General features: G+C 70.5%; 68 protein-coding genes and 1 pseudogene (2 of these 69 running past the window's edge). 55 read left to right on the top strand and 14 right to left on the bottom strand.

Annotated elements, in window-relative coordinates; genetic code table 11:
* A protein-coding gene (locus ACIQ6Y_RS15500; protein ID WP_404037948.1) for a DEAD/DEAH box helicase crosses the window boundary here: on the top strand, positions 1-1,384 show its 3' portion. Its footprint begins 1,172 nt before the window's first position; 1,384 of the gene's 2,556 nt are visible here — the last part of the coding sequence; its start codon lies off the left edge, out of view; the stop codon is at positions 1,382-1,384.
* 67 nt (positions 1,385-1,451) lie between these two features.
* Here ACIQ6Y_RS15500 and ACIQ6Y_RS15495 read toward each other — a convergent pair whose 3' ends face one another.
* The 6 genes from ACIQ6Y_RS15495 to ACIQ6Y_RS15470 all read right to left on the bottom strand — a co-directional run bounded on the left by ACIQ6Y_RS15495 (position 1,452) and on the right by ACIQ6Y_RS15470 (position 4,777).
* Entirely contained in the window at positions 1,452-1,817 is a 366-nt protein-coding gene (locus ACIQ6Y_RS15495; protein WP_404037945.1) for an Rv3654c family TadE-like protein, read from the bottom strand.
* Positions 1,814-2,179 (bottom strand): TadE family type IV pilus minor pilin, encoded by a 366-nt coding sequence (locus ACIQ6Y_RS15490; RefSeq protein ID WP_404037942.1) that lies wholly within the window; start codon positions 2,177-2,179, stop codon positions 1,814-1,816. The genes ACIQ6Y_RS15495 and ACIQ6Y_RS15490 overlap by 4 nt, the downstream gene beginning before the upstream one ends.
* Positions 2,166-2,387, bottom strand: a complete 222-nt coding sequence (locus ACIQ6Y_RS15485) for a DUF4244 domain-containing protein (protein WP_404037939.1) — start codon at positions 2,385-2,387, stop codon at positions 2,166-2,168. The genes ACIQ6Y_RS15490 and ACIQ6Y_RS15485 overlap by 14 nt, the downstream gene beginning before the upstream one ends.
* A gap of 73 nt (positions 2,388-2,460) precedes the next feature.
* On the bottom strand, positions 2,461-3,258 hold the full coding sequence (locus ACIQ6Y_RS15480; RefSeq protein ID WP_404037936.1) for a type II secretion system F family protein: 798 nt from the start codon (positions 3,256-3,258) through the stop codon (positions 2,461-2,463).
* A complete protein-coding gene (locus ACIQ6Y_RS15475) occupies positions 3,255-4,115 on the bottom strand; it encodes a type II secretion system F family protein (protein WP_404038383.1) in 861 nt (286 codons plus the stop codon). Before ACIQ6Y_RS15475 ends, ACIQ6Y_RS15480 begins: the two co-directional genes overlap by 4 nt.
* Positions 4,115-4,777, bottom strand: a complete 663-nt coding sequence (locus ACIQ6Y_RS15470; RefSeq protein WP_404038380.1) for a CpaF family protein — start codon at positions 4,775-4,777, stop codon at positions 4,115-4,117. The genes ACIQ6Y_RS15475 and ACIQ6Y_RS15470 overlap by 1 nt, the downstream gene beginning before the upstream one ends.
* Positions 4,778-4,786: 9 nt before the next feature.
* Between ACIQ6Y_RS15470 and ACIQ6Y_RS15465 the strand changes: the two genes are divergently transcribed.
* Positions 4,787-6,283: a recombinase family protein gene (locus ACIQ6Y_RS15465; protein ID WP_404037933.1), complete on the top strand. Its 1,497-nt coding sequence runs from the start codon at positions 4,787-4,789 to the stop codon at positions 6,281-6,283.
* Here the strand turns inward: ACIQ6Y_RS15465 and ACIQ6Y_RS15460 are convergent.
* The 3 genes from ACIQ6Y_RS15460 to ACIQ6Y_RS15450 all read right to left on the bottom strand — a co-directional run bounded on the left by ACIQ6Y_RS15460 (position 6,280) and on the right by ACIQ6Y_RS15450 (position 7,700).
* The gene (locus ACIQ6Y_RS15460; protein ID WP_404037930.1) at positions 6,280-6,732 is read right to left on the bottom strand and encodes a hypothetical protein; all 453 of its coding nucleotides are present in this window, start codon (positions 6,730-6,732) and stop codon (positions 6,280-6,282) included. The two genes, ACIQ6Y_RS15465 and ACIQ6Y_RS15460, sit on opposite strands and share 4 nt — an antisense overlap.
* The gene (locus ACIQ6Y_RS15455) at positions 6,729-7,118 is read right to left on the bottom strand and encodes a hypothetical protein (RefSeq protein ID WP_404037927.1); all 390 of its coding nucleotides are present in this window, start codon (positions 7,116-7,118) and stop codon (positions 6,729-6,731) included. Before ACIQ6Y_RS15455 ends, ACIQ6Y_RS15460 begins: the two co-directional genes overlap by 4 nt.
* A gap of 114 nt (positions 7,119-7,232) precedes the next feature.
* On the bottom strand, positions 7,233-7,700 hold the full coding sequence (locus ACIQ6Y_RS15450) for a helix-turn-helix domain-containing protein (RefSeq protein ID WP_404037924.1): 468 nt from the start codon (positions 7,698-7,700) through the stop codon (positions 7,233-7,235).
* A 170-nt stretch (positions 7,701-7,870) separates the two neighbouring features.
* Here ACIQ6Y_RS15450 and ACIQ6Y_RS15445 point away from each other — a divergent pair, with 170 nt between their 5' ends.
* The 44 genes from ACIQ6Y_RS15445 (at position 7,871) to ACIQ6Y_RS15230 (ending at position 36,167) form a co-directional block, all read left to right on the top strand.
* Positions 7,871-8,146, top strand: a complete 276-nt coding sequence (locus tag ACIQ6Y_RS15445; RefSeq protein ID WP_404037921.1) for a helix-turn-helix domain-containing protein — start codon at positions 7,871-7,873, stop codon at positions 8,144-8,146.
* 65 nt (positions 8,147-8,211) lie between these two features.
* Entirely contained in the window at positions 8,212-8,907 is a 696-nt protein-coding gene (locus ACIQ6Y_RS15440; protein WP_404037918.1) for a DUF6907 domain-containing protein, read from the top strand.
* Entirely contained in the window at positions 8,904-9,074 is a 171-nt protein-coding gene (locus ACIQ6Y_RS15435; RefSeq protein ID WP_404037916.1) for a hypothetical protein, read from the top strand. Before ACIQ6Y_RS15440 ends, ACIQ6Y_RS15435 begins: the two co-directional genes overlap by 4 nt.
* Positions 9,071-9,328, top strand: coding sequence for a hypothetical protein (locus ACIQ6Y_RS15430; protein ID WP_404037913.1), 258 nt, complete (start codon positions 9,071-9,073; stop codon positions 9,326-9,328). The genes ACIQ6Y_RS15435 and ACIQ6Y_RS15430 overlap by 4 nt, the downstream gene beginning before the upstream one ends.
* A gap of 86 nt (positions 9,329-9,414) precedes the next feature.
* Positions 9,415-10,341: a bifunctional DNA primase/polymerase gene (locus tag ACIQ6Y_RS15425; protein WP_404037910.1), complete on the top strand. Its 927-nt coding sequence runs from the start codon at positions 9,415-9,417 to the stop codon at positions 10,339-10,341.
* Positions 10,338-11,504 carry a DNA primase gene (locus ACIQ6Y_RS15420; protein WP_404037908.1) on the top strand — a complete coding sequence of 389 codons (1,167 nt, stop codon included), beginning with the start codon at positions 10,338-10,340 and terminating at the stop codon, positions 11,502-11,504. The genes ACIQ6Y_RS15425 and ACIQ6Y_RS15420 overlap by 4 nt, the downstream gene beginning before the upstream one ends.
* A gap of 193 nt (positions 11,505-11,697) precedes the next feature.
* The gene (locus tag ACIQ6Y_RS15415) at positions 11,698-11,886 is read left to right on the top strand and encodes a hypothetical protein (RefSeq protein WP_404037905.1); all 189 of its coding nucleotides are present in this window, start codon (positions 11,698-11,700) and stop codon (positions 11,884-11,886) included.
* Positions 11,883-12,188 carry a hypothetical protein gene (locus ACIQ6Y_RS15410; RefSeq protein WP_404037903.1) on the top strand — a complete coding sequence of 102 codons (306 nt, stop codon included), beginning with the start codon at positions 11,883-11,885 and terminating at the stop codon, positions 12,186-12,188. The genes ACIQ6Y_RS15415 and ACIQ6Y_RS15410 overlap by 4 nt, the downstream gene beginning before the upstream one ends.
* A 104-nt stretch (positions 12,189-12,292) precedes the next feature.
* Entirely contained in the window at positions 12,293-12,805 is a 513-nt protein-coding gene (locus ACIQ6Y_RS15405; protein ID WP_404037900.1) for a single-stranded DNA-binding protein, read from the top strand.
* A 15-nt stretch (positions 12,806-12,820) separates the two neighbouring features.
* A complete protein-coding gene (locus tag ACIQ6Y_RS15400) occupies positions 12,821-13,027 on the top strand; it encodes a hypothetical protein (protein ID WP_404037897.1) in 207 nt (68 codons plus the stop codon).
* Entirely contained in the window at positions 13,024-13,659 is a 636-nt protein-coding gene (locus ACIQ6Y_RS15395) for a hypothetical protein (RefSeq protein ID WP_404037894.1), read from the top strand. Before ACIQ6Y_RS15400 ends, ACIQ6Y_RS15395 begins: the two co-directional genes overlap by 4 nt.
* 37 nt (positions 13,660-13,696) lie before the next feature.
* On the top strand, positions 13,697-13,930 hold the full coding sequence (locus ACIQ6Y_RS15390; RefSeq protein ID WP_404037890.1) for a hypothetical protein: 234 nt from the start codon (positions 13,697-13,699) through the stop codon (positions 13,928-13,930).
* 103 nt (positions 13,931-14,033) lie between these two features.
* Complete coding sequence (locus ACIQ6Y_RS15385) at positions 14,034-14,192, top strand: hypothetical protein (protein WP_404037888.1); 159 nt, start codon at positions 14,034-14,036, stop codon at positions 14,190-14,192.
* Positions 14,189-14,518, top strand: a complete 330-nt coding sequence (locus ACIQ6Y_RS15380; protein ID WP_404037886.1) for a hypothetical protein — start codon at positions 14,189-14,191, stop codon at positions 14,516-14,518. The genes ACIQ6Y_RS15385 and ACIQ6Y_RS15380 overlap by 4 nt, the downstream gene beginning before the upstream one ends.
* Positions 14,515-14,880, top strand: coding sequence for a DUF6907 domain-containing protein (locus ACIQ6Y_RS15375; RefSeq protein WP_404037884.1), 366 nt, complete (start codon positions 14,515-14,517; stop codon positions 14,878-14,880). The genes ACIQ6Y_RS15380 and ACIQ6Y_RS15375 overlap by 4 nt, the downstream gene beginning before the upstream one ends.
* Positions 14,880-15,074 (top strand): hypothetical protein, encoded by a 195-nt coding sequence (locus ACIQ6Y_RS15370; protein ID WP_404037881.1) that lies wholly within the window; start codon positions 14,880-14,882, stop codon positions 15,072-15,074. Before ACIQ6Y_RS15375 ends, ACIQ6Y_RS15370 begins: the two co-directional genes overlap by 1 nt.
* Positions 15,071-15,850 (top strand): hypothetical protein, encoded by a 780-nt coding sequence (locus ACIQ6Y_RS15365; RefSeq protein WP_404037878.1) that lies wholly within the window; start codon positions 15,071-15,073, stop codon positions 15,848-15,850. The genes ACIQ6Y_RS15370 and ACIQ6Y_RS15365 overlap by 4 nt, the downstream gene beginning before the upstream one ends.
* Positions 15,847-15,993, top strand: a complete 147-nt coding sequence (locus ACIQ6Y_RS15360) for a hypothetical protein (protein ID WP_404037876.1) — start codon at positions 15,847-15,849, stop codon at positions 15,991-15,993. The genes ACIQ6Y_RS15365 and ACIQ6Y_RS15360 overlap by 4 nt, the downstream gene beginning before the upstream one ends.
* A gap of 12 nt (positions 15,994-16,005) precedes the next feature.
* Positions 16,006-16,353: a hypothetical protein gene (locus tag ACIQ6Y_RS15355; protein ID WP_404037872.1), complete on the top strand. Its 348-nt coding sequence runs from the start codon at positions 16,006-16,008 to the stop codon at positions 16,351-16,353.
* A 2-nt stretch (positions 16,354-16,355) separates the two neighbouring features.
* Positions 16,356-16,514 carry a hypothetical protein gene (locus ACIQ6Y_RS15350; protein ID WP_404037869.1) on the top strand — a complete coding sequence of 53 codons (159 nt, stop codon included), beginning with the start codon at positions 16,356-16,358 and terminating at the stop codon, positions 16,512-16,514.
* Positions 16,514-16,828 (top strand): hypothetical protein, encoded by a 315-nt coding sequence (locus tag ACIQ6Y_RS15345; protein WP_404037866.1) that lies wholly within the window; start codon positions 16,514-16,516, stop codon positions 16,826-16,828. Before ACIQ6Y_RS15350 ends, ACIQ6Y_RS15345 begins: the two co-directional genes overlap by 1 nt.
* Positions 16,829-16,895: 67 nt before the next feature.
* Positions 16,896-17,285, top strand: a complete 390-nt coding sequence (locus ACIQ6Y_RS15340; protein WP_404037863.1) for a hypothetical protein — start codon at positions 16,896-16,898, stop codon at positions 17,283-17,285.
* Positions 17,286-17,305: 20 nt separating this feature from the next.
* A complete protein-coding gene (locus ACIQ6Y_RS15335) occupies positions 17,306-17,506 on the top strand; it encodes a hypothetical protein (RefSeq protein WP_404037860.1) in 201 nt (66 codons plus the stop codon).
* Between the two features lie 272 nt (positions 17,507-17,778).
* Positions 17,779-18,222 carry a hypothetical protein gene (locus tag ACIQ6Y_RS15330; RefSeq protein WP_404037857.1) on the top strand — a complete coding sequence of 148 codons (444 nt, stop codon included), beginning with the start codon at positions 17,779-17,781 and terminating at the stop codon, positions 18,220-18,222.
* Between the two features lie 57 nt (positions 18,223-18,279).
* The gene (locus ACIQ6Y_RS15325) at positions 18,280-18,573 is read left to right on the top strand and encodes an HNH endonuclease (RefSeq protein ID WP_404037855.1); all 294 of its coding nucleotides are present in this window, start codon (positions 18,280-18,282) and stop codon (positions 18,571-18,573) included.
* Positions 18,574-18,727: 154 nt separating this feature from the next.
* Complete coding sequence (locus ACIQ6Y_RS15320) at positions 18,728-19,003, top strand: hypothetical protein (RefSeq protein ID WP_404037852.1); 276 nt, start codon at positions 18,728-18,730, stop codon at positions 19,001-19,003.
* Entirely contained in the window at positions 18,966-20,525 is a 1,560-nt protein-coding gene (locus ACIQ6Y_RS15315) for a terminase large subunit domain-containing protein (RefSeq protein ID WP_404037849.1), read from the top strand. Before ACIQ6Y_RS15320 ends, ACIQ6Y_RS15315 begins: the two co-directional genes overlap by 38 nt.
* 12 nt (positions 20,526-20,537) lie before the next feature.
* Positions 20,538-21,752, top strand: a complete 1,215-nt coding sequence (locus ACIQ6Y_RS15310; protein WP_404037846.1) for a phage portal protein — start codon at positions 20,538-20,540, stop codon at positions 21,750-21,752.
* Complete coding sequence (locus tag ACIQ6Y_RS15305) at positions 21,749-22,426, top strand: HK97 family phage prohead protease (RefSeq protein ID WP_404037843.1); 678 nt, start codon at positions 21,749-21,751, stop codon at positions 22,424-22,426. The genes ACIQ6Y_RS15310 and ACIQ6Y_RS15305 overlap by 4 nt, the downstream gene beginning before the upstream one ends.
* 139 nt (positions 22,427-22,565) lie before the next feature.
* The gene (locus ACIQ6Y_RS15300; protein WP_404037840.1) at positions 22,566-23,957 is read left to right on the top strand and encodes a phage major capsid protein; all 1,392 of its coding nucleotides are present in this window, start codon (positions 22,566-22,568) and stop codon (positions 23,955-23,957) included.
* Between the two features lie 200 nt (positions 23,958-24,157).
* The gene (locus ACIQ6Y_RS15295) at positions 24,158-24,343 is read left to right on the top strand and encodes a hypothetical protein (RefSeq protein WP_404037837.1); all 186 of its coding nucleotides are present in this window, start codon (positions 24,158-24,160) and stop codon (positions 24,341-24,343) included.
* 1 nt (position 24,344) lies between these two features.
* Complete coding sequence (locus ACIQ6Y_RS15290) at positions 24,345-24,938, top strand: phage gp6-like head-tail connector protein (protein ID WP_404037834.1); 594 nt, start codon at positions 24,345-24,347, stop codon at positions 24,936-24,938.
* A gap of 13 nt (positions 24,939-24,951) precedes the next feature.
* A complete protein-coding gene (locus ACIQ6Y_RS15285; protein WP_404037832.1) occupies positions 24,952-25,401 on the top strand; it encodes a hypothetical protein in 450 nt (149 codons plus the stop codon).
* On the top strand, positions 25,401-25,598 hold the full coding sequence (locus ACIQ6Y_RS15280; protein WP_404037829.1) for a hypothetical protein: 198 nt from the start codon (positions 25,401-25,403) through the stop codon (positions 25,596-25,598). Before ACIQ6Y_RS15285 ends, ACIQ6Y_RS15280 begins: the two co-directional genes overlap by 1 nt.
* Positions 25,595-26,335, top strand: a complete 741-nt coding sequence (locus ACIQ6Y_RS15275; protein ID WP_404037826.1) for a hypothetical protein — start codon at positions 25,595-25,597, stop codon at positions 26,333-26,335. Before ACIQ6Y_RS15280 ends, ACIQ6Y_RS15275 begins: the two co-directional genes overlap by 4 nt.
* A gap of 71 nt (positions 26,336-26,406) precedes the next feature.
* Positions 26,407-26,817, top strand: a complete 411-nt coding sequence (locus ACIQ6Y_RS15270; RefSeq protein ID WP_404037823.1) for a phage tail tube protein — start codon at positions 26,407-26,409, stop codon at positions 26,815-26,817.
* On the top strand, positions 26,817-27,329 hold the full coding sequence (locus tag ACIQ6Y_RS15265) for a hypothetical protein (protein WP_404037821.1): 513 nt from the start codon (positions 26,817-26,819) through the stop codon (positions 27,327-27,329). Before ACIQ6Y_RS15270 ends, ACIQ6Y_RS15265 begins: the two co-directional genes overlap by 1 nt.
* A gap of 9 nt (positions 27,330-27,338) precedes the next feature.
* Positions 27,339-27,749 carry a hypothetical protein gene (locus ACIQ6Y_RS15260; RefSeq protein ID WP_404037819.1) on the top strand — a complete coding sequence of 137 codons (411 nt, stop codon included), beginning with the start codon at positions 27,339-27,341 and terminating at the stop codon, positions 27,747-27,749.
* Between the two features lie 182 nt (positions 27,750-27,931).
* Positions 27,932-30,865 carry a phage tail tape measure protein gene (locus tag ACIQ6Y_RS15255; protein ID WP_404037817.1) on the top strand — a complete coding sequence of 978 codons (2,934 nt, stop codon included), beginning with the start codon at positions 27,932-27,934 and terminating at the stop codon, positions 30,863-30,865.
* 10 nt (positions 30,866-30,875) lie between these two features.
* Complete coding sequence (locus tag ACIQ6Y_RS15250) at positions 30,876-34,211, top strand: hypothetical protein (RefSeq protein WP_404037815.1); 3,336 nt, start codon at positions 30,876-30,878, stop codon at positions 34,209-34,211.
* Positions 34,212-34,224: 13 nt separating this feature from the next.
* Complete coding sequence (locus ACIQ6Y_RS15245) at positions 34,225-34,677, top strand: hypothetical protein (protein WP_404037812.1); 453 nt, start codon at positions 34,225-34,227, stop codon at positions 34,675-34,677.
* Between the two features lie 13 nt (positions 34,678-34,690).
* Entirely contained in the window at positions 34,691-35,671 is a 981-nt protein-coding gene (locus tag ACIQ6Y_RS15240; RefSeq protein ID WP_404037810.1) for an N-acetylmuramoyl-L-alanine amidase, read from the top strand.
* 2 nt (positions 35,672-35,673) lie between these two features.
* Positions 35,674-35,862 (top strand): hypothetical protein, encoded by a 189-nt coding sequence (locus ACIQ6Y_RS15235; RefSeq protein ID WP_404037807.1) that lies wholly within the window; start codon positions 35,674-35,676, stop codon positions 35,860-35,862.
* On the top strand, positions 35,859-36,167 hold the full coding sequence (locus ACIQ6Y_RS15230) for a hypothetical protein (RefSeq protein ID WP_404037804.1): 309 nt from the start codon (positions 35,859-35,861) through the stop codon (positions 36,165-36,167). The genes ACIQ6Y_RS15235 and ACIQ6Y_RS15230 overlap by 4 nt, the downstream gene beginning before the upstream one ends.
* A 63-nt stretch (positions 36,168-36,230) precedes the next feature.
* On the opposite strand, the gene ACIQ6Y_RS15225 is transcribed toward ACIQ6Y_RS15230, so the two are convergent.
* Positions 36,231-36,962, bottom strand: a complete 732-nt coding sequence (locus ACIQ6Y_RS15225) for a GntR family transcriptional regulator (RefSeq protein WP_404038377.1) — start codon at positions 36,960-36,962, stop codon at positions 36,231-36,233.
* A gap of 127 nt (positions 36,963-37,089) precedes the next feature.
* On the opposite strand from ACIQ6Y_RS15225, the gene ACIQ6Y_RS15220 reads away from it, so the two are divergent.
* The 3 genes from ACIQ6Y_RS15220 to ACIQ6Y_RS15210 all read left to right on the top strand — a co-directional run bounded on the left by ACIQ6Y_RS15220 (position 37,090) and on the right by ACIQ6Y_RS15210 (position 38,600).
* On the top strand, positions 37,090-37,314 hold the full coding sequence (locus tag ACIQ6Y_RS15220) for a hypothetical protein (RefSeq protein WP_404037801.1): 225 nt from the start codon (positions 37,090-37,092) through the stop codon (positions 37,312-37,314).
* Between the two features lie 439 nt (positions 37,315-37,753).
* A complete protein-coding gene (locus tag ACIQ6Y_RS15215) occupies positions 37,754-38,224 on the top strand; it encodes a hypothetical protein (protein ID WP_404037798.1) in 471 nt (156 codons plus the stop codon).
* 145 nt (positions 38,225-38,369) lie between these two features.
* Positions 38,370-38,600 (top strand): hypothetical protein, encoded by a 231-nt coding sequence (locus tag ACIQ6Y_RS15210; protein ID WP_404037795.1) that lies wholly within the window; start codon positions 38,370-38,372, stop codon positions 38,598-38,600.
* 84 nt (positions 38,601-38,684) lie between these two features.
* Here ACIQ6Y_RS15210 and ACIQ6Y_RS15205 read toward each other — a convergent pair.
* Positions 38,685-39,251, bottom strand: a pseudogene (locus tag ACIQ6Y_RS15205) (ATPase, T2SS/T4P/T4SS family); the annotation flags it as partial.
* A gap of 491 nt (positions 39,252-39,742) precedes the next feature.
* On the bottom strand, positions 39,743-40,846 hold the full coding sequence (gene ssd / locus ACIQ6Y_RS15200) for a septum site-determining protein Ssd (RefSeq protein WP_404037792.1): 1,104 nt from the start codon (positions 40,844-40,846) through the stop codon (positions 39,743-39,745).
* A gap of 586 nt (positions 40,847-41,432) precedes the next feature.
* On the opposite strand from ssd, the gene ACIQ6Y_RS15195 reads away from it, so the two are divergent.
* Positions 41,433-42,266 carry an HAD family hydrolase gene (locus ACIQ6Y_RS15195; protein WP_404037789.1) on the top strand — a complete coding sequence of 278 codons (834 nt, stop codon included), beginning with the start codon at positions 41,433-41,435 and terminating at the stop codon, positions 42,264-42,266.
* 407 nt (positions 42,267-42,673) lie between these two features.
* On the opposite strand, the gene ACIQ6Y_RS15190 is transcribed toward ACIQ6Y_RS15195, so the two are convergent.
* The gene (locus tag ACIQ6Y_RS15190) at positions 42,674-43,498 is read right to left on the bottom strand and encodes an oxidoreductase (RefSeq protein WP_404037787.1); all 825 of its coding nucleotides are present in this window, start codon (positions 43,496-43,498) and stop codon (positions 42,674-42,676) included.
* A gap of 101 nt (positions 43,499-43,599) precedes the next feature.
* Here ACIQ6Y_RS15190 and ACIQ6Y_RS15185 point away from each other — a divergent pair, with 101 nt between their 5' ends.
* Complete coding sequence (locus ACIQ6Y_RS15185; protein WP_404037784.1) at positions 43,600-44,580, top strand: ATP-binding protein; 981 nt, start codon at positions 43,600-43,602, stop codon at positions 44,578-44,580.
* A 24-nt stretch (positions 44,581-44,604) separates the two neighbouring features.
* Here ACIQ6Y_RS15185 and ACIQ6Y_RS15180 read toward each other — a convergent pair whose 3' ends face one another.
* On the bottom strand, positions 44,605-45,876 hold the full coding sequence (locus ACIQ6Y_RS15180; RefSeq protein WP_404037781.1) for a hypothetical protein: 1,272 nt from the start codon (positions 45,874-45,876) through the stop codon (positions 44,605-44,607).
* A gap of 453 nt (positions 45,877-46,329) precedes the next feature.
* Here ACIQ6Y_RS15180 and ACIQ6Y_RS15175 point away from each other — a divergent pair, with 453 nt between their 5' ends.
* The 4 genes from ACIQ6Y_RS15175 to ACIQ6Y_RS15160 all read left to right on the top strand — a co-directional run.
* A complete protein-coding gene (locus ACIQ6Y_RS15175) occupies positions 46,330-49,662 on the top strand; it encodes a SulP family inorganic anion transporter (RefSeq protein WP_404037778.1) in 3,333 nt (1,110 codons plus the stop codon).
* A 292-nt stretch (positions 49,663-49,954) separates the two neighbouring features.
* Entirely contained in the window at positions 49,955-51,952 is a 1,998-nt protein-coding gene (gene acs / locus ACIQ6Y_RS15170; RefSeq protein WP_404037775.1) for an acetate--CoA ligase, read from the top strand.
* Between the two features lie 111 nt (positions 51,953-52,063).
* Positions 52,064-53,494, top strand: a complete 1,431-nt coding sequence (nhaA, locus tag ACIQ6Y_RS15165) for a Na+/H+ antiporter NhaA (RefSeq protein WP_404037772.1) — start codon at positions 52,064-52,066, stop codon at positions 53,492-53,494.
* 65 nt (positions 53,495-53,559) lie between these two features.
* Positions 53,560-53,995, top strand: the 5' portion of a protein-coding gene (locus tag ACIQ6Y_RS15160) for a phage holin family protein (RefSeq protein WP_404037769.1). The gene runs 53 nt beyond the window's last position; the window shows 436 of its 489 coding nt (coding positions 1-436); the start codon lies at positions 53,560-53,562; the stop codon falls past the right edge of the window.

Here is a 53,995-nt window from a genome sequence, read left to right as displayed (position 1 = left end):
CGCCCTCGAACGGGCCCTGCACTCCGGCGAGCTCCTCGGTCTCGCCGCGACCACCGCCCTCGAACTCGGCGTCGACGTCTCCGGCCTGGACGCCGTCCTGATCGCCGGCTACCCGGGCACACGCGCGTCCCTGTGGCAGCAGGCCGGCCGCGCGGGCCGCTCCGGCCAGGGCGCCCTGGCCGTACTGGTCGCCCGCGACGACCCGCTGGACACCTACCTGGTCCACCACCCCGAGGCCCTCTTCGACCGGCCGGTCGAGTCGACCGTCCTCGACCCCGACAACCCTTACGTGCTCGCCCCGCACCTGTGCGCGGCCGCCGCGGAGATCCCGCTGGTGGAGGAGGACCTGGAGCTGTTCGGCCCCGCGGCCGCCGACCTTCTGCCGCAGCTGGAGGCCGCCAAGCTGCTGCGCCGCCGTACGAAGGCCTGGCACTGGACGCGCCGGGAGCGGGCCGCCGATCTCACCGACATCCGCGGCGAGGGCGGCAGCCCCGTGCAGATCGTCGAGGCGGGCACCGGCCGCCTGCTCGGCACCGTCGACGCCGGCTCCGCCCACGCCAGCGTCCACGAGGGCGCCGTCCACCTGCACCAGGGCCGCACCTATCTGGTCCGCTCCCTCGACCTGGACGACTCGGTCGCGCTGGTCGAGGAGGCCAACCCGCCGTACTCCACCGTCGCCCGCGACACCACCGCCATCTCCGTCCTGGACACGGACATCGAGATCCCGTGGGGCGACGGCCGCCTCTGCTACGGCTCCGTCGAAGTCACCAACCAGGTCGTCTCCTTCCTGCGCCGCCGCCTCATCACCGGCGAGGTGCTCGGCGAGACCAAACTCGACCTCCCTCCTCGTACGCTCCGCACCCGCGCGGTGTGGTGGACGGTCACCGAGGACCAGCTGGACGAGGCCCGGATCAACCCGGAGATCGTCGGCGGCGCCCTGCACGCCGCCGAGCACGCGTCGATCGGCATGCTGCCCCTCTTCGCGACCTGCGACCGCTGGGACATCGGCGGCGTGTCCATCCCGCTCCACCCCGACACCCTGCTGCCCACCGTCTTCGTCTACGACGGCCACCCGGGCGGCGCGGGCTTCGCCGAGCGCGCCTTCCACACCGCCCACGCCTGGCTCACCGCCACCCGCGAGGCCATCGCCTCCTGCGAGTGCGACGCCGGCTGCCCGTCCTGCATCCAGTCCCCCAAGTGCGGCAACGGCAACGATCCGTTGCACAAGCGGGGCGCCGTGCGACTGCTCACCGTGCTGCTGCGGGGGGCTCCGCCGGAGAAGCCGGGTGAGGCGGAGGGGCCAGGAGGGGCGGAGAGGCCGAGCCAGGCCGAGGTGGTCCGTGAACGCCCTTCTCAGGGCGCGCGCCCCGCAGAGGGCGGCTGAGGGCCGTCGCGTGGGCTTGGGGCCGCCCTTCTCAGGGCGCGCTCCCCGCAGTGGGCGGCTGAGGGCCCTAGCGAGGGCTTGGGGCCCGTAGGTCCGTCCCCGCAGGGCCCGCCCGGGATCTGATCTCCGCCGAGAACGGGCCCCGCGCGGACGCGGCCGACACGTCCGCGATCTCGCCGTCCAGGGCGCACCGCACCAGTCGTACGCCCTGGGCGCGGGCCACCCTGGCGGCGTGTTCGCAGGCCGCCGTACTGCCATCCGGCCAGTGGTCCGCCGCGGCCAGTGCCGCCAGGTCGGCACCGCGGGCCGCGTGCTGCCGCACCACGACGGCCTGCCCGAGGGCGAGCACGAAGCCGAAGACGACACACAGCACCGCGATCGCCCCGAGGCTCCAGACGGTGGCGGACCCACGGTCGGAGCCGTACGCCTTCACGAGGCCACCCCCACCATCTCCTCCGCCGCTGCCACGGCCTCCTCCCGTACCTCGAACGGCAGGCCGCCGAGGGCACGCGGCTTGGCCACCACGACGACACGGACCAGTTCACCCTCCCGGGTGACAGTCACCCGCGCACCTGGCGGCGCCACGCCTCGCGCCACCTCGACGACCGCGTCCTCGGGGTCCTGCCGGGCCGCCGCGCGGGCACCCGTCCTGGCCGCGTCCATGCACTGGATCTGCGCGGCCACGACGAGCAGCCCCCACACGAGCGCCAGCGCGAACATCACCAGCACCGGCAGCACCACGGCCGACTCCGCCGTCACGAACCCCCGGTCCGACCTCCGCTCACGCCCCCTCATCGAGCGCCCTCTTCACGATCGCCTGCAATTCCGCGGTGATCTGCCCACTGGTGACGACCTTGTAGAGCACCACCGCGAACGCGGCCGCCGCGACGATGCCCAGCGCGTACTCCGACGTCACCATCCCCGCGTCCCGCCGCCGCGACCGGCACCAGCCGCGCATCCCGCACACCAGGGCATCCAGCCGCGCCCGAACCACTGCGTACATCCCGACCTCCATGAGCTTCCCGTTCCGTTCCACAACCGCTGTCACTGCCACTGCCACTGCTTCGATCCGTCCGTCACCGGCCTCCTCCCAGCACCTCGCCCGCCAGCCCGATCACCACCGGCAGCACGCCGACCGCGATGAAGGCGGGCAGGAAGCACAGCCCCACCGGCGCGGTGACCAGGACGGCTGCGCGTCTCGCGCGTGCGGTCGCGGTGCGGGTCCAGTCCGCGCGAGCGTCCGCCGCGATCCGGGCGACGGGCCCGGCCGCCGGAAGCCCCGAGACATCGGCGCGCTCCAGCAGCCGCGCCAGGCCCTGCGCGCCCGGCACCGCGGCGAGCCGGCGCCAGGCCTCGGCCGGTTCTCCGCCGAGCCGCACCTCCGCCGCACCGCGCGCGAGTGCCTCCCCGACGGGCCCGCCCAGCGCCTCCCCCACCGCCTGTGCCGCCAGTACCGGACCGGCGCCGGCCGCGATGCAGGCGGCCAGCAGGTCTGCGGCGAGCGGGAGTTGGCGGGCCCCCAGGGCCGCCTGCCCGGCGTCGAGACCCTCTGCGCTGTCGTCGGCTCGCACTTGCCGCAACCGCCGGCGCCACAGCAGGGCCGCGCCGGCCAGCCCGACCAGGACCCCGAGGAGCCCTCCGACCAGCACCCATCCGGCGCATGCGACACCGGCCGGTACCAGCCATCTCCGTACAGCCAAGGGCACTTGGGGACGCGACCTCCGGCCCATCGCCGCCTCCGCGGCGAGCAGCTCGGCCAGCCGGCGCCGGACCCTGCGCTCGTGCCGCACACCGGACAGTCGATGGGCGGCCCAGACCATCGCGAGTCCCAGGCCCAGCACAGCCCACAGCCTGTGGACGATCTCCTCGTTCATGCCGCCTCCGCCCCTCGGACGATCCGCAGCGCCCACCACAGGCCCACGCCCTCCAGCACGCCGCCGATCAGCAGGCACCCCAGCCCGGCACCGGTGTGCAGCAGCACCCGCAAAGGGTCGGCGCCGAGGGCCGTACCGAGCAACAACCCGAGCGCCGGCAGCCCCGCGAGCATCACGGCCGTGGAGCGCGCGCCCGCCAACTGGGCTCGCAGGTCGGCGCGCTGGTCCCGCTGGGCCCGCAACGCCCCTTCGAGCCGGTCGAGCCCGGCGGCGAGGCCCGCGCCCTGGTCCACGGCCACCCGCCAGCACGCGGCGAGTCCCAGCAACCCCTCGGCCCCTGGACGGCGCGCCGCGACCGCGAGCGCCTCGGGCACATCCCCGCCGAACCGGGCCGCCGCCAGGACCGCGGCCTGCGCCTCCCCGAGGCCGCCGGACTCGTGTGCGGCCCGCAGCAGCGCCTCACCCGGCTGTCGTCCGGCCCGCACCTCCCCGGCGAGCACCCCGCACAGGGCGATGACCGCGTCCCCACGGCGCTCCCGGGCACGCCGCGCCTCCCGGGCCAGCCGCGCCCGCCGCAGCAACGGCAGCCCTGCCGCCCCCGCGAGCACCGGAAGCGCCGAGGCGCCCAGCACGGCCAACACCAGCCCCGCGGCCGGCGCCCACCACTCGGGCCGCATCCGCTCACGGACTTCATGCAGACGGAAGCCCGCCCGGGGCCACTTGGGCGGACCCGTGCCCACCACCCCGCCGCCCGCGAGCAGCAACTGCGCCCGCCGCGCCCCCGACTGCCACTCGCCGGCCAGCCAGGCGCCCACCGCCGCGCACACCAGGGCCGCCGCCACCCACATCTCACTCATCACGACCACGCGCTCTCTCCGTCTCGTCCTTCGCCGGAAGCGGTCCCTCCGGACGCCTCCAGGCAGTCCTCGCGCAGCAGTTCCCGCAGCCGCTCCCAGCCCCGCTCGGGCACGAACGCCCGCGCGCCCCACCGCAGCGCCGGCACCGTCCGCACCAAACCCGCCGCGTCCCGCTCCAGCACATGCACCTCGGCGATACGTCGCCGACCGGCGCGGTCGCGCGCCAGGTGCAGCACCACCGACAGGGCCGCGGCCAACTGGCTGTGCAGCGCGGCCCGGTCGAGCCCGGCGGCCGTGCCGAGCGCCTCCAACCGGGCGGGGACGTCGGCGGCAGCGTTGGCGTGCACCGTTCCGCCGCCGTCGTGGCCGGTGTTCAACGCCGCGAGCAGATGCACCACTTCGGGTCCGCGCACCTCGCCCACGACCAACCGGTCCGGCCGCATCCGCAGCGCCTGACGCACCAGGTCCTCGAGCGTGACGAGGCCCGCGCCCTCCTGGTTTGCGGGTCTGGCCTCCAGGCGTACGACGTGCGGATGGTCGGGCCGCAGCTCCGCCGAGTCCTCGGCGAGCACGATCCGCTCGCCCGGCCCGACCAGCCCGAGCAGCGCGCTCAGCAGAGTCGTCTTCCCGAACCCTGAACAAAGACACCACTGTTGCGGCAGACTCGGGACATGAAGTCCACTCCAACGGAGGGCGCCCGGACGCGCGCCGTCATCTACTGCCGCATCAGCCAGGACCGCACCGGCGCCGGCCTCGGCGTCGACCGCCAGCGCGAGGACTGCGAGGCCCTCGCCCGGCGAAACGACTGGGACGTCCTCGAGGTGTACGTCGACAACGACGTGAGCGCGTTCTCCGGGAAGCGGCGGCCGGCGTACCGGCAGATGCTCGCGGACCTCGACGAGGGCAAGGCGACCGTCGTGGTCGTCTGGCACACCGACCGACTGCACCGCTCCCCCACCGAGCTGGAGGAGTACATCAACCTCTCCGAGCGCCGAGGCATCTCCACCCACACGGTGCAGGCCGGGAACATCGACCTCGCCACGCCTTCCGGACGGATGACCGCGCGCATCCTCGGCGCCGTCGCCCGCCAGGAGTCCGAGCACAAGGGGGAGCGCGTCGCCCGAGCCCGTCGGCAGAAAGCCCTGAACGGTGAGTGGATGGGCGGCATCCGCCCGTTCGGCTGGGGGCTGCCCACGGGGGCGATGCGCACGAAAGTGGACCGGAAGACCGGCGAAGAGACCGAGGAGCCCGAGCTCGACATGCTCAAGGCCGTGCCCGAAGAGGCCGAATCCCTCCGCTTCTGGACCGACACGATCCTGTCCGGCGGGTCGATCCGGTCGCTGGTGAAGTGGTGCGCCGACAAGGGCGTCACCACGACCCGCGGAAACCCCGTCACGCACACCGACATGCGGGACATGCTGCTGCGCCCGAGGAACGCCGGGATCGCCGTCTACAGGGGCGAGGAGGTCGGCCGGGGGAAGTGGGAGCCGATCGTCGACGAGGCGAAGTACAGGGCCGTCTGCGCGATCCTGAAGGACCCATCCCGGACCACGACCCCCGGGGCCACCCCGAAATGGCTGGGATCGATCCTGTACCGGTGCGGCCGCGGAGACTGCCCGCACTTCATGTACGTCACCCAGTCCGGCGGCCGCATGTATCCGTCGTACCGGTGCCAGACCGGGCACGGCGGCGGCCGGCGTGCCGAGATCGTCGACCAGTACGTCGAGGATGTCATCGTCGAGCGGCTGTCACGGCCGGACGCGCACGGCCTGCTGCTGCCCGGCCCAGCCGATGTGGACGTCGCCGCGCTGCAGGTGGAGAGCGAGCAGATCCGCCGGCGCATGACGGACCTCGCGGCCCTGTTCGGGGCCGGAACGATCGACATGGTGCAGTTCACTCAGGGCACGGACACGGCGCGTGCGCAGCTGGACGGTGTGACGCAGCAGCTGGCCAGTGCGGCGACGCTGGACCCGCTCGTCGGCCTGGTGGGGGCGCCAGACGTGCGGAAGGCGTGGAAGGCGCTGGAGCTGGAGCAGCAGAGGAACGTGCTGCGGTCGCTGGTCGAGGTCACGCTGGTGAAACCGCGGCCTGGGCGGATGCCTGACGGCGGGTACTTCGACTACGACGCTGTGGTGTTCGAGTGGAGGCGAGGAAGCAAGCTCGGTTAGTCAGCTTCCCGCGGGTACTCGCGCGGCTTCAACACGTCTCGCTCCACTTGGTCAAGTATCTGCTCGTACAGGCTCGCCATGGTCTCGCTGCGCCACCGCTCTTGCTCCTCCAGAAAGCGATCACATAGGTCAGAGAACTCGATCGCCATTCTCTCTTCACGTATGGCCAAGTACTCGTCAACTACCTTCATCCGCTCCTTTCCTCTACGGACTTCACGCCCTTTAAGACAGATGGCCCAGATTGCACCTGCGTTAGCAACAACAATGGCGATGAAGTTGGCCGGTTCGGTTCCCAGCTTCTCCTCCAGAACCGGTGGAAGCTGCGCATTCCACAGGCCTGCCGCGAGAAGGAGGAGGTAGAAGGGTATGAAGGCCCAGACCCGCCACCCCGAGAGAAGCCACTGCATACCGAGCGTGTAGTTCGCAGTCCGTTCCTTCCAGACCTTCAACGCAAGTCACCCCCGGTACGGTGACTTCCACCCTCGCCAGCACACTTTGGGCAGGTGATCACGCCTCGGTCCAACTGTTCCATGATCTGTGAGTACAGCTCTGCAGTCTTCTCACTCTTCCATTCCTCCATCCTCTTGGCGTCCTCCTGACGCATTTCCCAAAGCGCCTGCGCCATCGCTTCTTCTTGGATTTCCGACTGTCGCGTATCGGCTCCAGAGCGACTGATCGCGCTTTTGAAGCGCCGCCATTCCGACCCAACGAAGAAGACTCCAGCGAAGAGCACCAGCAATGCTCCGGCTAGCACCCAAGGCAAAGCATCTCCGCCTTGAGGGAACAACGGTGCGGGCCCCTCCGACTCATCGGTTACGGCGGTGGCCAGCGGCACCACGAGGACGCTAAGCACAAATATGAAGACACCGAGTGCGATGCCAGCATTGCGCTTTTCTTTTAGAACCACTTTCCGGAGGGACGAGGGCCCACCCTTGCCCGGCATGAGCATTCAGACCTCCGCCTCGGTGCGGCGCCCTTCCTCGGCCCGCTCCTGATCAACCAGAGTTCGGGCCATAGCTGCGAACATCTGGACTCGGTCCGGGCTTCGGATACCAAGCAGGCGCGCGGCCGTCTCTGGCGTGAGGGGTGTGTTCGGCGGCGGGTGCTGGGTGGATGGCTTGGCCGCCTGCCCAGCCCGCGCGGACACTACGCCAGAGCGGATCAGCATCTCCATTAGCGGAAGCTGCAACACCTCGGCCAGCCGCTCTAGGTGTACCGGGTCAGGCAGCGTTTGCCCTGCGAGCATGCGCCCGACACTGGATGGTGACATCCCGGTAGCGTCGGCCAGCTCCTTCCTTCCGCCACCACGCGGGCTGTCGATGTCATACCCGGCAGCCAGGACGGCGGGGCGGATGTACTCCGCAAAGCGATACGCCCGGCTCGCCTTCTGCGCGGGGCCACTCTTCGTTGTCGGCATACATACACGCTAGCAAGCAAGTAGTGGCCCGGACAGCGGTGCGATCCGGCCCATTTCGCCCTTGCCTCTGCCTCCCCGCGCCTACTTGCTTGCATGCGTGCAACTAGGGGCGTAAGTTGCTTGCACGGCAGGAGTTATTAGCTCCCACGCCAGCAAGCAAGGAGACACGTATGTCCAGCTACCGCCTGCGCAGCGTCCGGCTCCATGAAGCGGCCGCAGCCAGGGGTGATCACAGCAACTACGCGATCGCCAAGCGCACCGGTCTCAACCAGACCACCCTGTCGCGGATCTCTCGGGGACTCGCCAAGCCGGCTATCAGCACGCTGCTCGTCCTGGCCTCGGCGTATGAGCTCAGCGTCGACGAGCTCATCGAACGCGATGACGGCGCCGGGTCTAGCCACCCGACGCCGTCTGAAGAGACCGCCCTCACCACCAGCGCTAACTAGCAAGACGGCGGCGCCCGGGGTCTAGCCCACCCCATCAGCGCCGCCGCCGGAAAGAGAACGTCCTCATGGCCATGAAAGCACAGCCGCCCTTGGTGGCAAAGGCGCCGTCGCCCCTGCCCGAGCGGGCCATCACCGCCAGTCTCACCGCCGAGATCATGCGGGACCTCGACACTGGGCAGCACACTCTCGTCGCCTACAGCGGCGGCAACGCCTCCGACATCAGCGAGATCACCCCCGCGCAGTTGCTCGCCAGGGTATCCGCGGAGCGCGCACGGCTCGACGCCATCGAACGGCTGGCCATCGAGTACGCAGACGCCGCCAACACGACGTCCGACGAGCCGCACACCTGGTCTTTTACCCACTCTGGGAGCGGCGCGAGCGTGCCCGTCACCTGCATGCCGGGGTGCACGATGAACCACAGCCTCGACACGGAAACGCCGTCGCATCCGGTCGATGTCTACTGCTGGACCGACCCCGTCGCCACGGCCACTCTGCCGCTCGACAACACCGGCAGCCCGGAGGAATACAACGTCCTCTCCACCCGCATCGAGGTGGACCCGTTCGCCCCGGACATGGCCAGGCGCCAGCCCTTCGCCGTCGTCGAGTTCATCGACGAGCACTACATCGGCGGCCTCGACCCCGACGCCCTGGCCGCCGTCATCCGCACCGTGTCGAACCAGCTCACCGCCATGCGGCAGGCGCACACCCGCCTCGTCCAGATCCGTGGCCAGTACCTGCAGCGGACGGAGGCGCAAGCGTGAGCAACCGCACCGACGAACCCAATCGCCCGGTCCGCCCCGAGCGGCCCGCCGGCTACTGGGACCGCATCGACCGCATCGTCGCCCAGGCCCCGCCGCTCACCGATCGGCAGCGCGCCATCATCCGCACCGCCTTCCACCAGCCCGAGGCACGGAGGAACGCCGCATGACCGAGCACCGCCCGGGCCGCTGGCCCGTCGACGGGCCCGTCGACCTCGACGCGCTGACGCCGAAGACCGACGACGAGCTGTACATGCAGCGGGCCGCCGAGAAGGCGCTGCACGAGCTGGTCCTCGACTCCATCCGGCACGACCTCGCGCAGCAGCCCAGCCCGCTCACCGTCCTCACCGCGGCCCGCAACTGGTGCACCCGCATCACCGCCGCCGCCGAGGACATCGCACAGGCCAAGCGCAAGGCCGCCTGACCGCTGGCGGCCGCCGTACCTCCCCCCGCGGCGGCCGCCAGCACTCCCGCGAACCCGATCCACAGCTCGTAGAGAAGAGCACGTTCGTGACCGTCGGCATCCGCATCCCCGCCGAGCTCCCGGCCGCCGCCGAGACCTACGCCAAGGCGGGCATCAAGGTCTTTCGCGTGCGCCGCAACAAGACCCCCTACGCCAACTGTGCACGCTGCGACCGACAGAGCAGCCTGTATGTCAAGCACCGCCCCGAGGACTGCCAGTGCGGCATCCCCACCTGCCACGGCTTCCACGCCGCCACCACCGACCTCGACCTGGTCCGCCGGTGGTGGCGCGAGGAACCCGACGCCAACATCGGTGCGCCCTGCAAGCTGAACGGCTGGGCCGTCATCGACATCGACCCTCGCAACGGTGGACGCGAGTCCCTCCAGCGCCTGGAGAAGAGGGTCGGCGTCCTGCCCGGCACCACCACGCAGCTGACCGGCGGCGACGGCCTCCACATCCTGTACCGCTCCCCCGACTTCGACCTGCCCGGCTTGCTCGGCCCAGGCATCGACTTCAAACACAACGGCTACATCCTGCTCGCGCCCTCCGTGCACTCCTCCGGCAGCCGCTACCGGTGGGCAGGTGACGGCACGTACATGGCTCCTGAGGTGGACTGGCCGGCCGCTCTCCTCCCCCGCAAGCAGCGCCGTTCCCCTGGCACCTCGCTCCCGCGTCCTCGGCACCGCTTTCCTCCGCAAGAACGACGGCAGCAGCGGCCGGGCGGCGGCCGGTTGTGGACCGTGGCGGATCTCGTGCAGCACGTCCTGGACTCGCACGAAGGCAACCGCAACAACGCCTTCTTCTTCGCGGCATGCCGGGCGCACGAGCTGGCCGACCAGTCCCTCGTCGACCTGGCGGAGGCCGAGATGGGTCTGCTGTCGGCCGCCTCTGCGGTCGGCCTCACCGACTCCGAAGCGCGAGCCTCGTTCGACAGTGCCTCCACCCGCCCGGCTGACCGGGGGTGGGTTGCGTGACGACCGACTTCGACCAGGCCATGGACGCCTACTTCGGCCCGGACGGCGAGGAACCGCCCGTCGACTGGGGCGACGTGGACGCGGCGCCCGCCGACAAAGAACCGGCGCCGCGTACCTGGGGCGCCCAAGACCTGCGGTCGGTCCTCGACGGTTCGTACCGTCCGCCCCAGCCCACCGTCGGGCGGCGCGACGACGGCGTCGGCCTCTTCTATCCCGGCCGGATGAACAGCGTGGCCAGCGAGTCCGAGGCGGGCAAGACCTGGTTCGCCCTGGTCGCCTGTCTGCAGGAGATCAACGACGGCAACCACGTCCTCTACCTCGACTTCGAGGACGACGCGGGTGGAGTCGTTGGCCGGCTCCTCTGCCTCGGCGCCAACCCGGCCGTCGTCCTGGAACGCTTCCACTACGTCCGCCCCGAGAACAGCCCCAGCGACATCGACCTGATCGATCTCGCCATGGTGCTGGAGGCCAACCCCACGCTCGCGATCGTCGACGGCGTCACCGAGGGCATGAGCCTCTTCGGCCTGGAGCTCAAGGACAACACCGACATCGCCAAGTTCGGCCGCCAGCTGCTGCGCCCGCTTATGAACTCCGGGGCCGCCGTCGTCACCCTCGACCACGTCGTCAAGTCCTCGGAGAACCGCGGCCGGTACAGCATCGGCGGTGTCCACAAGCTCAACGGGCTCAACGGCGTGATGTACATGCTGGAGAACCGGCGACCGTTCGGTATCGGCGTCACCGGTAAGTCCACGATCCGCGTTGCCAAGGACCGGCCCGGCCAGATCCGCAAGAACGGGCTGTCCCACTCCAGCGGCATGCACTGGTACGCCGACCTCGTCGTCAAATCCGAGTCACAGGAGTTCGCCGAGGCCCACCTGTACGCGCCCATCCAGCGCGACGAGGAAGACCGCCAGGAGGACGAGGAACGCAAGCGCCTCGACGGCATCAAGCGCAAGGTCCTCGAGGCCCTCGGCAAAGCCAAGGACCCACTCACCGGCAAGGGCATCGAGGACCGCGTGACAGGCCGTGCCGTCGACGTCCGCCGCGCCGTCGCCGACCTGATCGACAGCGGGCAGATCTCGGCCTCGCCCGGACCCCGGAACTCCACTCTCCACTCCCTTCCCAGCCCGTCCACTTCCGCTCCCGAACAGCCTGCCGCGTGACCTCGTCCCGACCTCGTCCATACCTCGTCCGGACGAGGTGAGTGAGACCTCGTCCCTCGTCCCACTTCTTTAGGTGGGACGAGGACGAGGTCACACAGCCTCACTCGTCACAGCAACCCGGGACGAGGACGAGGTCACCAACCACCTCAGGAGACCGCCCCATGCCCGAGAACAACCACAGCCGGGCCGAGTCGTGAACGTCGACATCGTCGCCGAGAAGATCGCCGCCGCACGCGCCCGGGCCGAAGCGGCCAAGCGCCGGCGCGCAGCCCTCGCCGCCGCCCGACAACGCGGCCTCGCCCACCGGCACGCCGCCAAGCTCCGCAACCTGGCGGCTCCAAGGGACGGAGCCGCGCCCAACACCACCAAGGAGAACTCGTGATCACGACCGTCATCCCGCTCGGCGACGACCGCGAGACCACGCACACCGTGCAGACCGTCCCCGTAAACACCGGCGAGTGCAGCCACGGCCATGGCGCCTGCGGCAAGCCCGGCGTCATCGCCGTGCGGAACACCCTCGACCAACAGCGACCCGCCGAGAACAGCACCATGCGGGTCACCCTCTGTGCCGAGCACAAGGACGGCGCTCCCCGGCTGCACGAGGCATGGGTCGCCAGTGCCCGCGAACTGCAGGACCCCGCCAAGCGCGCGGAGTTCCTCGCCAGCACGGGCGTGACCGGCTGACCCGCCCACCATCGGCCGGGCCCGCGGTCATCGGGCCCGGCCTCCACCCCAGCATCCCGCTACTGACCCAAACAGGTCAGTAGCCCAGACCGAAGGAGAACGCCATGGCAGGCGAGACCGTGATCACCGTCGTCGGCAACCTGGTCGACGACCCCGAACTCCGCTTCACCCCGGCCGGCGCGGCCGTCGCCAAGTTCCGCGTCGCTTCCACCCCGCGCGTCTACGACCGGCAGACGAACGAGTGGAAGGACGGCGAGGCCCTGTACCTCACCTGCTCGGTGTGGCGGCAGGCCGCCGAGCACGTCGCCGAGTCCCTCACCCGTGGCACCCGCGTGATCGTCCAGGGCCGCCTCAAGCAGCGCTCCTACGAGGACCGCGAGGGCGTCAAGCGCACCGTGTTCGAGCTCGACGTCGACGAGGTCGGCCCGTCCCTCACCTACGCCACAGCAAAGGTCACCAAGGCCAGCGGAGGGCAGAGGGCCCAGCAGAACCCCAGTGGCGACCCGTGGGCCAGCGCGAAGCCTGCCAACGGCCAGCCGCAGGGCGGCGGCTGGGGCGGCGGCCAGCAGCAGCCCGCCGCGCAGGGCGTCGGCTACTCCGACGAACCCCCCTTCTAGATCGAGGAGATCGCCATGACCTCGTCTGAGATCCAGATCCTCATCTACGGCCTCCTCATGGGAGCGCAGATCACCAACGTCGCCCACGTCATCCTCGACTGCCGAGCCGTCCGGCGCAGCCTGGCCGACTCCCGGCAGGCCCGGCGGTGCGCCGCCGGAGACCACTACTTCAACAGCCTCCGCCTCTACCGGATCCAGCACCGCCTGGGGGCCCGCCGGTGACCGTATGCGAGCTGTGCGGCGGCGAGGCCGGCGGCCGCTACCTGTGCGAGCGGGACACGATCCTGCTCGCCCGGCGCCTGGACGAACTGCCCGTGCTGTACGCCGAGGTCGGCGAGTGCCTGGTGCCTCGCCGGTCCGGCTGGGGCGAGATCGTCGCGACGCGCGGGGCGGCAGGCCCGCGCGCCCCGCTCGACGAGGACGTCATCGACAACGTGAACGCCACGCGGGCCGCCGAGGTCGTCCACCTGTGGCGGGTGGACGTGCAGCGCGTGCGCTGGCCGCAGCACGGAGCGCCGACCCCGGCCGGGCTCGGCGCCGACTGCCGCTGGCTGGCCATGGAGCTCGCATGGATCGCCGAGCAGTATCCAGGCGCCGGGGACCTGGCGCGCGAGGTGAGGGAGCTGGAGGGGCAGGCGCGCACGATCGTGGGCGACCCGGCCCCGCGGCCGCAGCGCCTCGGCACGTGCGTGGCGGTCGACGGCGAGGGTGTCATCTGCGGTGCGGTGATCTCTCGCGTGCCGGGCCAGACGCGGGTGCAGTGCCGCTGGTGCTCCTACGTGTACGAGTCGGAGCGGGACTGGCTGCTGCTCAGCCACTTCCAGGCCAAGCCATCGCAGAGTCAGGCAAGTTGATGGCGTATCACTACCTGGCAGTGATACCGTTCTCGTGATGGACGCGAAGCCCTGGCGGCAACGCGCACGCGAGGAGGAAGAGCTGCTGGAACAGCTCCGAACCCAGGTGTCCGCAGCCGCAAAACGAAGGGCGGCAGCCCTCGCTGAGGGCGTCGCCGAACTCGGCACTGTCGCTGCGGTCGCCAAGGACCTCGGCAAGCCGTGGACCACGATCGCGCAGGCGATCAAGAAGCACGGGCCCGCTGGAACGGGCACCGGCACAACCGAATAGACAGCGAGGGCCGGACAGCAGCTCTCCGCGGTGCTGGAACACCGAGGAGGCGCGCGCGCCGCCCGACCCTCTACCGAACATCCTGACCTAACCAGGAGTCGGCATGACCGATCATGTCTCGGGCCAGAACACGCCCGCAAGTTCCCCGCCCCGCCGCCTCGTCGCGGCCGGCCTGATCCGCCGCACCCCGGGCCGCACGACGATCGTGCGCGTCACCGAGGCCGGCGTCACCGGCACCATCCGCAAGGCGGTGGCCCGGTGACCACCCCCAGCCTCCCCGAGCCCGTCCGCGACCTGCTCGCGGCCGTCCTCGAAGCGATCGACCTCCCGCACCCCGCCACCATCGGCGGCTCCGACGTCCACGACCGGCTGCTCTCCGCCCGCGTCGTCCACGCGCGGATCGCCCTCCGCAGCATGCTCGACGACGGACCCGACCTCGGACCGGCCTGGAACGCGGCCTACCTGCGCGAGCGCCTCGCCGAGCACCCCATCACCGGATACGTCACCGTCGACCAGGCGCACGACGCCCTCGACGCCGGCGCAACGTGGTCCGAGGCGATCACCCTTCCCGCAGGGGAGGGCCAGTGAGCCACGAGCCCCGTACCGCCCAGGTCAACCTGCTCGTGACGAAGTCCTTGGAGATCGACGAGCCCGACTGGTGCGTCGGCCACCACGACGACCACGCCCAGTTCAAGGTCGACATCTCCCACGACGGCCCCGAGCACGTCATCGCCCCCAGCGGCTACCCGTTGTTCCGGGCGTCGCTCACCCAGGCCCCGTACTCGAACGTCGACCGCAGCCTCGGCCTGTACGTCGAAGCCGCCGACTACACCGGCACCCACAGCCCCGACGAGATCGAGCAACTCGCCGACGACCTCGTCGCCGCCGCCGAACGGCTCCGCGAGCTCGGCCGCGAACTGGCCGACATCCTCGCCAGGGGTGAGGGCTGATGAGCATCCTCCGCTGGCTCGGCGGGAACGACGACCGCCACCTCGCCGAGACGACCTACGCGGACCGCGAGTCCGCATCCGACCGCGCGGCCCGCAAGCGCCGCGAGGGCCACCGCCGCAGCATCTCCAAGACGGCTCGCCAGGCCGAGCAGTGGGAGGAGCGGGACCGCCGCAGGTTCGGAGGCCGCCGGTGAAGCGAGACCCACTGCTGTGGGCCGCCCTCACCGCGGTCCTGGTAGTGCTCGCGTCCGCCGAGTACGAGCTGGCGGTGGCGTGCGGCTTCGGCCGCTACGTCGCCGCCGGCGTACCGGCCGCCCTCGACGTGTACGCCATCGCCGCCCTGCGCGCCCGCCGCGACGTCCTCGCCGTCGTTGTCACCCTCATCGCCGTCAACGCGGCCTCGCACCTCGTCGCCGTCGGCCTGCTGCCCGTCTCCGTCACCCTCGTCGTGGCCGTCTCCGCGGTCGCCCCGCTCGTTCTGTGGCGCGTCCACCGGCTGTCCGAAGGTCAGGCGGAACCGACGCCGGAACCAGTACCGGCCGCCCCGGAACCGGCGGAACCGATCACCGTCGAGCGGAGGCCCGAGCCGGTTGACGCGGCCCCCGTCGGGCCCGTCCTCGGCCCCTGGACGCCCGTGGCGGAACTCGCGCGCGGAACCAGCGGAACCGATGGCGGAACCGCCCGTGACCTGCTCGGAGATCACTTTGCGGACGCCCGCAAAGTGACGGCCCGCCCCGAGGCGGAACCGGCCACGGACCCAGTTCCGCCCACGGTTCCGCCCTCCGGAACCGGCGCCGCCGACCTCGGCACCGAAGACACCTCCAACACCACCTTCTCCAAGCGCGTCGACACCGTCCGGAACTGGCTGCAGGCCGAGCCGGAACTCACCGGAACCGACATCGGAACCCGCCTCGGCGTCAGCGACGGCTACGGCCGGCGCCTCCTGCGCGCCGCCCGAGGTGAGACGTGATCCTCGCCCTGTTCTTCGCCCTCGCGGCTGGTGCCGCCCTCGTCGGCCTCGCCCTCGTCGACATCCGCACCGTCCCGACGGTCACCGGCACGTGCGCCCTCGCCCTCACGATCGCCGCGCTCGGCGTGGCCATCTACCGCTGAACGGAACCACCCATGACCTACGTCACCTACGGCGGCGTCACCATCGGCATCTGCCTCGCCCTCGCCACCCTCGTGAAGTGGTGGCCAGGCCTCAAGCCCCTCCAGAAGCAACCGCTCCAGTACCTCGGCAAGCTGCTGCCCTTCCTGCTCGCCTGGGCCTACGGCGTCCTCGCCATCCTCACCGTGGGCGGACTCGTCGGCTGGATCGCCGACACCGCCCTGTGGATCACCAACTGGCTCGGGGACGCCGCCCTCGTCTGGGGAGTCGGCGGACAGGCCGGACAGCACACCAGCAGCGCCCCTATCTGCCCCTCACGCAGCCAGGTGGCGGCATCGTCCTCATCCTCACCGCAGGGATGATCGTGGCCCGCAAGAAGTCTGCCAAGTACGGCGACGACCTGACGATGGGCACCTGGTGCGGCATCACCCTCGGGACCTCGGCCGGCGTCGCTGGTTTCGCCGCCGTGCCACTGGCCGAGGCCGCCAACACCATCGGCGACCACGTCTACGGGGCGTTCTGATGAGCGAGGCCGAGGAATCCAGCCCGGCGGCCGGCGCATGCGTCCTCGTCGTCCTCGGCGGCGTTGTGGTCGCCGTGGCGTTCGCGGTCGACGAGGCGGCCGGGGTGCTCACGGTCATCACGGCCGGGACGGTCGCGCTGTGGCGGTCCGCCCGCCGCCCGGTGTCCGATTCGTCCGCCACTCCCCCACCGCCCCCCGAACCTCCCTCCGGCGACGTATATGCACGTGAGACCGGTCGGGCGCGCGAAATCCGCAGGACCGTGGGGGAGGGGTACTTGATCTTCCCCGAGATCGAATACACCACCGACGGCTGACCCCGAACGGCACCTCCAAAGCCACCGAACAGAAGACGAGCAGGGGCGTCGCGGGTCAAAATGCGCCATGCCGTCCTCTGCCCGCATCCTCGGGATAGCCACCGCCGCATTGGTCCTCGCCGGCGGTGGCTTCGCCGTCGGACGCCTTACGGCCCCCGTTGAAGAGTCCAGAGCCTCTCAATGCGCCGAGCCACGCCAGCTCTACAGGGAGACGATCGACCAGATCGACCCCGGCACCAGCGAGCAGGCCACCGAAGTGCGAGCCAACGGCCGGATGATCGCCAACACCATCCTGCAGAACCCCAACTGCTTCAGCGCCTCAGACCGAGCGACAGCGCAGACGATCCTCGACTCCATCAACGACGGAGTGCAGCAGGACGCCGTCAACCAACTCCGCGAGGACATGGAAGAGTGCGTGGCCGACGCCACGGACGAGTACTCCTGGAGCAACTGCTGACCCGGACGCATCATGGGGGCATGGAGTCGCAGAACATCCGGCCCGGCCACCTCACCGCCCACCAGGCCGCCCGCATCCTCGGCATCACCCTCGGCGGCGTCCGCCAACTCGTCCACCGCGGCCGCCTCCAGCGCTCCGGTGGCACGCCCCGGCAGCCCTGGTATGCCGCCGACGAAGTAACGGCCCTCCTCGCCGACCGCCCCACTGGCAACGTCGCTTGACCGCAGGTCAGACGCGTGTCACGATCCCGGTGTACAACTCTGCCCACTTGAGGCACCCCAGACAGCCCGGCGTCATCGCCGCGGCCACGAGGTCCGAAGCCCAGCCGCGACCCAGGCAACGGCCAAGACTAAGCCCCGGCTTAACGCTCGTCGCGGAGCGGCCGGGGCTCTTTCATGCTCGCAAAACCCCTGGTGAATCGCCGTGATTGGGGCACCACGACCGCCTCTACTGTGCATGATGGCCCGCAATAGCAGCCATCCCAGGGGGGATCATGCGCATCCGCACCGCTGCCGTCGCGACCACGGTCGTGCTGGCCTTCACCGCGACCGCCTGCTCGGGCGACAGCACTGACGAGTCCTCAGCCAGCCCCAAGGCGTCGCTGAGCGCCTCCGCCGGCGAGCTCAGTGAAGACCAGAAGGCGGACATCCGCGAGGCCGCCGGACTGCCGCCGACACCGCAACCGGCGCAATGGGCCGCCTACATCAAGGCCCTCAACGCGATCGACCCGGACATCGTCCACGGCAAGGAAGACAAGGCCGTCAGCCGCGGCATCGACACCTGCAGTACCTACAAGCGGTACCCCGGCGACTCCGCCCAGCAGCTCAAGGCGACCCGCCAGCGCTTCACCTCGCCCACGCACCCCGAGGGCCGCAGCGCCGAGACTGCCCAGCTGATCCTCGACGCCGCGCACAAGCACATCTGCCCCAGCTACTGAGCCGCCAGGCCCGGCCGCACCCGTGCGCGCCGGGCCTCCGCACGCCTGGGGGTGGGCATGGCCACCGACCGCAGCGAGCTGACGTCCTACGAGTGGCGTCAGCTCCGTGCCCGCACCCTCGCCGCATCGGATGTGTGCATCGTCTGCGGCCACGGCGCCGCCGACACCGCCGACCACATCCAGCCCGTCAGCAAGGGCGGCGCCCGCCTCGACCCCGACAACGTGGCCCCGATCCACGGCGTGCACGGCTGCCCCGTCTGCCTCCGCAAGTGCAACTCGGAGAAGGGTGACCGGCCGCTCGCCGATGTCGTCCAACTGGTCACCTCGGTCGACTGGTTCGCCGGACCCTGACGGCGCAAACGTGCAGCTCAGAAGCCTGAATTGATCTGGGCCAGCCGAGATCTTCCGAGATTTTTAGGAAAGATCATCATCTCAACCCCGCGCCCAGCTTTTATTTTTCTCCCCCCGGGCCGATGACCTCGGAACGATCATGGAAGGGGGCGGCATGGGCCCCGTCGAGAAGGCCGTTCGAGACGACGTCGAGGAGCTCGGCGACCTGGTCGGCGTCGAGCCGTCTCTGTCCGAGGTGGCATACACCCTGGCCCGCCGGATCGACGCTGCGGCGACCGGCCAATGCGAGACGTGCGGGGAGCCCGTCGCCCAGGACGACAAGCTGCTGCCTCAGTTGACCCGCGAGCTCCGGCAGACGCTCGCCCAGCTGCTGGAGGGGCGGGCCGCTGACGATGACGACGACCTCGGAGACCTGGGCTCCCCCGAGTAGCTTCGCCGAGGATCTGTACGAGCGGTACGGGCTCACCTGCCCGCCGCGCTGGGGTACGCCGCGGCACCCGGACCGGCCATCGCTCGGGCCGAAGCTGTGGAAGGTGATGACCAAGCTCGGCGCTCCGCCGATGCCGTGGCAGAAGTACGTCTCCGACGTCGCCCTGGAGATCGACCCGGACACCGGGCTGTTCGCGCACCGTGAGGTCGGCCTGTCGGTGTCCCGGCAGCAGGGCAAGACCGAGCTGTGCTTGGGCGCCCAGGTGCACCGTGCGCTCGCGTGGCAGCGGCAGAACATCGTCTATGCCGCGCAGACCCGCGGCATGGCGAGGCAGCGCTGGGAGGATGAGTTCTGGGAGAAGATCTCCGGCTCGGACCTGGCGAAGCTGGCGCGCATCCGGAAGTCGAACGGCAACGAGGCGATCCTGTGGGGTCGTACCCGCTCGCGGATGGGCATCACGGCGAACACAGAGAAGGCTGGTCACGGTCCGCCCCTCGACCTCGGGTTCATCGACGAGGCGTTCGCCCACGAAGACGACCGGCTGGAGCAGGCATTCTCTCCGGCGATGCTGACCCGGGCCATGGCTCAGCTGTGGTGGGCGTCGGCCGGCGGCACGACCAAGTCGGTGTGGCTGAACCGAAAGCGGGAGAACGGCCGCCGCCTGATCGAGGAGCTATGGGCAGTGCTCGCCGAGGACCCGGCCGCGGATCGCCCGCGCAGCTGCTACTTCGAGTGGTTCGCCCCGGAGGACATGGACCGCGCGGACCCGGCGACGTGGCGGGCGACGCTGCCGGCGCTCGGGCACACGGTCACCGAGGCGATCATCGCGGCCGAGCTGGAGAAGATGGACCCGGCCGAGTTCGACCGGGCCTACCTGAACCGGACCCGGAAGCCGACTCCGCCGGCCGACCCGAACGTCCCCAAGGCGAAGTGGTCGGGCCTGGTCGACGCTGCGAGCAAGCCCGTGGCGGACACGGTGGCGCTGGCCCTGGACGTGTCGCAGGACCGGAAGCGGGCGGCGATCAGTGCGGCCTCGCTGCGACCCGACGGCAAGGTGCACGTCGAGGTCGTCGCGTACCGGCCGGGCACGGACTGGTTGGTGCCCGCCATGGTGAAGCTGCACAGCCTGTGGGCACCCGTGGCGGTGGCGGTCGCCTCCGGCTCGCCAGCCGCCTCGTTGATCGACGACCTGGTAGCCGCGGGCATCAACGTCCCCGAGGACAAGGCCAACCCCATGCGCGGGGACCTGGCCGTGATGCGGTCGGGGGACATCACCGAGGCGTGTGGGCAGCTGGCCGACGCGATGAACCAGAGCACGATCCGGCACCTCGACCAGGTGCCACTCACGGCCGCCGTGACCGGCGCGCGTACCCGCCGCCAGGGCGACGCCTGGACGCTGGACCGCACGAACAGCTTGGTGGACATCAGCCCCCTGTGCGCTGCGACCTTCGCCCGCTGGGCGCTGCTGATCCGCGGCCCGCACGTGATCGACGACTACGACATCGCGGACTCGTTCGCGTGAGGGGAGGCGGCCGTGGGCGCCTGGTCCAGGCTCAAGGGCGCGTTCACCCGCGACGCACAGATCAGCTCACCCGAGGATCTCCTGGCCCAGTCGCGGGAACGCCGGTCCGGCAAGGTCCCGGTCACCAACGACAGCGCCCTGCGCAACAGCGCGGTCTGGGCGTGCCTGCGGCTGCGGGCTGACCTCATGTCCGACTTCCCGATCGACGTCTACCGCAAGGTCAGCGGGATTCAGGTGGAGGTGCCCAAGCCTCCGGTCCTGATCTCGCCGGGCGGTAGTGAGGTCGGCATGAAGGAGTGGATGTACTCCACCGAGTTCGACCTGGACCGCGGCGGGAACTGCTTCGGGATCATCACCGAACGGTCGGGGGTGATCGGCCCGGACGGGCGCGGCCTGCCCGGCCGGATCGACCTGGTCGAGCTGGGATCGGTGTCGGTCCGCGGCAAGGGGTCGACGATCACTAAGTACGTCATCGGCGGTAAGGAGTACGAGCCGTGGGACGTCTGGCACGAGAAGCAGTACACCGTCGCTGGTTTCCCCATGGGCCTTTCCCCGGTGGCCTACGCCGCGTGGACGATCGAAGAGACGATCAGCGCCCAGCAGTTCGCCCGTGACTGGTTCGCCGGCGGGGCGGTGCCGCTGGCCGAGCTGAAGAACAACGCCAAGACCATTGACCGCGAGGCCGCACGCGTCGCGCGGGAGAACTTCCGCGCGGCCGTTGACTCCAGCGGCCTGTTCGTCCACGGCGTGGACTGGGAGTACAAACCTATCCAGGCCGTCGCCTCACAGTCTGCCTTCCTGGAGGCCCGCCAGTACGGGGCCACGGAGATCGCCCGATTCTTCGGCGTACCCGGTGACCTGATCGACGTGGCCATGTCGGGCAGCAGCATCACCTACGCCAGCATCGGCCAGCGCAACCTCCAGTTCCTGATCATGAACCTGGGCCCGGCTGTGGGCCGCCGCGAGGAAGCCTTCAGCCGCAAGCTGGTCTCCGGCCCCCGGTTCGTGAAGCTGAACACCGATGCCATGTTGCGCATGGACCCCGAGGCCCGCGCCCGAACGATCGGCGCCCGCATCACCAACCGCACGCTGACGCCCGACGAAGCGAGGGCGCTGGACAACCTGCCTCCGCTGACCGACGAGCAGTACGGCCAATTCGACCGGCTGTTCGGTCCGCGCTCGGCCCCCACACCACCCACGACCGCCGTACCGGGAGCATCGTCATGACCGCCCTGACCCGGGCCGCTGCGGCGGCCGAGCGAGCCCAGCACATCGCCCAGCGCAGCGACCGCCCCTCACAGCGACGCTGCGCCCAGCAGCCCGGCGCCCGCGCCGCCGTGCGGGCATCCCTGTCCGGCGTGCAGCTGCGCGAGACCGGCGACGCCGGCGGCACGCTGGAGTTCCGCGGCCACGCCACGGTGTACGAGCGCGGCTACGAGATGTGGGACATGTTCGGCCCCTACACCGAGATCGTCTCCGAGGGCGCCGGCGCCGACTCCCTCGCACGCGCCGACCTCGACGTCCCGCTCGTCCTCGGCCACGACCAGCTGCGCCGCCTGGCCCGCACCACGACCGGCACCCTGTTCCTCGTCGAGGACGCCAACGGGCTGCACGTCCACGCACCCGCCCTCGACCCCACAGACCACGACGTCGCCTACATCGCGCCCAAACTGAAGGCGGGCCTGGTCGACGAGATGTCGTTCGCGTTCCGCATCGAGTCGGGCCAGTGGTCCCCGGACTACACCGAGTATCGGATCAACCGGTACGACATCCACCGCGGCGACGTCGCGATCGTCGGCTACGGCGCGAACCCCGCCACCAGCGCCAGCCTGCGCCAGCCCACGGCCGCGCCGACAACCCGGGCCCGGGCTCTGCTCGAACTGGGCATCGCCGGAGCCTGACCCACCCCTGATCTTCCCGCCGTCCGGCGGGAGCTTTGCCCTGCGCTCGCGCGCACGAGTCTGCCCGGCGCCATGGCCTCGGGCGGCCGTCTGACCTGGACACGGGGCGCCTGATGACGACACAGAGAGGACGGCCGAGATGACTCTCGCCGAGCTGATCGCCCAGGCGCGCACCGCGCTGGACACGGCGATCACCACCCGCCGCCAGGAGCAGGACGCCCTGGTGGCGCTGCGCTCCGAGGACAACCTGACCGAGGAGCAGGTGCGCGCGCAGATCGAGCGGCGCGACGCAGCCGACACCGAGGTCACCCGCCGCCAGCAGGCCCTCGACGAGCTGGAGACGGAGGAGCGCCGCGAGGCCGAGCTGGCCGCGCTGCAAGCCCGCACAGTGCCGGCCGCCACCCGGGCGCCGGCCTACGACCAGGTGCACCGTGTCGGCCAAGAGGAGCGGACGTACCGGCCCGATCAGGACCGCCGCGGCGCCCAGTTCCAGCGGGACGTCGCCGCCTCCTTCTTCGGCGACTACGCGGCCCGCGACCGCCTGGAACGCCACATGCAGGAGGAGCGCGCCGAGCGCGGCGAGCAGCTGCAGCGCGCGGTCGGCACCGGCGCGTTCGGAGGACTGGTCATCCCGCAGTACCTGACCGACATGTACGCGCCGCTCGCCCGCGCCAACCGCCCGTTCGCCGACGCCTGCCGCCGGCACACCCTGCCGTCCACGGGCATGACGGTGGAGATCTCCCGCATCACCACCGGGTCCAGCGTCGACAACCAGACGGCGGAGAACGCCGCCGTGGTCGAGCAGGACATGGACGACACCAACCTGTCCATCCCGGTGCGGACCGCGGCCGGCCAGCAGACGGTCTCCCGGCAGGCCATCGAGCGCGGCGCCGGCGTCGAGGACGTCGTCCTGGACGACCTCTTCCGCGCCTACGGCAGCCGCCTGGACACCACCATGCTGAACGTGGCAACGGTGGGCCTGACCAACGTGGCCACCGCCGTGGCCTACACCGACGCCACCCCGACCACCGCCGAGCTCTACCCGAAGGTCATCGAAGGCCTGTCCGGTGTCGAGGCCGCGCTGCTCGACCAGGCCTCGGGCGACAACCTCGCGGTCATGCACTCGCGGCGCTGGTACTGGATGCAGAACGCCATGGGCACGTCCTACCCGCTCATCACACAGCCCGGTGTCGTCGCCCAGACCCTCGGCGCGAACTACGCCGAAGCCTACGGCCGCGGCGTGCGCGGCATCCTGCCGAACGGCACCCCGGTCATCGTCGACAACAACATCGCCACGAACCTCGGCGCCGGCACCAACGAGGACGAGATCTACCTGGTGGACCGGCAGGAGTGCCACCTCTGGGAAGACCCCGATGCCCCGGTGTTCATCCGCGCCGAGCAGCCCAAGGCGGCCAACCTCGGCGTGCTGCTGGTCGTCTACGGCTACTACGCCTTCACCTTTCAGCGCCAGCCGCACGCCCGGAAGATCGCGGGCACCGGCCTGATCACGCCGACCTTCACCGGCGTCTGATCCACCCCCCAACGCGCGGGCCCGCCCCAGACTCCGGCGGGCCCGCGCGGTCCATCTCCCAAGGAAGCGAGCGCGGTCCCATGTGCGACTGGTGCGACGACGGAGAGGCCGCAGGCAGCGGCCTGTACGTGTGCACGTGCCGAACCCCCTGCTGGAACCGGGACTGCTCCGCTCGCTCCCGCCCCGCCCAGGAGGAAGTAATGAGCGACGAGCCCCAGACCGAGGACACAATGATCGCGGCCCTGCTGCGCGAGCGCGAGGGCCTGGTGCAGCGCGGCCTGAAGGACCGCGTTGCCCAGGTCGACGAGCAGCTCAAGCTGCGCGGCCACAAGCAGCGGGCCGAGCCGCCCAAGGGCCGCCAGCAGCCGGGCAAGAACGAGACGTGACGTGGCCAACGAGTACGTCACGCTGGAGGAACTGAAGAGCCAGTTCCAGATCGAGCCCGACGACACCAGCCGGGATGCCGATTTGAACCGGGCCCGGGCGTCGGCGTCCCGCAGCATCGACAAGACCACCGGCCGCCGGTTCTGGCTCGACCCGGCCCCCGTCGCCCGCACGTTCAACCCTCGCGGGCGGATCGTCCGTGACGACGACGGCGAGCTGTTCCTGGTCGACGACATCGGCAGCCTCACCGGGCTCGTCGTCGAGTCTGGCTCGGGCACGTCGTGGTCGACCGTCACCGGCTACGAGACCAGCCCGGACAACGCGCTCGCCGATGGCCAGCCTGTCACCGGCCTGCTGCGCGTGCTGGGCACGTGGGGCACGGCCACCTCAAGGCTGCGGGTGACCGCCAGGTTCGGGTGGCCGGCCGTACCGGACGACATCCACGAGGCGGCCCTGCTGCAGGCGTCCCGCCTGTTCAAGCGCAAGGACTCCCCCGAGGGCATCATCGGCTCGGCCGAGTGGGGCGTGCGCAACCTCAGCCGCCGCGACCCGGACGTGTGGGCGCTCATCGAGCCGTACATCGTCCCCGGCTTCTGAGAAGGGACCAGCCGTGCAGCCCTCCCTGATCCGTGAAGCGATCGCCGACGCCGCGCGTGCGGTCGTCCTGCCCGCCGGGACCGCCAAGCTCACGACGACCGGCTACGTGCCGGACGCTGTCACCGCCCCGCACTTCTTCGTCGCCGAATACGAGCAGGTCTACGACCGAGCCATGGCGCGCGGCCTGGACGAGCTGACCTTCACCAGCCGCGTGCTGGTCTCCCGGGCCGACGACCGCTCGGCCCAGCGCATCCTCGACGACATGCTCGCCGGATCCGGTCCGGCCTCGCTGAAGCAGGCGATCGAGGCAGCCCGCGGGGCGCCCGGCGAATACGCGCTGGGCGGCCTGGCGCACGACCTGCACGTGATGCGTGTGCAGGGATACCGCTGGTACGAGCACAACGGCGCCACCTTCGTAGGCGCCGAGCTGGCCATCAAGGTCATCGGAGAAGGGAGCAGCTGATGCGTATCCGCATGCTCGTCGACATGCCCGAGGGCTCCACCCGCAACGGCGAGCCCTGGCCCTCGAAGGGCGACAGCGCCGACCTGCCGACAGCGGAGGCCGCGCACCTGGTCGCCTCCGGCGTCGCGGAGGAAGCCGCCGCCGAGCCGCGCGGCCGCCGCCGCAAGGGGGCCGACAGCGAGGGTGAGGCGACGTGAGCAAGACCGTCCTGGTCAACGTCCGGTGCTTCGCCGCCGGCGTCGACCTCACCAGCCAGTCCAACAAGATCGAGCTGTCCTCCGAGGTGGAGGACAAGGACGCCACCAACTACGGGTCGCAGGGGTGGAAGGAAGTCCTCGGCGGCCTCGGCTCGGCCGAGTTGTCTGCCGAGGGACAGTGGGAGGCCGGCGACCCGACCAAGGTCGACGATGCATCATGGGCGCACGTTGGGTCCGTCATCCCCTGGTCGGTCAGCGCGAACAACGACGCCAGCGTGGGCAGCCTGGCGTACCTGATGTCCGCGCTCCGCTCGAACTACACCCTGTTCGAGTCGGTCGGCGAGATCGCTCCCTGGTCCGGCACCGGCAAGAGCAGTTCACCCCTGGTGCGCGGGCAGTTCGCCCACCCACCCGGCACCGCCCGTACCGCAACCGGCACCGGCACCGGGCTCCAGCTCGGCGCCGTCCCCGCGGGCAAGCGCCTCCACGCTGCTCTGCACGTCCTGTCCGCGTCCGGCACCACACCGTCCCTGACGACGCGCGTCGAGTCGTCCGTCGACAACACGTTCGCCTCGCCGACCACCCGGCTGACGTTCAACGCAGCGAGCGCGGCCGGCGGGCAGATCCTCCGCACGAACGGCACCGCGATCACGGACACGTGGTGGCGGATCGCCTGGACGATCACCGGCACGACGCCGTCGTTCCTGTTCGTCGCCTCGCTCGGTATCGGCGCGTAGCCGCACCCACAACCACTCTCCACCCCGGCCCGCCCCGGGGCCGCACGCATGCCCTGGAAGGGGGCCCCGTCATGGCCAAGATGGTCCTGCTCGCCCAGTACCTCAGCATCAACGGCACCGTCCTGAACTCGTACACCAAGAAGGCGGAACTGACCGTCGAGGTGGAGGACAAGGACGTCACGAACTACGCCTCGCTCGGCTGGAAGGAAGTCCTCGGCGGGCTGAAGTCCGGCGAGCTGTCCGTGGAGTTCCTCCAGGACTTCGCCGCCTCCCAGCTCGACTCGATCATGTGGCCGCTGCTCGGCACGGTCGTCGCGTTCGAGGTCCGCGCCGACCAGGCCGCGGTAGGCACGTCCAACCCGAAGTACTCCGGCAGCATCCTGATCAAGGGCTGGAACCCCATCGAGGGCGGGGTCGGCGACGAGGCAACCGTGTCGCTGTCCTTCCCGACGTCGGGGGCCGTGGCCCGCGCGACCGTCTGATGGCCGGCGGGGGCCCGCCGTTCTCCCTCGGCGTGGAGACGCACGAGGGCCTGGCAGCCCTCACGCGCGCGATCCGCGCTGAGGAGGACGGCAAGCAACTGCGCAAGGAACTCGCGAGGGACATGCGCGAGGCCCTCAAGCCCGGTGCTACCCAGGCCAAGCAGCAGATCATGTCCATGGCCTCGGCCGGCCTGCCCACAGCACCCGCTCTGCGTACCTCCGTAGCCCGCAAGATCCGGCCCGAGGTCAAGCTCGGCGGCCGCTGGTCCGGCGCCCGCGTGAAGGCATTCAAGCTCAAGAACGTCCGCGGCTTCGCCAACGCCCCGAAAAGGCTCAACAGGGCAGGGGGTTGGCGGCACCCCGTCTACGGCAACCGCGAGGTGTGGGCCGTCCAACACGGCAAGGTCGACTGGTTCGACCGCGCATTCCAGGGCCGAGAAGGCCAGTACAAGGCGGCCGTCGAGGCGGCCATGGAGAACATGGCCCGGCGTATCGCCGCGCGGGCCGAGTGAGGGAGAACGGTGTACCTGGTCTACAGCCCCGAGGGCAACGACGAACCGCAGCGCTTCAAGTACAACCCGCGCAAGATCATGTCGGCGGAGCGGGAGAACATCGAACGCCTCACCTCCCGCAACTGGTCGCAGTTCACCAAGGACGTCATCGAGGGCTCTTCGGTGTGCCGCAGGGTCCTGCTCTACACGTTCCTCAAGCGCGAGCACCCCACCGTGAAGTACGACGACGTGGACTTCGCGTGGGACGAGCTGCGGCTGGAGTACTCCAAGGCCGAGCTGATCGAGATGCGCGACACGGTCGCCGAGAACGCCTCCGGCGAGCAGCGCGCGGCCATCCTGGCCAAGCTCGACGAGGAGATCGCCGAGGCCTACGAGGACCCCGAGGACCAGGGAAAAGCGAGTCTGCCCGTCGCCGACTGAGCCGACTCGGCGACGCGGCCCACCTGCTCGGCATCAAGGCCCGCGACTGGGACGACTTCACGGTCGAGGAGACAGACCTCTACCTGGCCTGGCTGGACGCCTACGAGGAAGCCCAGCGCAAGGCCAACGAAGAACTGAAGAGGGGCCGCTGACCGCCCCCTGACCACAGGGGGTGCAGTGGCATGAGCGACACGTCGCTCGTCTTCAACCTGGTCGCCCGGGACAACACCGCGCAGGGCCTGTCCTCGGCGCGCGAGCGTTTCGACACCGCGGCCGCCGGCATCGGCGCGGGGGTGGCGGCAGCCCTCGGCGCCGGCATCGCGGCCGAGCTCGACGTCGAGGCGGCCAGCGCCAAGCTCGCCGCCCAGCTCGGCATCGGCCCGGCCGAGGCCGCCGAGCTGTCGCAGATGTCCGCCCGCATCTACAGCGAGGCCTGGGGCGACTCCACCGAGACCGTCAACGAGGCGATCCGCGGCGTCTACCAGAACATCGGCAAGAGCACGGCCGCCGAGAGCGGACTGGAGGACGTCACCACCAAGGCCCTCGCCCTGGCCGAGACATTCGACCAGGAGGTCGGGCCCACCACCGCGGCTGTCGGGCAGCTCATCCGCACGGGCCTGGCGAAGGACGCCGACGAGGCGTTCGACATCATCACCACCGGGTTCGGCACGTCCGCCAACAAGGCCGACGACTTGTTGGACACGATCAACGAGTACTCGGTGCAGTTCAAGCGGGTCGGCCTGGACGGGCAGACTGCGCTCGGCCTGATCGACCAGGCCATCGACGCCGGCGCCCGCGACAGCGATCAGGTCGCCGACGCGCTCGGCCAGTTCGGCGAGCTCGCGCTGGCTTCCAGCCAGGGCGTCCAGGACGCGTTCAAGTCGATCGGGCTGAACGCGGACACGATGAAGGCCAAGCTGCAGGCAGGCGGCAAGAGCGGCCAGCAGGCCCTGCAGATGACGCTGGACGCGCTGCGCGGCACCAAGGACGAGACGATCCGCCTGAACGCGGCCACCGCCCTGTTCGGCGACCCGGGCACCGTGATGGGTGACGCCCTGTTCGCCATGGATCCGGCCGGCGCCGCCGCGGCGTCCGGGATGGACAAGGCGACCGGCTCGACCGACCGGCTCACCGAGACACTCGGCGGCAGCGCCTCCAAGTCGCTGGAGGAGTTCAAGCGCAAGGCGATGCTGGAGGTCGGCGCCGTCGCGGGCGTGTTCCTGGACTTCGCCACCGAGAACGAGGACGTCGTCCGGCCTCTGATGTACACGCTGCTGGGCCTCGCCGGTGTCGTGCTCACCGTCAAGGGCGCGATGATGACGTACTCGGCGATCAGCTCCGTCGTGGCCGGCGCGCACGCCATCATCTCCGCGTCCGCCTGGGGAGTCATCGGCACCTGGCTGCGCATGAACGCCATCGGCCTGATGGCCTACGCGCGCATCGCGGGCGCCGCTGTGATCTCCGCCCTGACGACCGCCGCGGCCTGGACAGGGTCAGCGCTGGTGGCGATCGGCACATGGATCCTCAGCGTCGTCCGCGCCGCAGTCGTCTCGTCCATCCAGTTCGCGATCATGGCGGCCAAGGCGGTCGCGTGGGCCGCCGTGATGGCCGCCCAGTGGCTGATCGCTATGGGCCCCGTCGGCTGGGTCATCGCGGTCGTTGTCGGCCTGGTCGCGCTGATCGTCGCGAACTGGGACACGGTCAAGCGCTGGACCGGCATCGTCTGGCAGTGGGTCACCCGCAAGATCGCCGACTCGATCGCCCAGGTCCTCGCGGTGGTCGGCTGGCTGAGCCGCATCCCCGGCTGGATCGCGGGTTGGTTCCAGAGCGCCAAGGACTGGGCCGTGCGCAAAGCCTTGTCCATGGTGTCCTGGCTGCGGGGCCTGCCCGGCCGCATCCTGTCCGCGATCGGCGCCCTGAACTCGCTACTGATCGAGAAAGGCAAGGACGTCGTCCGCGGCCTGTGGAACGGCATCAGCGGCATGGGCGGCTGGCTGAAATCCCAGCTGATCGGATTCGCCAAGAGCGCCATCCCAGGCCCGATCGCCAAGGCCCTGGGCATCGCCTCGCCCTCGAAGGTCACCGCCGCACAGGGCAAGTGGATCGCGCGCGGCCTGGTCGTCGGCCTGACCGGCTCCCGCAAGCAGGTGATGGCCGCCTCCGCCAAGCTCGCGGACATCATCCGCGACGCGCTCGCCCCGGGAAAGAAACGGTCCAAGGCCCTGGCCAAGGTCGACTTCGGCACTGAGCGGCTGCTGCGGCTCGCCAACCGCGAGGCCATCGTCGCGGCCCGTCTGAAAACCGCCACCAAGCGGCTGGACAACCTCGTCAAAGCCCGCGCCAAGCTGGTCGCGGACGTGAAGAAGGGCGTCATCGACAGCGCCAACATCACGACCCTCGCAGGCGAGGGCCCGGTGTCGGCGGAGACGCTGCTCACGAACATGACCGACAAGCTGGCCGCAGCCAAGCGGTTCGCCGCCGACCTGATCGCCCTACGCAAGAAGGGCGTCAGATCGGACCTGATCGCGCAGATCGCGCAGGCCGGAGTCGAGGGTGGGGCCGAAGCTGCCGCCGCGCTCGCCAACGCCGACAAGGGCACCATCGCACAGATCAACTCCACCCAGGCGCAGATCGTCAAGGCAGCGGGCACAGCTGGGACGGTGGCCGGTGACGCCCTGTACGGGGCGGGCATCCACGCCGCCAAGGGGCTGGTCCAGGGGCTGAAGGCCGAGCACAAGGCGATCGAGAACGCCATGATCGACATTGCCCTCGGCATGCAGAAGGCCTTGAAGAAGGCGCTCGGCATCAAGTCACCTTCGCGCGTGCTGGCCGATCAGGTCGGCCGATGGATCCCGCCCGGAGTGGTGGCCGGCATCCAGCGCTCCCAGCCGCTGCTCGACGACGCAATGCGCACCCTCGTCCGGCCCGAGCTCGCCGCCCCTGAGCGGCCGCTGGGAGCACCCACGATGGCACCGCTCATGGGTGCCCAGGCCGGTGGCGGCGTGGTACGCGTCCGGTTCGACTTCACGGGCGCTGACGGCGAGTTCAAGAAGATGTTCCGCAAGCTGGTCCGCGTCGACGGGCGGGGCCAGGTCGAGATCCTCGCCGGAGGATAGGAGGTCCGTCGTGGTGTTCCCCCAGACCCCTCTGCAGGTCCAGGTCGAGCTACTGGTGGGAGGGGTCTGGACGGACATCACCTCGGACGTGTACACCCAGGACAAGATCACCATCGAGCGGGGTCGCCCCGACGAGGGCCAGCGCGCGGACCCCTCACGCTGCTCGCTCGTCCTCAACAACAGGTCCGGCAAGTACTCGCCGCGCAACCCGTTGTCGCCGTACTACGGGCAGATAGGACGCAACACCAGGATCCGGGTCTCGGTGCTGGCCGGGTCCCAGTTCCTGCGGCTGCCCGGCGCCACCACCGACTACGCCTCCACGCCCGACGACGCCACGCTGGACATCACCGGCGACATCGACGTGCGCATGGACGCGCTGCTGGTGAACTGGCTGGACGCCTCCGACGGGCTACTCACCACCGAGCTGGTCGCCAAGCTGAACCTGGCAGCTGGCAGCAAGAGCTGGTTCCTGGGCGTGCGCTCGAACCGGCTCTATCTGGAGTGGAGCGCGGACGGCACGAACACCCTCAGCGCGTCCTCGACCGTCGACCTGGTGGTGCCAACGTCGGGACGTTTGGCCGTGCGCGCGACACTCGACGTCGACAACGGGGCCGGCGGCCGCACAGTGCGGTTCTACACCGCGCCCTCGGGGACGGCCGGGCCCTGGACGCAACTGGGTGCCGACGTCGTTCAGGCCGGTGTCACGTCGATCTTCAACTCGTCGACGCCGGTACGGGTGGGCAACGCCTCCGACGCGTCGATGACGCCGAGCGCGGGCCGCTGCATGGCCGTCGAGATCCGCGCCGGCATCGGTGGCACGGTCGTCGCTAACCCCGTGTTCACCGCCCAGGCCATCGGGGCGACGTCGTTCGTCGACTCGGCGGGCCGCACGTGGACGCTGGCCGGCGGCGCGCAGATCACCAACCGCCGCACCCGGTTCATCGGCGAGGTGTCCAACTGGCCCAGCCGGTGGGACGTCTCCGGCAAGGACGTCCGCGTGCCCATCGAGGCCGCCGGCGTCCTACGCCGCTACGGCCAGGGGCAAAAGCCGTTCGACAGTACGCTGCGCCGCCGCATTCCTTCCTACAGCCCGGCCGCCTACTGGCCATTGGAGGAACCCTCGGGCGCCACCCAGGCCTACAGCCCCATTACCGGTGTGCGTCCCATGGCCGTGTCCGGAGTGTCCTTCGGCGCGGACGAGACCCTCGGCGGTGCGTCCGCCGTGCCCGCGTGGGACCAGGACGGCGAGGGCGCGGGCACTGTCCCGGCCATGGCGAGCGGCGCCTGGCACGTTGAGTGCGTGATGCGCCTGGACACCATGCCCTCGTCGCTCAACACGCTGATGGAGGTCAACACCACCGGCACCGCCAAGAAGTACCGGGTACGGATCCAGACGGACAACGTCCGCGTCGAGGCCCTCGACGACGACGGCACCGTGCTGGCCCTGATCAACTCGGCTGGGGCGCCCGACTTCACCGGCAGATGGAACCGCGTCATCCTGTCGGCCCGGCAGAGCGGCGGGAACGTGATCGTGCACGTCGCCTGGGTCGGCATCGGCATCGCCGGGTTCTCCCTCGACACCACCTACGCCGCCACCGAGGGACGCCCCACATCCGTGCGCCTGATGGGCGTCCCCGGCAACCTGCGCGCCGGGCACCTGGCGGTGTTCCCTGTCATCGACCCGCCGGCCTTCAACGGCGCCGATGACGGGTTCGCGGGCGAGAGCGCTGGGGACCGCCTGCGCCGTCTGTCGACAGAGGAGGGGAAATACATCCTGGTCCACGGTGACACCACCTCCATGGAGCTGATGGGCGCGCAGCGGCCGAGAACATTCCTCGACCTGGTCGAGGAGACCGCGGCCACCGACGGTGGCCTGCTCTACGAGCGCCGGGACCAGCTGTCGCTCGCCTACCGGGGCCGCGAGACTCTGTACAACCAGGAACCGACGCTGCAGCTGGACTACAACGCGGCCGGGTTGGCGCATCCCCTGGAGCCGGCCGACGACGACCAGGGCGTGCGCAATGACCGCACCGTCGAGCGCGAGGGCGGATCGTCCGCCCGGGCGGTCCTCGAAGACGGACCGCTGTCCGTGCAGGCCCCGCCCAACGGGGTCGGCGTCTACGACGACTCGGTCAGCGTCAACGTCTACAGCGACGGCCGGTTGCCCGATCACGCGTACTGGCGGCTGCACCTCGGCACGGTCGACGAACTGCGCTATCCGGTCGTGAACGTCGACCTGGCGGCCGGCCCGGCGCAGATCGACGCGGCCACAGCCGTGGACGTCGGCGACCGGCTCACCATCGCCAACCCCCCGCCATGGCTGCCGCCCGGCACCATCGACCTGATCGCACACGGCCAGACCGAGGTGATCGGCCACCCCGTCGACTGGGACCTGAGCTTCAACTGCGCCCCGGCGTCGCCGTGGCGGGTGGCCGTCCGAGACGACAGCTCACGGGCCCACCGCGACACCGCCGGCGCGCAGCTGGCGGCCGCGGTTTCCTCCAGCGCCACCGCGCTGCAGGTGCTGACGACGCTCGGGCCGCTGTGGACCACAGACCCAGCGGACATGCCGCTCTCCCTGACCGTGGGCGGCGAGGAGATCGCCGCCTCGGCGATCACGTCCTGGCGCAAGGACACCTTCACCCGCACCGTGGCGAGCGGCTGGGGTACCCCGGACATCGGGGCGGCCTGGTCCGTCGTGGGCGGCGGCCCGGCCGCCGACTACGCCGTCAGCGGCGGGGTCGGCGTCCACACGCTCAGCACCCTCGACGTCTCCCGGCGCACCGCGGTCAACGCCGTCCACGCGGACGCGGACATCTACTGCGACATCACCACCTCGGCGCTGGCCACCGGCACCGAGTCGTTGTACGGGGCGATCGCTGCGCGCATGCCCGACTTCAGCAACATGTACTTGGCCAGGTTGCAGTTCACGACCAGCAACACCGTCCTGCTGACCATCCGCAAGATTGTGGCCGACGTCCAGACACAGTTGGGCAGCACGGTCACGCTGCCGATCACCCACGTTGCGGGGCAGTTCGTGCGCGTGCGGTTCCAGCTGTCCGGCTCGACGCTGCGTGCGAAGGGCTGGCTGGCGTCCACGGCGGAGCCGTCCGCGTGGCATGTCGAGACGACGGACACCGCACTGACGGCGGCGGGGCAGGTCGGCACTCGCTCGATCCGAGCGACGGGCAACACCAACGCGGCCAGCGTGAGCGTCAACTACGACAACTTCGAGGTCGTCAACCCGCAGGCCGTGACCGCGACCCGGTCGGCCAACGGCATCACCAAGGCGCAGGCGGCCAGCGAATCCATCCGCCTCGCACGGCCCGCCGTGCGAGCACTGTAGAGAGGGGTGATCCGTGCCTGACCTGCCCGCAGGCTCCATCATCAAGGCGCTGGACACGCCGCCCACCGCATCCGATGCCCAGTCGGCGACAGTGACGACCACGTCCACCTCCTACACCACCTCGGGCACGGACTGCGCCGTGGCCTGGGTGGCGCCCACCACCGGACGCGTGATGATCCACACCGCCGCGCGCATGCTCAACTCGTCCGCCACGTCCGGCAGCCTGATCGCGCCTGAGACTCGGACCGGAGGCGTCATCGGCGCCGGCATCGTCGTTGAGACCCCGATCGACGCCATCGGCGCCTCCAACTACGGCACGACCTTCGCCAGGAGCAGCGCCGATCACGTGCTGTCCGGCCTCACTCCGGGTGCCACGTACAACACGCGCCTGCTGATGCGCACCAGCGTGGGCACCGACACCGCCAGCTTCGCCCTGCGCGAGTTGATCGTGCAGCCCCTCACCTGACCAGGGAGACCGCATGAAGACCGGACCCCAGCGCTACCCGGGCGCCTCGACGGCGTACTGGTGCCAGGGCAGGTACCCGGGCAGTCCGATGGAGGTCAACGTCGTCGTCCTCCACACGACCGAGGGGCGGTCTCTGCCGTCCTACGACGGCGGGGCGCTGGCCCCGAACCTCACCGCAGTGCCCGACTTCAGCCTCCGGCGCCTGGACTGGTTCCAGCACTTCGACATCGACGTCTCGTCCCGCGCGCTGCGCAACCTCGCGGGTGGCGTGGAGACGAACACGCTTAACGTCTGCCAGGTCGAGCTCGTCGGCACCTGCGACCCTGCGACCCACGCCAAGTGGGAGCAGGCCAACTACGCGCACATCTACTGGCCCAAGGCGCCGGACTGGGCGCTCACCCAGCTCGCCGAGTTCCTCCGCTGGATGCACGCCGAGCACGGCGTCCCGCTGACGGGGCCATCGGCGTGGCCGGCCTACCCGTCGTCCTACGGCAATGGCGCCGGCCAGCGGTTGAGCGCCAGCAGCTGGTCGGCGTTCAAGGGCGTGTGCGGGCACATGCATGTGCCGGAGAACGATCACGGCGACCCCGGCGCCATCGACTTCGAACGCCTCATCGCGCTCGCCGAGGGCGCCCCTATCCCGTCCGAGGAGGACGACATGCCCACCGCCGCCGAGATCGCCGCCGAGGTCGTGAAGCAGCTGCCGCGCGCGACGTGGCTGACAGACGGGCTGATCAAGAACGTCAACCCTGGGACGAGCGAGGCGAATCCGACCTTGTCCCCGTCACAGGCGCTGGCCAACACCGAGGCCGTCGCCCGCCGTATCGACCGCCGCACGGCAGATCAGACCGCGCAGCTCGGCGCGCTGTCCGCGGCCGTGGCAGCACTGGCCGCGGGTGGCGGGCTGGACGCCGCGGAGATCCAGGCCGCGGCGGAGGCGGGCGCCACAGCGGCGCTCGACCGGCTCGGCGACGCACTCACGGAAGGGGTCTGACCATGAAGGTCTCCCAGTACGCCAAGGCCATCACGGCCGCCGTCATCGCCGCCGCCGGCGCAATGTCCGGCGCGGCCGCCGACGGCGTCGTGACCGGCGCCGAGGTGTGGATCGCGGTGGGCGCGTTCCTCGGCGGGCTCGGCTTCACTTGGGCGGTACCGAACCAGCAGCCCAGCGGGGGCAGCAGATGACGACGCCGGACCCGGGCGTGTACATCAGCCCGGCGCAGATGTACCAGGAGGTGAGGGGACTGGCCGCTGCGGTCGGCCGGATCGAGACCAAGATCGACGGCATCCTCAACGAGACCAAGGACATTCGAACCGACGTCGCCGATCACGAGTCTCGCCTGCGCACCCTGGAGAGCATGCCGAAGCCCAGTGACCTTGAGCCGCGGGTCACGGCGCTGGAGAAGGGCCGATGGCCGCTTCCCACCATCGCCACGCTGGCCGGTGTGGCTGGCGCCGCCACAGGCGCCATCGCGCTGTTCGCCCGCTGACACATCACGCCCCCTGCACGGCCCCGCGAGGGCTGTGCAGGGGGCGTTTCGTCATGCCCGCACTCAGGCGGGCGGCTCCTGCCCGTACACCGCCACCCACCGGTCCCCGCGCATCACGATGTCCGCGGTCTCGACGGGGCGGCCGGTGGCCTGGTCGTAGTAGGTCCGCTCGATCGCCATGACAGGGCCCGCCGGGGTCATACCGAGCGCCTGGGCCTCGGCGCGGGTGGCCATGCGGGCGCGCACCCGCTCGACCGGATCACCGACCTCGATCGAGATGACCCGCATCCGCGCGGCCACACCGACACCCGCGTAGGGACCCACCTCGGGAAGCGCGATCAGGCTCGACCCGGTGAGCTCGAGCGGCTCCCACGACTCGGCCACCTGCACCGGCGCATCGTCAGCGAGGTACGTGTACGAGGTGTGCATGACCGGGTCACCGGCCGCGAGGCGCAGCCGCTGGGCGACGGTCTCGCTGGCCTGCTCTGTGGTCGACTCGTGCCGCCAGGTGCCCACCGCTCCTTGTTCGGCCACCCCTTGGGCGAATGGGCTGTCCTCGGACCTGCGGCGGTGGCGACGGACCAGCAGCTCGGGCGTCTCCGTGCTGCGGACGTAGTGCCCGGCGCCGTGCCGGGAGACGACCAGACCCTCGTCGACGAGCAGCTTGTACGCGCGGGTGGCCACTGAGTTGCTTCCGCCGTACTGCTGGATCAGCTCGGCGACGGATGGGAGACGGGCCCCAGGAGGCATCTCCCCGGATTCGATGCGGGCGCGCAGCTCGTCGGCGACGCGCAGGTACAGGGGCGTCTCAGTGGTCCCTCAACGCCTCCCTTCGGTGCGACTTGCGTGACAGAGTAGTGACCCCCGGTCTACTCTCGTGCGAGAGTCATTCTCTCGCACGAGAGTGGGGTTCGGCATGTCCATGAGCCTGCGAGTAACCGCCTTACGAACCGCCCTGGAGACCGCCCTCGGTGAGCCCGTGGCGGTGCAGTCCACCACGGCGGGGGTGCGCCTGTCCGCGCCCGCACCGGACCCGGCTGACCCCGTCTGGGCGTGCGTGCTGACGGTCCTCGGCCAGGCGGACGTGTGGGGCAGCTCCGACACCGCCGAACGGCCGGAGATCTGGGCGCAGCTGGTGGACCGGTGACACGCCAACTGCCGCCCGCGACCCGCCTGACCGGTCCTCAGTACAGCGGCTGGGCCTGCGTCTGGTGCGGCGCCTCACTCGCCCGCACGGCCGGCGTCAGCGCAGGCATCGCGCGCGGCCGGGTGGCTGCCCACGTCATGGACGTCGAGGTCTACGCCTGCCCCGCCTGCGCACCACCCCAAGACTCCGGCACGCCAAGCCGTGCCGGAACGGCCGCCCGGGCGGCCAGCACCACGCAGGTCACATCGAGTGAAGGGACCACAGCAATGACGCTGAAGAACGCCCTCCGCACCACCGTGGCACTCGGCGGCGACGAGGACGACGGCGGCGAGCCCAACCCCCCGACCGGTGACGGCGACGACGGCCGCCAGTACTGAGCACACCCAGCCGGTCCCGCCCATATGGTGGCGGGGCCGGCACCCCCGAGAGAGGACGCACGATGGCAAGGAACATGCAGGGCAGCGGCCGGGTCACGATCTTCCCGTTCCTCCATGACTGGGAAACCGGCTCGCACTGCGTCCTCGCCTACACGACAGCCGACAACGGCCTGACCGCAGTCCTCGGAGTGATCCCCGTCGAGGGCAACGCGCTGGAGCCCGGCGACCTGTTCGCCCTCGCCGGGCGGCACGGGTTCGTCGGCGAATGGAAGGGGTCGCACGAACAGCGGTGCGGGTGCTGGCTGGCCTGCACCGGCGCAGGCTCCCGCTCCGTCCCGAAGCCCGGCTCGATCGACGTACCGGACGCAGAGTGGGCCGTCGACATGACGCGGTTCGTGGAGCTGGACAGCGCCTACTACGGGCACACCCAGGTTCTCGCCGGCCGGTTCGCGCTCAAGGACACGACGCTGCTGGAGCAGGCTCGCGCGCTACTCCCGCAGCCGCTCATCGCAAGAATCCCTGAGCCCGCTTAACCCCTGCATGCCCCGGCCGAGCGTCCAGCTCGGCCGTCCTCGCGGCCCTGGCCGGCGTCCCCCGTCGCCGACCGGGGCCGCCTCCGCATGCGAGCTGGCGCGGCATGCCGCACACTGACGCCACCCCCAAACGCAGGGAGGCGCCATGAAGCTGGGCAAGAAGGAAGTCACCTGCGAGATCAAGGTCGACCTCGTCGATGCCACGTCGTCTGATGTCGATGACCTCATCGCAGATGCCCGCGCCTACGACCATAACTTCGAGATCACTCAGAAGCCGGGCAACCGCTTTAGCCTGTGGGTCACGTTCGGCGATGATCTGACAGGGGCACGCAAACTCCTCGGCAAGCTGGATGACCTGGCCGAGGACGACAGCTAACGTCTCGCGCCGCCGGAGAACGCCGAAGCGACCGTCACAGACGGTAACTTGCACCCAGTGGTGTCACCGGTATTTCTTTGGGTTGCCACTGCCGGTCCCGCCGCTGATCAGGAAGGACAGCCGCGCCCTCAGGAGTGCCCGCAGGACGCGGTCCCCGCCCGGGGGGACGGTGCCCGCCGCCACCAGTTCGTCGAGCGTGAACGCGCGCGGGCGTACGACCCTCAGGGCCAGGCAGGTGCAGCCGACCGCGACAGGAGGCAGCACGGCGTGCAGCCGCGTGCCGTCGGGCAGCCGGGCGTCGACCCAGGGCCGGGCGTCGTCGAGGCGCCGTCCCGCCACCGCGGCCAGCCGCTGTGCGAGCCGCCGTACCGCCGCCGCGTCCCTGAAGGAGACCCGGGTCAGCTCCAGGCCGCCGCCACGGTCGACCCAGACCCGGTCCGGAGCCGACACGAGCACGTCCGTCACCGAGGGATCGGTGAGCAGCGGCTCCAGCGGCCCGCTGCCGATCAACTCGCGCCGCAACTGCTCGGCCGCCCCCAGCACTTCGGCGTCTCCGAGCACCCGCCCCTGCTCCCGCAACGCCTGTGCCACGCGCGCGGGAGTCGGCTCGGCCCCGCTCTCGGCGAGCCGCCGCCGCACGCCATCGAGCAACCCAGGGGTGAGTCCACCGCCGCTGCCGACCGACCGCGTAACGCCTGCCGGCTCTTCACCGACCTCGACCGATGCCGGTCCGTGGCGCGGCTCGCTTCGGTCCTCAGGTGGTCCCAGGCCGCCACTCAGCTCGCCGCGGATCCCGGCGGGCCCCAGGCCGCCACGCAACTCACCGCGGTTCTCGGCCGGCCTCAGACCGCCACGCAGCTCACCGCGGATCCCGGCGGGCCCCAGGCCGCCACGCAACTCACCGCGGTTCTCGGCCGGCCGCAGGCCGCCGGGGATCTCACCTGACCGCCATACGCCGGCCGGCCCGCTGCCGCTCCCGCCCAATGGCCCAACGCGTTCCGGCGACCCGGTCCACAACTCGTCCCCGCTCGGCTCCGGTTGCCGTACCCCTCCCCATAGCGCGGCCCTCGCCCCGACCCCACCGTCACTCGGTCGTCGTACGTGCTCGGCCAGCACGGGCTCCCCAGACCCCGTATGCGCCCTCATGCCGCCCTCACCTCGATCAGGGCCCGCTCCCAGAACTCCTTGCAGAAGCGGGCCAAGGGGCCGCGGCCGCCCGCGCCGGGCGGAGTCTTGCCGCCGGTGGGGCGCAGGAGTGCGGGCTCGACGGGGACCTCGCCGACCAGGGGGAGCCCGAGGAGGCGGGCGACCTCGCGGGCGTCGAGTCCGGGGGCGTAGGGGCCGCGGACGGCGACCCGTAGGTCGCGCAGGACCATGCCGAAGGCGGAGGCCACACGTCCGGCCGCGGCGAGGGCGCGCAGTTCGGCGGGCACCACCAGCACGGCCAGATCCAGCTGGGCGAGGGCCTCGGCGACGCCTTCGTCGAAGCGGCGGGGCAGGTCGACGACGACCGTGCCGCCCCGGCGCCGGGCAGCGGCGAGCACCGCGCGGACGGCCTGCGGCGGTACGGCGACGCGGTCACCCCGGTCCCAGCTGAGCACCCGCAGCGAGTGCAGTTCGGGCAGCGACTCCTCCAGGGCGCCGCTGCCGACCCGTCCGCGTGAACCGGCGAAGGCGGGCCAGCGCAGGCCCTCGGTGGTCTCGCCGCCGAGCAGTACGTCGAGTCCGCCGCCGAGCGGATCGGCGTCCACGAGCAGGGTGCGTACGCCTTCGCGCGCCGAGGTGACGGCGAGCGCGCACGCGAGCGTGGAGGCTCCGGCGCCGCCGCGTCCGCCGATCACACCGACGGTCAGGGCGGGCCGGCCGACGCCCTCGGCGACGTCGGCGATGCGGTCCACGAGCCACTGTTCGCCGTCGGGGAGCATCAGCACGTGGTCGGCGCCGATCTCGACGGCGCGCCGCCAGACGCCGGGGTCGTCCTGATCCCGGCCGACCAGCACGACTCCGCGTCTGCGGGCGGCCCCGCGCACCCGGCGGGCGGCGTCGTCGCCGACGAGGACGAGCGGTGCGGCCTCCCAGCCGCCACGGCGTTCGGGCACCGAGGGATGGACCTCGGGCGTGGCGCCGGCGGCCGCGCACAGCCGGAGCAGGTCGTCCAGCAGATGCGGGTCCTCGGTGACGATGAGCGGTCCGTTCTGCCGGCCTCCGGCGGCGGACGGTGGATCGTGGGTGACGACATCGGTCATGGCGTGACTTCCCCCTTCGCTGCGTGTCCCGCGCGGCCCCTGCGGCCACGCGTTTCTCATCCGTGTGAAGAACCGGTGGATGGCCCTCCATATGAGCGGCCGGAAGAAACCGGCCAAACGCGTCCGACAAACGGGAGAGGGTCACGAACTCGCCGCGATCGGGGCGCGCTGGAATCACGGTGCAGCGAGCCCGGAAAACTTGTGGATCTTGGTCAATAACTGTGGACAACAGCGGGGCTGTGAATATCGCCGTCACCCATACCGGTGACCCCTGCACCATCTCCTGTGCGAGTTCCGCAGAGGAGTCCGACAGCTACCCACAGTGACCGATCATGGGCATGCCGAAAAGGCGGCCGCAGCCGCCTCGATGCGGCCCGACAGCCGCGTACAGAAGGAGAAAACCCACCCGGACATGCGACGACCCCCGCCGGGGGGGAGAGCGGGGGTCGTCCCCACGGCCGACTCGGGGGGGGAGGAGTCGGACCGGGTTAGCACGGTCGCGAACGATCCGTGACTTCCATGGTGTACCCGAGAGCCTTCTCAGGCAAACCCACACGCCCCACCTTACGCCGAATGGGCTGCGCCTATGCTCTGGGTCGTGGAAAACCACTCGATGCCCCGCACAGCCGCCTTCTTTGACCTGGACAAGACGGTCATTGCGAAGTCGAGCACGCTCACGTTCAGCAAGTCGTTCTACCAAGGCGGTCTGATCAACCGCCGGGCCGCCTTGCGTACCGCATATGCCCAGTTCGTCTTCCTCGTGGGCGGCATGGACCACGACCAGATGGAACGGACCCGCGAGTACCTCTCCAGGATGGTGCGCGGCTGGAACGTCCAGCAGGTCAAGGAGATCGTCGCCGAGACCCTGCACGACATCGTCGACCCGATCATCTACGACGAGGCCGCCTCCCTCATCGAGGAGCACCACATCGCCGGCCGCGACGTCGTGATCGTCTCCACCTCCGGAGCGGAGGTCGTCGAACCGATCGGCGAGCTGCTGGGCGCGGACCGCGTGGTCGCCACCCGGATGGTCGTAGGGGACGACGGCTGCTTCACCGGAGAGGTGGAGTACTACGCCTACGGCCCCACGAAGGCGGAGGCGATCCGCGAGCTGGCGGAGTCCGAGGGCTACGACCTTTCACGCTGCTACGCCTACAGCGACTCGGCGACCGACCTGCCGATGCTGGAGGCCGTGGGCCACCCGCACGCCGTCAACCCCGACCGCGCGCTGCGTCGCGAGGCACTCGCGCGCGGATGGCCGGTTCTGGACTTCCACCGGCCCGTGCGGCTCAAGCAGCGGCTGCCCGCCTTCTCCGTACCGCCGCGTCCGGCGCTCGTCGCGGCCGCGGCGATCGGTGCCGCGGCGGCCACCGCGGGGCTCGTCTGGTACGCCAGCCGTCGCCGCGCGGCGACGGCCTGACCGGGGACGACTCGCAGCCCTCCCAACCTGCGTCCGTTTCCCTCCTGTTTGAACCTAAAAGTAAAGAAGTACGTCCAGCACTTCCGCTTACTCGTGACCTGGAGTACAAAGGAGACAACGGCCCGCGAGACCAAGGACATCCGCGAGGATCACCTTCAATACGCATTTGGCCCCACGGACCGAGCATGGACACCCGGCACCCACGCGACGTCGACCCGTCGATTACGGGCCAGCCGCACCAGGTCGAGCAAAGTCCCCGACCTGATGGGCGACATTCGAGGACGCTTGGTAACCGGGTGAACATGCCAGCGGCGGTACGAGGACTCGTACCGCCGCAACCCTGTGAGGCCCCTTTTTGAGGGGCCTTTTTCATGCCCCGCGCGCGGGCCTGTTTCACGCCACAGTGTCTACGCGGCACCGCGCTGCAGCGCCTCGCACACCGCGGTCGACTCGCGCGCACCCAGCTCGACCGCCTTGCCGCAGTGGGCGATCCAGGCCGCCATGCCCTCGGGGGTGCCGGACACATAGCAGTCGAGCGCCGCCAGATAGGCCGCGCGGCCCAGCTCGGCGTGGCCGACCTCGGCCGGACAGACCGACTTGGGGTCGAGGCCGCTGCCGATCAGCACGATCCGCTCGGCCGCACGCGCGACGAGGCCGTTGTGCGAGGCGAAGGGGCGCAGCGCCATCAGCTCCCCGTGCACCACGGCCGCCGTGACCAGCGCCGGAGCCGCACTTCCCGCCACGATCAGCTCGGACAGCCCCTCCAGACGAGCGGAGACCTCGTCGGCGTTCGGCAGCGGCAGCTCTACCAGCGGCTCGTCGACGGGCTCGCCCGCCAGGCGCGGACGCCCCGCGCGGTCCGCGTCGTCCGCCGCCGCCACCAGGTGCAGCCTGGCCAGCACCCGCAGCGGCGACTGCCGCCAGATGGACAGCAACTGTCCCGCCTCGGCGGTGAGCCGCAGGGCGCCACCCATCACGCGTGCCTCGTCGTCGCCGCTGAAGTCGGTGCGCCGGCGCACCTCCTCCAGAGCCCAGTCCGCGCCGGACAGCGCCGCCGAACCGCGCGCGCCGCGCAGCGCCGCCTCGGAGGTGATCTCGGTGCTGCGGCGACGCATGACCCGGTGGCCGTAGACCCGGTCCACGGCCTTGCGCACGGATTCGACGGAGTCGGCCACGCCGGGCAGTGCGCCCAGGGCCGCGAGCGGATCTGCGGTCGCGCCTGTCGTACTCATGGGTACGACAGTACGCAACCGGCGCACGCGCCCCACGAAGGAGTGGTCTTCTTCACGTCCGGGCCCCCGCGGATGCCCCTGCGCCACTACGCTTACTGAACATGAAAATTGCTTTCGTCGGGAAGGGCGGCAGCGGCAAGACGACCCTGTCCTCCCTGTTCATCCGCCACCTGGCGGCCACCGGAGCACCGGTCATCGCGGTCGACGCCGACATCAACCAGCATCTGGGCGCCGCGCTGGGCCTCGACGAGGCCGAGGCCGCCGCCCTGCCCGCGATGGGCGACCGGCTCCCTCTGATCAAGGACTATCTGCGCGGCAGCAACCCGCGCATCGCCTCCGCCGAGACGATGATCAAGACGACTCCGCCGGGCGAGGGCTCACGGCTGCTGCGGGTGCGCGAGAGCAACCCCGTCTACGACGCCTGTGCCCGCCCCGTGGAACTCGACGGGGGCGCCGTCCGTTTGATGGTCACCGGCCCCTTCACGGACGCCGACCTGGGGGTCGCCTGCTACCACTCCAAGACCGGAGCGGTGGAGCTGTGCCTGAACCACCTCGTCGACGGCCCCGACGAGTACGTCGTGGTCGACATGACGGCAGGCTCGGACTCCTTCGCCTCGGGCATGTTCACCCGCTTCGACATGACGTTCCTCGTCGCCGAACCGACCCGGAAGGGGGTCTCCGTCTATCGCCAGTACAAGGAGTACGCCCGTGACTTCGGCGTCGAGCTGAGGGTCGTCGGCAACAAGGTGCAAGGCTCCGACGATCTCGACTTCCTGCGCGCCGAGGTCGGCGAGGACCTGCTCGTGACGGTGGGGCACTCCGACTGGGTGCGCGCCATGGAGAAGGGCCGGCCGCCCCGGTTCGACCTCCTGGAGGACACCAACCGCCAGGCGCTGAGCACCCTGCAGACCGCCGCCGACACCACGTACGGGCGACGTGACTGGGAGCGCTACACGCGACAGATGGTCCACTTCCACGTCAAGAACGCCCAGTCGTGGGGCAACGAGCGCACCGGGGCCGACCTGGCGGCGCAGGTCGACCCCGGCTTCGTGCTCGGCGAGAGCGTCACACAGCCCGCGTGACCTCGGCCCTGCCGGGCGCCGCCGCTACTGCCGTACGGCCGGTGCTCCCGGTACGCCCTTCGGGGCCGGGGCCGGGCGGCCCGACAGGTAGGACGCCCAGCCCTGCTTCGGGGCCTCGCCGACGTCCAGGGCCCGCAGCTTGTCGAGCGTCTTCGGGTCCTGCGCGTCCAGCCAGTCGGCGAGCTGCCGGAAGGACACGCAGCGCACGTCGGACTTGGTGCACACCCGCTCGATGACCTCCTGGACGGCGCGCATGTAGGTGCCGCCGTTCCAGGACTCGAAGTGGTTGCCGATGATCAGGGGTGCGCGGTTGCCCTCGTAGGCCCGCCGGAAGCCGGCGAGCAGGCCGTCGCGCATCTGGTCGCCCCAGAACTTGTACTTGTCCGGGTCGCCCTGGGTTGTGGTGCCGGACTGGTTGACCATGAAGTTGTAGTCCATGGTGAGCTGCTCGAAGGAGTGACCGGGGAAGGGCACCAGCTGCATGGATAGGTCCCACAGCCCTTCCGACTTGCCGGGCCACAACTGGTTGTTGACCCCGCTGGTGTCGTAGCGGAAGCCGAGTTCGCGGGCGGCCTTGCGGAAGTTGCTCTGGCCCTCCAGGCAGGGGGTGCGGGCGCCGATGAGCTCCTTGTCGTAGTCGAAGGGCAGCGGGGCCGCCTTCGACATGCCCGTGTTGGTCTTCCAGGTCTTCACGAAGTGCTTGGCCTGGGCGATCTCGTCCTTCCACTCCTCGACCGACCACTCGCCCACACCGCCGCCCTTGCCGCAGAAGTGGCCGTTGAAGTGGGTGCCGACCTCGTTGCCCTCCATCCATGCCAGGCGCAGTTGTTTGACGGTGTCGGCGATGCCCTGCTCGTCGTTGAAGCCGATGTCGGAACGGCCCGGGGAGTGCTGCGGCGGCTTGTAGAGGTCGCGCTTGACTTCCGGGAGCATGTACACGCCGCTGAGGAAGTAGGTCATCGTGGCGTTGTTGTCCTTGGCGACCTTGCGGAAGTGGGAGAACAGGCGCTGGCTGTCCTCGCCCGCGCCGTCCCAGGAGAACACCACGAACTGCGGCGGTTTCTGACCGGGCTTCAGGCGCTCGGGCCGTGGCAGATGCGGCTGCGCGCCGGTGTACGCGGTGGAGCCGTCGCCGATGAGGCGGACCAGGCTCTTGGGCGCCGGGGCCGGCTTCGCCTTCTGCGGCCCGGAGGCCCCTCCCTCGGAATGGTCGTTGCCGGTCGCGCAACCGGCCAGTGACGCGGCACAGGCCGCGACGGCCACAGCGCCCGCGGCGATCCTCTGGTTGGCGGCCATGCGCCCACCTTCTTCCTTCTCTCGGGGCAACGCTGGTGACGACCTCGACGAGGTGATGTGCCGGGCGAGCCGACAGCGCCGCCAACGTCGCACGGGGCCGAGAAGGAATAAGTACGACAAGCCGATAAAAAGAGCACTTCACTCATTGGAGGGATGCATTAGCCCATTTGCGTCGAAAATCCATGCTGGGCCTTTACTCTGCATTACGATCTGTTTACCGACCGTTGATTCAGAACGTTGATCCATCCCGCCGCTGCACGCCGTGACCCACGGCCGCGACCCGACCCCGCCGCCCGGCGGGGACCACCTGTTACGCGACCGCGCCGCCCCGGAGGAGACGGGAACATGTCAGCCAGCGTCCCCACGCACACGCAGTCCTACGATCCCTCGCAAAAGCCCCCGTCCCGAGGGGAGAAGGCCCCCACGCCCACGGGGGCTGCCGCCTCAGGGCCCATGGAAAAGCACGCCGACTCCGGCGCCCTTGCCCAGCGGGCCCACCCGCCGCACAGCCCGCCGACGGACCCGCAGCGCCGCCGCTTCCGTATCGCCGGCGCCGATGTGTCCGCCTCGATCGCGGTCTTCCTGATCGCCCTGCCCCTGTCCCTGGGCATCGCCCTGGCCACCGACGCCCCGCTCCAGGCGGGCCTCGTCGCCGCCGCCGTCGGCGGAGTGGTGGCCGGCCTCATCGGGGGCTCGCCGCTCCAGGTCAGCGGGCCGGCCGCCGGTCTCACGGTCGTCACCGCCGACCTCATCCATCAGTACGGCTGGCGCACCACCTGCGCCATCACCGTCCTCGCCGGCTTCACCCAACTACTCCTGGGCCGACTGCGGGTGGCCCGCACGGCACTCGCCGTCAGCCCTGCGATCGTCCACGGCATGCTCGCCGGCATCGGCGTCACCATTGCCGTCGCCCAGCTGCACATCGTCCTCGGCGGCACCCCGCAGAGCTCGGTGCTCGCCAACCTCGTCGGCCTGCCCGCTCAGTTGGCTCGCGTGCACCCCGCTGCCGTCACGATGAGCGCCCTCACCCTCGCGCTGTTGTTCCTGTGGCCCCGGATCCCGGGCCGGGCGGGACAGTTGCTGCGCACGATCCCGGCCCCGCTCATCGCCGTCGCCGGCGCCACCGCCACCGCCTCACTCACCGCCCTCAGCCTGCCCAAGGTCGAGCTGCCGTCCTGGAGCAGCCACGCCCTGGCCGGAATGCCCGAAGGCCCGGTGACCGGCATCGCCGCCGCCGTTCTCACCATCACGCTGGTGTGCAGCGTGCAGTCACTGCTGGGCGCGGTCGCCGTGGACAAGCTGGCCGCGGCGCGGGGGGCTGCGGCCGCCCGCGCGGAGACGCGTGGCGGGGGTGCTACCAGCGGCGCGGAGTCCTGCAGCGAGCCCGGTTCCGAGGCCCGCACAGGACCGGACGCGGAAGGACGCCCCGCATCCGATGCCGCTTCCCCTCCCCGCAGCGCCGCCCTCAAGCCCCGCCCCGCAGCCCCCTCCGGCGGTCGCGCCCCCCGTATCGCCCGGTCCGACCTGGACCGTGAACTGCTCGGGCAGGGCGCGGCCAACATCGTCTCGGGAGCCCTCGGCGGACTGCCCGTCGCAGGGGTGGCGGTGCGGAGTTCGGCGAATGTGCAAGCCGGTGCCGTCAGCCGGAACTCCACGGTGTTGCACGGCGTTCTCGTAGTAGTCGCCGCGCTGCTGATGGTCCCGATCCTGGAGCTCATCCCGCTCGCCTCGCTCGCCGCCCTGGTGATGGCCGTCGGCATCCAGATGGTGTCCCTGCACCACATCCGCACGGTGACTCGACACCGAGAGGCACCGGTGTACGCCGTCACGACCGCCGGCGTGGTGTTCCTCGGAGTCCTCGAGGGCGTGGCGCTCGGCGTCGCCGTGGCTGTGGCCGTCGCCCTCAACCGCCTCACTCGCACCCGCATCACGCACGACGAGAAGGAAGGAGTCCATCACGTACATGTAAGAGGTCAGTTGACGTTTCTCGCGGTACCGCGGCTCAGCCGTGCCCTGCATCTCGTACCCCAAGGCGCCCAGGTCGTCGTGGAGTTGGACGGTTCGTTCATGGACCACGCGGCCTACGAGTCACTGCAGGACTGGCAGACCTCGCACACCGCCCACGGAGGCACCGTCGAGCTGACCGGCCGCCGTGCCGCAGTCCGTATCGCCGAACCCGCCGTCCTCGCCGAGTCCGGCGAGGCCGAGGGCTCCGGCGAGGGGGAAGCCCCGGCCGACCCCGCCGCCTGCCGCTGCCGCCCCTGGACGCCCTGGCGCAACCACCAGTGCGACAGCCCGGCAGAAGGGGCTGCTGACGGAGACCCCGTGTCGGACGCGGGCCACACACCCGACACCGACGCCGATGTGGGCCACGCCCAGGACCAGTTGTCCGCCCGTCCCAGCGGACAGCCACCCCGGACCGACGGGCCTGCGCCGGGTGCCGCGCACGGCATCGCCGCCGACGTGCGAGACAGCCGCAGTGGCTCTGCCGGACAGGACGGCACCAACAGTCCTGCGCGGCAGGGTGACCGCAACAGTCGGGGCAGGCAGGACGGCCCGAACGCCCCTGCCGGCCACCTCGATCTCGACCTCGACCGGCACGGCCGCCAAGACCTCCGCGACCCTGACGACAGCCTCGACGACAACGCCCGTCCGGGCACCCACAACCCGAGACAGGAACACGCCAACCCGGACACCCACGGCCTGAGCAGTCAGCACACCCACGCGACCACACCCGACCCGAGCGACCAGCACACCCACGCGACCACACCCGACCCGAGCGACCAGCACGGTCACGCGACCGCCCACGACCCGAACGATCAGCACGGTCACGCGACCGCCCACGACCCGAACGATCAGCACGGTCACGCGACCGCCCACGACCCGAACGATCAGCACGTCCACCCCACCACCAACGACGTGCGCAAGCACCACGCCCACCCGGACTCCCACGACCCGAGCCAGGAGCACGACCGCCCGGACACCCACGACCCGCACAGCGACCACAGCCCCCGAGCCCCCCACCCCCCGCACCCGAACAACACCCACGCCAGCCACCACCCCACCCACGGGCACATCCCAGCCACCACCGCCCCCACTCCAAAGCCCGGTCAGCATCAGCTCGTTCGCGGTATCACCGCGTTCCAGCGCAACACCGCTCCCCTGGTGCGTAAGGAGTTGGCGCGGCTGGCTCGGGAGGGACAGCGGCCGGCGCAGTTGTTCCTGACGTGTGCCGACTCGCGGGTGGTCACCTCGATGATCACCTCCAGTGGTCCGGGTGACCTGTTCGTGGTGCGCAACGTGGGCAACCTCGTGCCGCTGCCGGGGGCGGAGAGCGGGGACGACTCGGTGGCGGCCGCGATCGAGTACGCGGTGGACGTGCTGAAGGTGCGGTCCATCACGGTGTGCGGGCACTCGGGGTGCGGCGCCATGCAGGCGCTGCTCAACTCCGAGCCGGGAGGGGCTCAGACCCCGCTCAAGCGGTGGTTGAGGCATGGCCTGCCGAGCCTGGAGCGCATGGCGGACGACGCTCGACCCTGGGCGCGGTTGGCGGGGCGGGCGGCGGCCGACGCGGTCGAGCAGTTGTGCCTGACCAACGTCGTCCAGCAGTTGGAGCATCTGCGCGCCCATGAGTCGGTGGCGCAGGCGCTGCGGCGCGGGGCGCTGGAGCTGCACGGGATGTACTTCCACGTGGGCGAGGCCCAGGCCTACCTGCTCACGGGGGCCGAGGGAGGTGAGCTGTTCGACCATGTGGCGGGCACCGAGGAGTTGCGCAGCCCGGTGTGAGGCGTGTGAGGGCCGTTACATGACGGCACCTGCCTGAACCTGGGGGCCGGGCCCTCCGTGGGAACGATCGGACGGGCCCGGCCACAAGATCACCCCCGAGACCGACCGACCACGTGCAGGACCGAGTGCGGGACCGAGTGCAAGACCCAGCGCGAGAGCGAGACCGAGATCGAGAGCGGGCCCGCATCAGCACCCGCGCCGAGATCGACGCCGCGGTCGGCACCCGGTTCCTCACAGGTCTAAACCAATTTTCGGTCGACCCTTGTCAGCGGACCCTCGGGTCTGATGAGCTGTGGCCTGGGACACAACGGACACCCTGGGAAAGGGAGATGTCGTGAGCAACGAAAGCCTGGCCAACCTGCTCAAAGAGGAGCGCAGGTTCGCGCCGCCCGCTGACCTGGCCGCGCATGCCAATGTCACCGCGGAGGCGTACGAGCAGGCCAAGGCTGACAGGCTCGGTTTCTGGGCCGCGCAGGCCCGGCGCCTGACCTGGGCCAAGGAACCGACCGAGACCCTGGACTGGTCCAACCCGCCGTTCGCGAAGTGGTTCCAGGACGGCGAGCTGAACGTCGCCTACAACTGCGTGGACCGGCATGTGGAGGCCGGGAACGGCGACCGGGTCGCCATCCACTTCGAGGGCGAGCCCGGCGACAGCCGCGCCCTCACCTACGCCGACCTCAAGGACGAGGTGTCCAGGGCGGCCAACGCGCTGCTGGAGCTGGGTGTCCGCAAGGGCGACCGGGTCGCCGTCTACATGCCGATGATCCCCGAGACGGCCGTCGCGATGCTGGCCTGCGCCCGCATCGGCGCAGCCCACTCCGTCGTCTTCGGCGGGTTCTCGGCGGACGCGCTCGCCACCCGTATCAAGGACGCAGACGCCAAGGTCGTCATCACCGCCGACGGCGGCTACCGGCGCGGCAAGCCCTCCGCGCTCAAGCCGGCCGTGGACGAGGCGCTGACGAAGACCGACAACGTCGAGCATGTCCTCGTCGTGCGCCGCACCGGCCAGGACGTCGCCTTCACCGAGGGCCGGGACGTGTGGTGGGACGACATCGTCGCCCGCCAGTCCCCCGAGCACACCCCCGAGGCGTTCGAGGCCGAGCACCCGCTGTTCATCCTCTACACCTCCGGCACGACGGGTAAGCCGAAGGGCATCCTGCACACCTCCGGCGGCTACCTCACCCAGACCGCCTACACCCACCACGCCGTCTTCGACCTCAAGCCGGAGACCGACGTCTACTGGTGCACCGCCGACGTCGGCTGGGTCACCGGGCACTCCTACATCGTCTACGGACCGCTCGCCAACGGCGCCACCCAGGTCATGTACGAGGGCACGCCGGACACCCCGCACCAGGGCCGGTTCTGGGAGATCGTGCAGAAGTACAAGGTCTCCATCCTGTACACCGCGCCCACCGCGATCCGCACGTTCATGAAGTGGGGCGACGACATCCCCGCGAAGTTCGACCTGTCCAGCCTGCGCGTGCTCGGCTCGGTGGGCGAGCCGATCAACCCCGAGGCGTGGATCTGGTACCGCAAGCACATCGGCGCCGACCGCACCCCGATCGTGGACACCTGGTGGCAGACCGAGACCGGCGCGATGATGATCTCCCCGCTGCCCGGCGTCACCGACACCAAGCCCGGCTCCGCCCAGACCCCGCTGCCCGGCATCTCGGCGACCGTCGTCGACGACGAGGCCAACGAGGTGCCCAACGGCGGAGGCGGCTACCTGGTGCTGACCGAGCCGTGGCCGTCCATGCTGCGCACCATCTGGGGCGACGACCAGCGCTTCCTCGACACCTACTGGTCACGCTTCGAGAGCAAGTACTTCGCCGGTGACGGCGCGAAGAAGGACGACGACGGCGACATCTGGCTCCTGGGCCGCGTCGACGACGTCATGCTCGTCTCCGGCCACAACATCTCCACCACCGAGGTCGAGTCCGCCCTCGTCTCCCACCCCTCCGTCGCCGAAGCCGCCGTCGTCGGCGCCGCCGACGAGACCACCGGCCAGGCCATCGTCGCCTTCGTCATCCTGCGCGGCACGGCAGCGGAGACCGAGGACCTGATCACCGAGCTGCGGAACCACGTCGGCGCCACCCTCGGCCCGATCGCCAAGCCCAAGCGGATCCTGCCGGTGGGCGAACTGCCGAAGACCCGCTCCGGCAAGATCATGCGCCGCCTCCTGCGCGACGTCGCCGAGAACAGGCAGCTCGGAGACGTCACGACCCTCACCGACTCCACCGTCATGGACCTCATCCAGGCAAAGCTCCCGGCGGCGCCCAGCGAGGACTGACACCCCGTTCCAGCGAGCGGCCCGGCGCATCTTAGGTAAACTAAACAAAGGTGCGCCGGGAAGTCTGGTCGGCAGTCGCTCTGTCCTGCCCACCGACCGGAGGTCCCCGCCGTGGCCGCGCCCCGCAACACCACCCCTCGCAAGGTCCTGGGACGGCTGTCCCTGCCCGAGCGGCGCTATGTGGCGGAGGCGCTGCGCACCGAGACCGTCGGCGGCGTGCTGCTGCTGATCGCCGCGATCGCCGCGCTGATCTGGGCGAACGTCCCCGGGCTGCACGACAGCTACGAGAGCGTCTCGCACCACCACTTCGGCCCCGGGGCCCTCGGCCTGAACCTCTCCGTCGCGCACTGGGCCGCCGACGGACTCCTCGCGATCTTCTTCTTCGTGGCCGGCATCGAGCTCAAGCGCGAGCTCGTCGCCGGAGACCTGCGCGACCCCAAGGCCGCCGCCCTGCCCGTCGTGGCCGCGCTGTGCGGCATGGCGGCGCCCGCGCTGGTCTACGCCCTCACCAACGCCGCCGGCGACGGCTCACTCAAGGGCTGGGCCGTGCCGACCGCCACCGACATCGCCTTCGCGCTCGCGGTGCTCGCGGTCATCGGCAGCTCTCTGCCGAGCGCCCTGCGGGCCTTCCTGCTCACGCTCGCCGTCGTCGACGACCTGTTCGCCATCCTGATCATCGCGGTCTTCTTCACCGAGACGATCGACTTCGCGGCGCTCGGCGGCGCGCTGGCCGGCCTCGTCGTCTTCTGGCTGCTGCTGCGCAAGGGCGTACGGGGTTGGTACGTCTACGTACCGCTGGCGCTGGTGATCTGGGCCCTGATGTACAACAGCGGCATCCACGCGACCATCGCGGGCGTGGCCATGGGCCTGATGCTGCGCTGCACCCCTCGCGAGGGCGAGGAGCACTCCCTGGGCGAGCGGATCGAGCATCTCGTACGACCGCTGTCGGCGGGCATCGCCGTACCGCTGTTCGCGCTGTTCAGCGCAGGTGTGTCGGTGTCGGGCGGCGCGCTGGGCGAGGTGTTCACCCGGCCGGAGACCCTCGGTGTCGTGCTCGGGCTGGTCGTGGGCAAGACGCTCGGCATCTTCGGCGGCACCTGGCTGACCGCCCGCTTCACCAGGGCGTCCCTCAGCGAGGACCTCCAGTGGGCCGACGTCTTCGCGGTGGCCACCCTGGCGGGCATCGGGTTCACCGTCTCACTGCTCATCGGCGAGCTGGCCTTCGAGGACGACGCGACGCTGACGGGCGAGGTCAAGGCCGCCGTCCTGGTCGGCTCGCTGATCGCGGCGAGCCTGGCCACGGTCCTGCTGAAGATACGCAACGGCAAGTACCAGCGCCTGTACGAGGCCGAGGAGCGGGACGAGGACCTCGACGGCATTCCGGACATCTACGAGCAGGACGACCCGGCCTATCACCTTCGTATGGCCGCGATCCACGAGCGCAAGGCGGCCGAACATCGCAGGATCGCGGAGGAGAAGGCCGCCGCGCGGCGTGCCGAAGTGATGGGCGGGGCAGGCGAGGAGGAGGACCGTCCGGCATGATCTGACGGGACGGTACAAAAAAACACGGCACTCAGTCCCAGTCAGATCACAAGAGGGAGACCGCGATGAGCGCACCCGACGGCAGCCCGGTCGGCGCCGAACGCAGCATCGGCCAGTTGTTCGCCTCCGCGACGACCGAGTTGTCGGCGCTGGTGCACGACGAGATCGCGCTGGCCAAGGCGCAGCTGAAGCAGGACGTCAAGCGCGGCGCGATGAGCGGCGGGGCGTTCTCGGTGGCCGGCGCGGTGCTGATCTTCTCCCTGCCGATGCTCAACTTCGCCCTGGCCTACGGCATCCGCACCTGGAGCCACTGGAACCTCGCGATCTGCTTCCTGCTGTCCTTCGCGGCGAACGTCCTGGTCGCGGTCGTCCTGGCGCTGATCGGTGTGCTCTTCGCGAAGAAGGCCTCCAAGAGCAAGGGCCCGCAGAAGGTCGCCGCGTCGATGAAGGAGTCGGCGGCCGTGCTGCAGAAGGCCAAGCCGCACCCGCGGCCCGAGCTGC

This window comes from Streptomyces sp. NPDC096205 (genome assembly GCF_044763135.1).
In the GTDB taxonomy this organism is placed as follows: domain Bacteria; phylum Actinomycetota; class Actinomycetes; order Streptomycetales; family Streptomycetaceae; genus Streptomyces.
Note: the sequence above shows the minus strand (reverse complement) of the source record. Positions and strands in the feature narration are given on the sequence as shown.

What these genes read in the sequence shown, in the direction of transcription:
- ACIQ6Y_RS15490 (WP_404037942.1), bottom strand. Translation starts at nt 2,179, where the DNA reads ATGAGGGGGCGTGAGCGGAGGTCGGACCGGGGGTTCGTGACGGCGGAG.
- ACIQ6Y_RS15485 (WP_404037939.1), bottom strand. Translation starts at nt 2,387, where the DNA reads ATGTACGCAGTGGTTCGGGCGCGGCTGGATGCCCTGGTGTGCGGGATG.
- ACIQ6Y_RS15480 (WP_404037936.1), bottom strand. Translation starts at nt 3,258, where the DNA reads ATGAACGAGGAGATCGTCCACAGGCTGTGGGCTGTGCTGGGCCTGGGA.
- ACIQ6Y_RS15475 (WP_404038383.1), bottom strand. Translation starts at nt 4,115, where the DNA reads ATGAGTGAGATGTGGGTGGCGGCGGCCCTGGTGTGCGCGGCGGTGGGC.
- ACIQ6Y_RS15465 (WP_404037933.1), top strand. Translation starts at nt 4,787, where the DNA reads ATGAAGTCCACTCCAACGGAGGGCGCCCGGACGCGCGCCGTCATCTAC.
- ACIQ6Y_RS15450 (WP_404037924.1), bottom strand. Translation starts at nt 7,700, where the DNA reads ATGCCGACAACGAAGAGTGGCCCCGCGCAGAAGGCGAGCCGGGCGTAT.
- ACIQ6Y_RS15445 (WP_404037921.1), top strand. Translation starts at nt 7,871, where the DNA reads ATGTCCAGCTACCGCCTGCGCAGCGTCCGGCTCCATGAAGCGGCCGCA.
- ACIQ6Y_RS15440 (WP_404037918.1), top strand. Translation starts at nt 8,212, where the DNA reads ATGGCCATGAAAGCACAGCCGCCCTTGGTGGCAAAGGCGCCGTCGCCC.
- ACIQ6Y_RS15430 (WP_404037913.1), top strand. Translation starts at nt 9,071, where the DNA reads ATGACCGAGCACCGCCCGGGCCGCTGGCCCGTCGACGGGCCCGTCGAC.
- ACIQ6Y_RS15405 (WP_404037900.1), top strand. Translation starts at nt 12,293, where the DNA reads ATGGCAGGCGAGACCGTGATCACCGTCGTCGGCAACCTGGTCGACGAC.
- ACIQ6Y_RS15400 (WP_404037897.1), top strand. Translation starts at nt 12,821, where the DNA reads ATGACCTCGTCTGAGATCCAGATCCTCATCTACGGCCTCCTCATGGGA.
- ACIQ6Y_RS15390 (WP_404037890.1), top strand. Translation starts at nt 13,697, where the DNA reads ATGGACGCGAAGCCCTGGCGGCAACGCGCACGCGAGGAGGAAGAGCTG.
- ACIQ6Y_RS15385 (WP_404037888.1), top strand. Translation starts at nt 14,034, where the DNA reads ATGACCGATCATGTCTCGGGCCAGAACACGCCCGCAAGTTCCCCGCCC.
- ACIQ6Y_RS15370 (WP_404037881.1), top strand. Translation starts at nt 14,880, where the DNA reads ATGAGCATCCTCCGCTGGCTCGGCGGGAACGACGACCGCCACCTCGCC.
- ACIQ6Y_RS15355 (WP_404037872.1), top strand. Translation starts at nt 16,006, where the DNA reads ATGACCTACGTCACCTACGGCGGCGTCACCATCGGCATCTGCCTCGCC.
- ACIQ6Y_RS15345 (WP_404037866.1), top strand. Translation starts at nt 16,514, where the DNA reads ATGAGCGAGGCCGAGGAATCCAGCCCGGCGGCCGGCGCATGCGTCCTC.
- ACIQ6Y_RS15340 (WP_404037863.1), top strand. Translation starts at nt 16,896, where the DNA reads ATGCCGTCCTCTGCCCGCATCCTCGGGATAGCCACCGCCGCATTGGTC.
- ACIQ6Y_RS15335 (WP_404037860.1), top strand. Translation starts at nt 17,306, where the DNA reads ATGGAGTCGCAGAACATCCGGCCCGGCCACCTCACCGCCCACCAGGCC.
- ACIQ6Y_RS15330 (WP_404037857.1), top strand. Translation starts at nt 17,779, where the DNA reads ATGCGCATCCGCACCGCTGCCGTCGCGACCACGGTCGTGCTGGCCTTC.
- ACIQ6Y_RS15325 (WP_404037855.1), top strand. Translation starts at nt 18,280, where the DNA reads ATGGCCACCGACCGCAGCGAGCTGACGTCCTACGAGTGGCGTCAGCTC.
- ACIQ6Y_RS15320 (WP_404037852.1), top strand. Translation starts at nt 18,728, where the DNA reads ATGGGCCCCGTCGAGAAGGCCGTTCGAGACGACGTCGAGGAGCTCGGC.
- ACIQ6Y_RS15315 (WP_404037849.1), top strand. Translation starts at nt 18,966, where the DNA reads ATGACGACGACCTCGGAGACCTGGGCTCCCCCGAGTAGCTTCGCCGAG.
- ACIQ6Y_RS15305 (WP_404037843.1), top strand. Translation starts at nt 21,749, where the DNA reads ATGACCGCCCTGACCCGGGCCGCTGCGGCGGCCGAGCGAGCCCAGCAC.
- ACIQ6Y_RS15300 (WP_404037840.1), top strand. Translation starts at nt 22,566, where the DNA reads ATGACTCTCGCCGAGCTGATCGCCCAGGCGCGCACCGCGCTGGACACG.
- ACIQ6Y_RS15295 (WP_404037837.1), top strand. Translation starts at nt 24,158, where the DNA reads ATGAGCGACGAGCCCCAGACCGAGGACACAATGATCGCGGCCCTGCTG.
- ACIQ6Y_RS15280 (WP_404037829.1), top strand. Translation starts at nt 25,401, where the DNA reads ATGCGTATCCGCATGCTCGTCGACATGCCCGAGGGCTCCACCCGCAAC.
- ACIQ6Y_RS15270 (WP_404037823.1), top strand. Translation starts at nt 26,407, where the DNA reads ATGGCCAAGATGGTCCTGCTCGCCCAGTACCTCAGCATCAACGGCACC.
- ACIQ6Y_RS15265 (WP_404037821.1), top strand. Translation starts at nt 26,817, where the DNA reads ATGGCCGGCGGGGGCCCGCCGTTCTCCCTCGGCGTGGAGACGCACGAG.
- ACIQ6Y_RS15255 (WP_404037817.1), top strand. Translation starts at nt 27,932, where the DNA reads ATGAGCGACACGTCGCTCGTCTTCAACCTGGTCGCCCGGGACAACACC.
- ACIQ6Y_RS15240 (WP_404037810.1), top strand. Translation starts at nt 34,691, where the DNA reads ATGAAGACCGGACCCCAGCGCTACCCGGGCGCCTCGACGGCGTACTGG.
- ACIQ6Y_RS15235 (WP_404037807.1), top strand. Translation starts at nt 35,674, where the DNA reads ATGAAGGTCTCCCAGTACGCCAAGGCCATCACGGCCGCCGTCATCGCC.
- ACIQ6Y_RS15230 (WP_404037804.1), top strand. Translation starts at nt 35,859, where the DNA reads ATGACGACGCCGGACCCGGGCGTGTACATCAGCCCGGCGCAGATGTAC.
- ACIQ6Y_RS15220 (WP_404037801.1), top strand. Translation starts at nt 37,090, where the DNA reads ATGAGCCTGCGAGTAACCGCCTTACGAACCGCCCTGGAGACCGCCCTC.
- ACIQ6Y_RS15215 (WP_404037798.1), top strand. Translation starts at nt 37,754, where the DNA reads ATGGCAAGGAACATGCAGGGCAGCGGCCGGGTCACGATCTTCCCGTTC.
- ACIQ6Y_RS15210 (WP_404037795.1), top strand. Translation starts at nt 38,370, where the DNA reads ATGAAGCTGGGCAAGAAGGAAGTCACCTGCGAGATCAAGGTCGACCTC.
- ssd (WP_404037792.1), bottom strand. Translation starts at nt 40,846, where the DNA reads ATGACCGATGTCGTCACCCACGATCCACCGTCCGCCGCCGGAGGCCGG.
- ACIQ6Y_RS15195 (WP_404037789.1), top strand. Translation starts at nt 41,433, where the DNA reads ATGCTCTGGGTCGTGGAAAACCACTCGATGCCCCGCACAGCCGCCTTC.
- ACIQ6Y_RS15190 (WP_404037787.1), bottom strand. Translation starts at nt 43,498, where the DNA reads ATGAGTACGACAGGCGCGACCGCAGATCCGCTCGCGGCCCTGGGCGCA.
- ACIQ6Y_RS15185 (WP_404037784.1), top strand. Translation starts at nt 43,600, where the DNA reads ATGAAAATTGCTTTCGTCGGGAAGGGCGGCAGCGGCAAGACGACCCTG.
- ACIQ6Y_RS15180 (WP_404037781.1), bottom strand. Translation starts at nt 45,876, where the DNA reads ATGGCCGCCAACCAGAGGATCGCCGCGGGCGCTGTGGCCGTCGCGGCC.
- ACIQ6Y_RS15175 (WP_404037778.1), top strand. Translation starts at nt 46,330, where the DNA reads ATGGAAAAGCACGCCGACTCCGGCGCCCTTGCCCAGCGGGCCCACCCG.